This window comes from Dactylosporangium siamense, assembly GCF_016862795.1.
Classification (GTDB): Bacteria; Actinomycetota; Actinomycetes; order Mycobacteriales; family Micromonosporaceae; genus Dactylosporangium; species Dactylosporangium siamense.
Genome location: NZ_BONQ01000090.1, coordinates 1 through 57,671 on the forward strand (window position 1 = coordinate 1; position 57,671 = coordinate 57,671).

The window sequence follows — 57,671 nt, forward strand, 5'->3', positions numbered from 1 at the left end:
GAAACGCCGGCAGCCGCCACGGACGGCGCCCGCCGACGACGACGTCCCGGCGCAGCGCTGCCCTCACCGTGCCGATGCGGCCGAACAGCATGAGGTTGAAACCGGCGGGTCGAAACGTCACCCGGACGTCGAACGGATCCTGAGGGGGCGCGAGCCATACCCGCTTGTCGCCGAGGACGACCGTCGAGGAAGGTGTGTACGCCGAGCGGAACCGCACCGCGATCGGCCGGCGGGGCATCGGCAGCGACGTGTTCAGCAGCGTGCCGTAGTCGTGGTGCAGCATGCCGACGAAGAACAGCTCCCAGTACAGGGCGGCGTGCTCATCCGGCATCCACCACGGCCGGCCCAGCGCGCGGGCCATGTCCCAGCCGTGCACCAGGAGCTCGTTGACCAGGTGGGCGACGACTCCGGCGACGGGCACCCGCGAGTCGCCGAGCCACCGCAACGGAGCCTCCGGCCGCATGGACCCCGTCGCGGCCAGGATCCGGTCGACGGACTCGCCGAGCAGCGCCGACAGCCGGTCCGGAGCACGCTCGGCGTAGTGCGAGAGCACATGAGCGTTGAGGTCGGCCACCGTGTCCACGTTGACGGTGTCCAGGGCCGCCTCCAGGTCCGGCACGTCCAGGGAAGCCGTGCCGTGCTCCACCAGGGACACGTACATCATCGCGATGCCCAGCACGTGCGCGGCCGAGTCGGCGACGGTCCAGTCGGCGGTCGCCATCGCGCTGCCGGCGCGCCCGTCGGTGAGCAGGGACCTGAACCGGTCGCTGCTGTCGCGCAGCGCGGTGCGGGCCAACTGCCAGCGCTGTGGCGGCACCGAGTAGGTCACGCGGCGCTCTGCGGGACGGCGGCGGCCGGGCGGGGCCGGCGCAGGGAACCGCGGAGCACCCGCAGCAGCGTGCCCGGCGTCAGCAGCGACGCCGGTGGCCGCACGAGGTTCACCACGCGCAGGAACGCGGCGCCGAGCGTGGCGTCCCGGGTCGCGGCGGCGTGCAGCCGGTGGACGAACGCGTTGGTCACCCGGACCCGGGCGGTGCGGCGCCCCGGGACCTCGCGGAACCGCAAGTCTGTCCCGACCGCGATGGACCATGGCGCGTCGATGATCCTTGCGGCGTCCCGGAAGAAGGTTCGCGCGAGCCCTGTGCGAAGCCCCTTTCGCGAGGCGAGCAGCCGGCGCAGCAGCAGCGCCTGCAGGGACGCGACCGTCATGCCCTGACCGTAGATCGGGTTGAAGCTGCACAGCGCGTCGGCCACGACCAGGTATCCCGACGGGAACCGGCGCAACCGTTCGTACCGGCGCCGGACACTGGCCGGGAACCGCATCGTCGCGGCGTCGCTGACCGGCCGGGCAGCCCGGACGATCGTCGCGATGTGCGGTGCGGACAGCGAGTCGGCGAAGGCTGCCATACCCGCGTCGTCCGTCGGCGGTTGCTCGCCGAGCATGCCGCTCAGCGCGACCGCGACCCGGTCGTCCTCCAGCGCCGCGGCGATCCCGGCCCGCGGCGCGCCGGGGACCGCGTTGGTCAGCGCACCCAGCATGCCGTCGAGGTGCGATGGATCCCGTTGGTACACGCGGGTGACATAGGTGACGTCGACCCGGACCTGGTCCTCGCGCGGCACAGGAAAGCCGAGCTGCGCCAGCCACCGCGGGCTTCGTGAGGCCCGGCCGCCGGCGTCCACGACGAGATCCGCCGTGATGTCGTAGGGCTGCTCGAGGTCGCCGAGCGGGCAGATCCGCACGCCCAGAACGGCGCCGTCGCCGGTGAGCAACGAGACGACGTCGGCGCCGGTGATCATCCGCACCGCGGGCAGCGCCGCGACCCGCTCCCGGACGGTGTGCTCGAGCAGCGGCCGGCTGACCCCGACCGCGATGAGGTCGGACGGCGCCCGCCGCATCGGGTAGCCGTCGTTGCACCAGTGCACCTGTCCGTGCAGGTCGACCATCGGCGCCCCGGCGTCGCTCAGCTGCGCGCCGAGACCCGGGAACAGTTCCTCCAGGGCTTCCCGCCCGCGCGACAGCAGCACGTGGAGTTGGCGGCCCTGCGGCACGCACCGGCGATGTGTGGGCGTGACCGGCAGCTCGTCGCGGTCCACCACGATCACCTGAGCGAAATGCGCGCTGAGCACCCGGACGGTCAGCAGCCCGCCCATGCTCGCGCCGATCACCACCGCCGTGCCTGCACCAGCCATGAGTCGCACTCTATTGATCCGTGCAGCTCGATGTCGTCTCTCTCGTTGCGCACTTCGAGGTTGCGCACTTCGAGGTTGCGCACTTCGAGGTTGCGCACTTCGAGGAGGCCCGTCCCGCCGGAGCGGGACGGGCCGTGGCGAAGGTCAGCTGCGCGACCAGCGCTGGTTGGCGCCGCCGTTGCAGGTCCAGATCGCGAGGAGGGTGCCGTTGGCGGTGCCGTGCGCGGTGGCGTCGAGGCACTTGCCGGAGGCGGCGCTGACCACGGTGCCGTCAGCGTTGACGGTCCACTGCTGGTTCGTGCCCGCGTGGCAGTCGTAGATGATGACCGCCGCGCCGTTGGCGGTGCTGCCGCCGCTCACGTCGAGGCACTTGCTGCCGTACACCTGGAGCTGCCGGGAAGCCGTGGCCACCCAGCGTTGGTTCGTCCCGCCGTTGCAGTCCCACAGCGCGACCCGGGTGCTGTTCGTCTGGCTGGAGCCGGGGACGTCGACGCAGCGCCCGGACTCGGCGCCACGAAGGACGCTGCTCGGCGGTTGGGACACGCTGCCGAGTGCGGCGATGAGCGCCGCCGCCGAGGCGGCCTGGGTGGTGGGGCTCCAGAGGGCGAACGGCCCGACGAAGGAGTTGCCCTGCTGCCCGGCGCTGTTGGTGTTGTTGGCCAGGATCGAGTTGGCGGTGGTGGTGATGAAGCCGTCGTACTGGGTCGTCCCCACGGCAGTGGCCAGGGCGCGCAGGTAGCGGATGAAGATGCCCTTGAACGCCTGGCCGTCGCCGGAGCAGTTCGGCTCGCAGCCCTCGTAGAGGACGTTGTTGCGGTTGAAGCGGGCGACGCCGGCGGTGGCGATCGAGCGGGCCGTGGTCAGCAGCGACGCGTCGCCGGTGGCGCGGTTGAGCTCGATCAGACCCTGCAGCACGACGCCCTGGTTGTACGTGTACACCGCGGTGCTGTAGCCGCAGCTGGGGATGGTGATCCCGTCGCGGACCAGGTTGTTGCTGATCACGCCGTTGCCGCGCAGCCAGTTCCATTCGGCCGAGGCCCAGCCGAGGTAGGTGGTGTCGCCGGCGATGCGGTTGTGCAGGCCGGCGGCCGCGGCGAGGAACAGCTCGTTGGCGATCGACGCCTTGTACTGGCGGTCGGTCTTCCAGTAGACGCCGCCGCCGCAGGTGCCGTCCCAGTAGTTGTGCATGTACTTGACGAGGTTCTCGGCGGTGGTGAGGTAGGCGCGGTTGCCGGTGATGTCGTAGGCCTGGATCCAGACGAGCGCCCACCAGCCGGTGTCGTCGATGTACTCGTTGGTGAAGTCGGCATTGCGAGCGTAGGCGCCGGCGATGGCGTAGTCGTACTGGGTGTCGCCGGTCGCCTGGCGATAGGTCATCACGGTGCTCAGCGACACGGCGCTGGTCCACCAGTCGCTGCCGATCCGGCCGGTGTTGGCGTTGTAGGACTGCATCAGGACGCCGACGCTGTTGGAGGCCGGCGTCGCCGCCGATGCGACGCCCGCTGACCCGGCCAGGAAAAGGCCGAGCGTGAGCACAACGATCAGTATCTTTCGCATCAAGGAACTCCTCTCAGGTCCGCGACCAGCGCTGGTTGGCGCCGCCGTTGCAGGTCCAGATCTCCAGCAGGGTGCCGTTGGCGGTGCCGTGCGCGGTGGCGTCGAGGCACTTGCCGGAGGCGACGCTGACCACGGAGCCGTCCGCGTTGACCGTCCACTGCTGGTTGGCGCCGCCGGTGCAGTCGTAGATGATGACCGCCGCGCCGTCGGCGGTGCTGCCGCCGCTCACGTCGAGGCACTTGCTGCCGTACACCTGCAGCTGCCGGGAACCCGTGGCCACCCACTGCTGGTTCACCCCGCCGTTGCAGTCCCACAACGCGACCTGCGTGGTGTTGGTCTGGCTGGCGCCGGGGACGTCGACGCAGCGGCCGGACTCGGCGCCGCGCAGGACGCTGAGGACCGGGCCGGCGTTCGGCGTGATGCTGAGGTTATCGAACTGGTTGGTCTGGTAGCCGACGACACCGACGCCGGCCATGCCGCCGCCGAACGCGCCGTCGTTGGCGGTGCCGAGGGTGACCCCATCGGCAACAGCGGTGATCTGGGTGCCGGAGAAGCCGAGCTTCAGGTTGTGCCAGGTGTTGAGGCCCAGCGCGGCCCGGCTGCCGGACGCGAGGGTGGTGTTGGAGTTGTCGGTGCCGTGCCGCACGATCGACCAGCCGCCGGTGTTGGTGACCCGCAGCTGGTAGGCGGCCTGCCGGTTCTGCGGGCGCAGCTGGGTGTTGGCCCGGCCGAGCAGGGTGACGGTGCCGGCCTGTTGCATGTTGACGTCCAGGCTGACGGTGTAGTTGTTCCACGACGGGTCGCCGACGAGGGTGTAGGCGTCGCTGTCATCCTGCCAGTTGATCGGCCGCTGCGGCGCGACCTGCTGCAGGCACGTGCCGGAGCGGCCGGCGGCGCACGCGCGGGTCTCGTATGAGCCCTGCATGTCCTCGAAGTAGCGCGGCGACTTCCGCACGGCGTAGCCGTCGAAGTTGTCGTTGTAGGGCAGCCCCAGCGAGGACGAACCCGGGCTCGATGCGGTGCCCTTGCCCTGGCCGGACGTGGTGGTCAGGGTGTAGATGCGGTTCGGCTGCATGGTGAGGGTGTAGGAGCCGTTGTTCGGCTGGATGTCGGCCTGCCGCACGAAGTACGACGACGGGTTGGACGAGCCCATGTCGGTCGACCACACCCGCACGGTGCCGGTGCTCAGCCCGCCGGACACGGTGACGTTGACGGTCTGCGTCGAGGTGGTGCCGCTGGTCTCGTAGATCGTGGAGTAGTCGCTGTTGTTCGGCGACTTCAGCGACACGTAGCTGCCGTTGGCGCGGTTGCCGCCGAGGTATCCACTGGCGGAGCTGTTGAGGTACTTCCAGCCGGGCTGGGTGAACTGGGCGTAGTGCGCGTTGGCCCACAGGTTCTTGCCGACCCGGTACGCGCCGGACCACGGTGAACCCGCGTCCATCAGCCCGACCGTCGAGTACGGCAGGTTCGGCGTGATCGCGGCGATGAGCGGCCAGTTCATGTAGCCGGAGATCTCGGCGTCGAGGTAGCCCCGGTTGACCGTGCGGATGTAGGGCACGACCCCCGAGTTGTCGTCCTGCGAGCCGAACTCGCTGGCCCACAACGGTTTGCCGCTGTTCCGGGCGTTGGAAGTGGTGCTGCACGAGTCCGCCTGGGACAGGTAGCCGCACACGTAGTGGTTGCCCAGCACGCCGACGGCGTTCTTCAGCGTCGTGTCGCCGAACTCGTCGGCCATGCTCCAGCCGCTGTCGTCGCCGACGATCTGCACGCCGGCGAACCCGCGGCTGTTCAGCGCCGACCGCAGGTTCTTGTACCAGGTGCTGTCGTGGCCGCGTTCGTTCCAGCCGCCGAGGTAGCTGATGTTCAACCCATGGCCCTTGGCGCAGTTCAGCCACGAGATGTCGTAGTCGATCATGTCCTGGGACCAGAAGTTGCCGCCGCCGATCCAGCCGGGTGCGGTCCACGGCAGCGCGACGAGCTTGATGTTCGGGTTGCGGGCCACGGCCTGCTCGCCGAGCCAGAATTCGTAGCCGGCGTTGCAGTTGACGTCGCCGCGCACGTGCTGGTGCGACGGCTCGGACCCGTCGGTGGAGTTGGCGTCACCGCCGATCTCCAGCTTCAGCAGCTGCACCGCGGCGCCGTAGTTGGGCTTGAACAGGTAGTCCAGGATCTGGGAGCGCTGCGGCTCGGGGTAGTCGATCAGCAGGCGGGAGTTGCCTCCGCCGCCGCTGATCGCGCCGACACCGTCGAACGTGCGCCCGACGATGCCGCCGTTGATGGCGACGGTGGTCGTGGCCGCGCTGGCGGGCGCCGCGGCGACGACGGAGGCGGCCGTCATCGCGAGCGCGGCGGCGGCGAGGACGGCGATGCTGCGGGGTATCCGGCTGCGGGGGGCGTGGTGGTGCATGGGCGTGTTCTCCCTCGATGTTTGGCGGAACGATCGGGAGGAGGCCAACCTGAAGGGCGACGCGGGCGCAAGGGTGGGCGCGGGCGCCGGCACGGTTCGATGTGGTTGGCGGACCAGATCGAACAACTGCGACAACACCCATAGAAGGGCAACACTGTACGGATGTCAACGTTGTCAGGAAAGTGACCGCAATCGGTTGCCGCCTGACAACGGCATGGTCACCGTCCGCGACCACCCCGCAGCACGAGCCTGGTCGGCAGCAGCACCTGCGTGGTCGGCCCGGTCTCGCCGGCGATCCGGCCGAACAGCAGCTCCGCCGCGCGCCGGCCGAGCTCGACCGTGTCGTAGGTGACCAGCGGGACCGGCCGCGGCAGCAGGTCGACCAGCTCAAGGTCGTCGAAGCCGGCGACGCCGACCTCGTCGCGCCCCGCGACGGCGTGCAGCACCCCGACGCAGATCCGGTTGTTGTCGGCGAAGATCGCGTCGGCGGCGGCCGGGCCGTCCAGCAGTGCCGTCGCCGCGGCGCGGGCCGCCTCGACGGTGTGGTTGTCGAGGCTGACCAGCACCGGGTCGTAGCCGAGGCCGGCGTCCTCGACCGCCCGCCGGTAGCCGGCGAGCCGGTCGGCGCCGGTGAACACGGCCGGGTCGCCGCCGATGTAGCCGATCCGGCGGCGCCCCTGCGCGGTCAGGTGCGCGACCGCCTCACGCGCGCCGCCGTAGTTGTCCAGCACCACCGAGTCGGCCGGCACGCCCTGCGGCACCCGGTCGATGAAGACCATCGGCGCCCAGCGGGCCAGCTCCGCGTGCAGGTCGACGTGGTCGTGCGCGGTCGGGGTGACCAGCAGCCCGTCGACCCGCCGGCGGACCAGGTCGCGCAGCAGGTCGCGCTCCTGCTCGAAGCGCTGCCCGGTGCTGCCGACGACCAGCATGTGCTGGTGCCGCCGGGCGGTCTCCTCGGCCCCGCGGGTGACCCCGGACCAGAACGGGTTAGCCGGGTCCTCGATGAGTAACGCGACCGTCTCGGTGGTCTGACCCGGGCGTAAGCCGCGGGCGAGCTCGTTGCGGTGGAAGCCGAGCTCGGTGATCGCGCGTTCGACGGCGTAGCGCGTCTCCGGGCGGATGTACCGCTCGTCGTTGACCACCCTCGAAACCGTCGCGGGGCTCACCCCGGCCAGCACTGCCACGTCACGCATGGTGGGTCGCCTCGACGTCACCGGACCTCCTCAGGGATTGACCGACCCAGATTATCTGATTACGTTCTCTGATTACGTTCTCATACAGCTCCGTCACCGGTTCCGCCACGACCCTCGGGAGCAGCGATGCGACGCATCGTCACGTTTACAGCCCTGTCCGTCCTGATCCTCCCCGCCGCCGCGGCGTGCGACTCCAGCACCGGGGACGGCGGCAAGACCGTCACCGTCGCCTACCAGAAGTTCGGTGCGTTCACGCAGATGGACGACCAGATGAAGAAGGTCAAGTCCCAGTACGAGGCGGCCCACCCCGGCTCCACCGTGAAGCTGGTCCCGATCGAGGCCGCGGAGAACGACTACTACACCAAGCTGTCGCTGATGAACCGGTCGGCGAACACCGCACCCGACGTCATGTACGAGGACACGTTCCTCGTCAACACCGACATCGCCGCGGGCTTCCTCGCCCCGATCGACGACCACCTCGCCAAGTGGCCGGACTGGAGCCAGTTCACCGACGCCTCCAAGACCGCCGCGAAGGCCCTGGACGGCAAGACCTACGGCGTGCCGATGGGCACCGACACCCGCGCGCTCTGGTACAACAAGGACCTCTTCGCCCAGGCCGGCATCACCGTGCCGTGGGAGCCGAAGACCTGGGACGACATCCTCGCCACGGCCCGCACCCTCAAGGCCAAGCTGCCCGGCGTCATCCCGCTCAACGTCTACTCGGGCAAGGCCGCCGGCGAGGCCGCCACGATGCAGGGCCTGGAGATGCTGCTGTACGGCACCCAGGACACCCTGTATGACGACGCGGCCAAGAAGTGGATCGGCTCCAGCCCCGGCATGCTCGACTCGCTCGGCTTCATCAAGACCATCTACGGCGAGGGCCTCGCCCCGACCCCGCAGGACGCGCTCGACCCCAACTTCGGCAGCCGGTTGAGCACCGAGCTGCTGCCCGGGGGCAAGCTGGCCATCGCGCTGGACGGCTCCTGGCAGAGCGGCACCTGGCTGCCCACCGGCTCCAAGCCGTGGCCACAGTGGAACACCGTGCTCGGCCTGGCCGCGATGCCGACCCAGAAGGGCCAGGCGCCGGGAAGGACCAGCATGTCCGGTGGCTGGGTGCTGTCGGTCGGGTCGAAGAGCAAGGACAAGCAGGCCGCGTTCGACTTCGTCAGCCTGGCGCTGAACAAGGACAACACCCTCGCCTACGACATCGCCGCGAGCCAGATCGCCGAACGCGCCGACGTCGCCGCCGACCCGGCCTACCTGGCGGCCAACCCGACCCTGAAGTTCTTCACCGACCTGGTGACCGTCACCCACTTCCGGCCCGCGTACGCGGACTACCCGCAGGTCTCCAATGCGATCCAGGTCGCGATGGAGGCCGTCATGACCGGCCAGCAGAGCCCGCAGCAGGCCGTCACGGCGTTCGGCAACCAGCTCAAGCAGGTCGTCGGACCAGACAAGGTCAAGTAGCGCCGATGTTGCGCCGGTTCACCCCACTGCTGCCCGCCGTGGCGCTGCTCCTGGTCTTCTTCGCGGGGCCGATGCTGTGGAGCGTCTACACCGCCTTCACCGACATGGCGTTGACCGGGTCCGTGAGCGTCGACTTCGTCGGGGCCGACAACTTCACCCGGATGGCGCAGGATCCGGCGTTCCTGCACTCGCTGCTGCTCACCCTCGTGTTCGTCGTCGGCTCGGCGGTCATCGGGCAGAACACGCTCGGCCTGCTGATCGCGCTGCTCCTGCGCGGTCGCGGCCGGGCGTCCCGGACCGTCGTCACCGGCCTGATCATCGCCGCCTGGGCGGTGCCGGAGACCGTCGCCGGCTTCTGCTGGTATGCCTTCCTGTACCGCACGGGCACGCTCAACCAGCTCCTGCAGCACTTCGGCGTCCAGCAGAACTGGCTCTACACCACGCCGATGCTGGCCGTCATCCTGGCCAACGTCTGGCGCGGCACCGCCTTCTCCATGCTCGTCTACTCCGCGGCGCTGTCCGACGTGCCGCCGGAGCTGGTGGAGGCCGCGCAGGTCGACGGCGCGTCGGCGTGGCAGCGGCTGCGGCACATCACGCTGCCGATGATCCGCCGCTCGATCGTGAGCAACCTGATGCTCATCACGCTGCAGACCCTGGCCGCGTTCGGGCTCATCTACGTGATGACCGGGGGCGGACCGGGCAACGCCAGCCAGACCACGCCGTTGTACATGTACCAGCAGTCGTTCAAGTTCTACCAACTCGGCTACGGCACCGCGATGGCCCTGGTGCTGCTGCTCATCGGGGGCCTGTTCTCGTTGATCTACCTGCGACTGATCAAGCTGGAGGACGGATGATCAGGCGGTTGCCGGTCTACCTGGCCCTCGCCGTGGTGGCGGTGGCGTTCCTGCTGCCGTTCGGGTGGCTGCTGATCGCCTCCGTGCAGCCCGGCGCGGCCCTGAACGCCGACATCACCTGGGAGGTCTCCGCCGCCAACTTCACCGACATCCTCGACGCCGACACCGTGTTCATCCCGATGTGGAACTCGTTCGTCATCTCCGGCGGCACCGCCCTGCTGACGGTCCTCGTCGCCGTATTCGCCGCGTACCCGCTGTCGCGGTACCGGACCAGCTTCGGCCGGTCGTTCCTCTTCGTCATCCTGTTCGCCACCGGCCTGCCGATCACCGCCGTCATGGTGCCGGTCTACGCCATGTACAGCCGGTTCAACCTCATCGACTCGGTGCCGGCGACGATCGCGTTCATGGCCGCGTCGTCACTGCCGTTCGCGGTGTGGATGATGAAGAACTTCATGGACAGCGTCCCGGTCAGCCTCGAGGAGGCGGCCTGGACCGACGGCGCCGGCTGGTTCCAGTCGCTGCGGCGCATCGTGCTGCCGCTGATGGTCCCGGGCCTCACCGTCGTGCTGATCTTCACGTTCGTCCTGCAGTGGGGCAACTTCTTCGTCCCGTTCATCCTGCTGCTCAGCCCCGAGAAGCAGCCGGCGTCGGTGACCATCTACACGTTCTTCTCGCAGTACGGGCAGGTGGCCTACGGCCAGCTCGCCGCGTTCTCGATCCTCTACACCGCGCCGGTGATCCTGCTGTACTCCGCACTGTCCAAAGTGCTCGGTGGGGCGTTCAGCCTGACCGGCGCGGTCAAAGGCTGAAAGGTCCTGCTGCATGCGCATCCTCGCCGTCACCGGCACCGAACTGTTCGTCACCGGCCCGCTGCAGGTCGTCCGCGTCGAGGTCGCGGACTGGCCGGGAAGGATGGACATCACCGGCGACGGCGTCCGGGGCCACGCGGATGTCCACAGTGGACCTGTGGTGGAGGTCGGCGTCGAGTGTACGGCGCCGCCGGGCACCGAGGTGCCGATCCAGGTCACGACCGGCGACGGGCACAGCGCGGACGCGACCCTCGTCGTGGCCGAGCCGGGGTGGACGGTGTGGATGGTGTCGCACTTCCACTACGACCCGGTCTGGTGGAACACCCAGGCGGCCTACACGGCGATGTGGGACCGTGCGGGCCGCCTGGGCACCGAGTTCCGGGCCGGGTTCCAGCACACCGGCTTCGACCTGGTCCGGCTGCACCTGGAGACGGCCCGGCGGGACCCCGACTACAAGTTCGTACTCGCCGAGCTCGACTACCTCAAGCCCTACTGGGACAGCCACCCGGAGGACCGGCGGTACCTGCGGACCCTGCTGGACGAGGGCCGGCTCGAACTCATGGGCGGCACCTACAACGAGCCGAGCACCAACCTCACCTCGGCCGAGTCGACGATCCGCAACCTGGTGCACGGCATCGGCTTCCAGCGCGACATCGTCGGCGGCGACCCCCGCACCGCCTGGCAGCTCGACGTCTTCGGGCACGACCCGCAGTTCCCCGGCCTGGTCGCCGACGCCGGGCTGGACTCCTCGTCGTGGGCCCGGGGACCGTTCCACCAGTGGGGGCCGATGCTGTGGACGCATGAGCCCCGCGACGGCTGGGGTGACCCGGCCACGATGCAGTTCAGCTCCGAGTTCGAATGGATCTCCCCGTCGGGGCGTGGGGTGCTGACGCACTACATGCCGGCGCACTACTCGGCCGGCTGGCACATCGACGCCCAGCCGACCCTGGCCGGCGCCGAGCAGCACGTGTATGAGCTGTTCCTGCTGCTGAAGCAGGTCGCCGCGACCCGCAACGTGCTGCTGCCCGTCGGCACCGACTACACGCCGCCGGCGAAGTGGGTGACGCGGATCCAGCGGGACTGGAACGCCAGGTACACCTCGCCGCGCTTCGTGTGCGGGCTGCCGAGCGAGTTCTTCGCCGCGGTCCGGTCCCAGCTGGACCGCGAGGGGCGAACGCCGAGCCCGCAGACCCGGGACATGAACCCGGTCTACACCGGCAAGGACGTGTCGTTCATCGACACCAAGCAGGCGCAGCGGCACGTCGAGGCGCTGCTGGTGGACGCGGAGCTGTTCGCGACGGTGGCGGCCGCGCACGGCGCCGGGTTCCCGCACGAGGCGGTCGACAAGGCGTGGCGGCAGCTGGTCTACGGCGCGCACCACGACGCCATCACCGGCAGCGAGTCCGACCAGGTGTACCTGGACCTCCTCGCGGGCTGGCGGGAGGCACACGACCTGGCCGCGTCGGTGCTCGACGGGGCGCTGCGCCGGCTCGGCCCGGAGGATGGGGGCGGGCCGGGCCGGCGGGTCGTCGTGTTCAACCCGTCGGCGTGGCCGCGCACCGACCTCGTGCGGGTCCGTGTCGAGTTCGGCGAGCCCGGCACCGCAGGTGTTTCGGTCGGCGACCGGCCGACGCTGCTGGAACACGTCCGGCGGCATGCCGACGGCACCGTCGCCGCCGCCGACGTCGTGTTCCGCGCCGCCGACGTCCCGGCGCTGGGCTACCGCGCCTGGCCGCTGACCGAAGCCGGCGCCGCCGCGGGCTGGAGCGAGGTCGGCGGGACGCCGGTCATCGAGAACGAGGTCTACCGGGTGACCGTCGACCCGGCCCGCGGCGGCTGCGTGTCCAGCCTCGTCGACCTGCGCACCGGCCGCGAGCTGTTGCAGCCCGGCCGGGTCGGCAACGAGCTGCTGGTCTACGACGAGTACCCGGCCCACCCGCGCTTCCACGAGGGCCCCTGGCACCTGCTGCCGAAGGGGCCGGCGACGCACGGCTCGGCCCGCGGGCCCGCCGGCAGCGTCCGGGTCGAGCACAGCCCGCTCGGCGAGCGGATCACCGTCACCGGCGGGACCGGCCCGCTGCGCCACACCCAGACCCTGACGCTCTGGCACGGCGGCGACCGGCTCGAGCTGACCACCAGGGTCGACGACTTCACCGGCGAGGACCACCTGGTCCGGCTGTGCTGGCCGGCCGCGGTCGCCGGTGGGCTGCCGGTCAGCGAGGTCGGCAACGCCGTCGTCGGCCGCGGGTTCGGCCTCATCGACGTGGACGCCGAGCAGGCGCCGTGGACCCTCGACAACCCGGCGCAGCACTGGTTCGCGGTCTCCAGCACCGCCCGCGTCGACGTGCACGACCTCGCCGGGACCCGGCGGCACACCCGCGCGTTCGGCATCGCCGAGATCATCGCCGAGGACGCCGACCGGGCGGGCGTCCGGGACCTCGCCGTCGCCCTCGTCCGTCGCGGCGTCACGGCCACCACCTCCCGGCCGGACGGTCCCCGCTACGGCCGGCTCGCCGTCGACTCGAACCTGCCCGACGTGCGGATCAGCGTCGGCCGGACCGCGTTCACGGCCGCTGTTCTCGCCGCCGCCGGCCCCGGCTACGCCGACGAGGTCGACCGGCAGCTCGCCGCGGACGGCCGGGCCCGCGTGCTGGTCCCGGCCGCGAAGGCACTGACGGGCGTGTGGCTGCCCAACGCCGACCTGACCGGCGTGCTGGACCTGCCCGTGCTCGTCGTCGTCGACGACGTCGAGGCGCTGTGCGCGGACCTGGCCACCGGGGTCGTGCCGGTGACCCAGCCGCTCACCGGCCTGCCCGACCCGGACCTCGACGACCGGACCGTGGCGCTGGTCAACCGGGGCGTGCCGGGCTTCGCCGTCGACACGACCGGCGCCCTGCACCTGTCGCTGCTGCGCTCCTGCACCGGCTGGCCGTCCGGGGTGTGGATCGACCCGCCGCGGCGCACCGCCCCGGACGGCTCGACGTTCCAGCAGCAGCACTGGACGCACACCTTCGACGCGGCGCTCGTCGCCGGCGCCGGCGACTGGCGCGCCACCGGCCTGGTCCGGCACGGCCACGAGGTGAACCACCCGCTGCACGCCCGCGTCACGGACGGCGCCGCCGCCGCATCGGGCGGTTACGTGACGGTGGAGTCCGACGGTGACGTGGTCGTGGCGGCGCTCAAGCCGACCGGCAACCCCCTCGCGTCGGGTGCCGCCGCCACCGCCGTGGACAGCGTCACGGTCCGGCTGTACGAGGCCGCGGGGCGCCCCACCGACGTGCGGCTGCGGCTGTGGACACCGGCGACCGGCGCGACGGCCACGAACCTTCTCGAAGCCCCTGGCGACGCGCTGCCCGTGCGGGACGGCGAGGTGCTGCTGTCCCTCGGCGGCGCCGACATCGCGCAGGCCGCCGTCCGGGTCGGCCCGATCGCCGCGGCCGTGGCACCGGCGGAGCCCGCGTACGCGAAGTACTGGCTGCACAACACCGGGCCCGCGCCGACCGGGAACCTGCCGGTCACGGTGCACCTCGACCCGCCGGTGTCCGTCGTGGACGGGCCGGTCGCGGTGACGGTGACGGTGGCGTCGGACCTGACCGCGGACCGGGCGCTCGGCGCCGTCGAGCTGGTGGTGCCGCCCGGCTGGAACGCTTCGCCCTCGGCGTTCCCGTATGACCTGGCACCCGGCGGCCACACCCGCCACGAGGTCGTCGTCCGTCCGCCGGACCGGCCCGGATCCGGCGTGCACTGGCTGCGGGCCCGCACCGAGCGCGGCGTCGAGGACGTCGCCCGGCTCCTCGTCGGCGCCGACGGCCCGGAGATCGTGACCGCCGTCTGGAGCGACCCGTCGGAGCTGGTGCTGCGACCGGGCCAGGAGACCGAGATCGCGCTCAACCTCGCCACCGACGCGGCCGGGCCGATCTCGGTCGAGGTGCAGCTGATCAGCCCCTGGCACACGTGGGACCTGTTCCCCGCACCGGCGGCGCTGGTGGAGCTGCCCGCCGGAGGCCGGAGCACGCTCCGGCTGCCGGTGCGGGTCCCCGCGGGCCACGGTCCGGGCCGGTGGTGGGCGCTGTGCAGGATCGCGCACGCCGGCGAGCTGCACTACACCGAGCCGATCACCGTCGCGGTGACGGCATGACCGGTCCGGAGCGCAGCGGAGGGCGCATGACCGAGGTTGCCGCCTGGGTCGCGGGTCGGCCGATCGCCGTCGCCGCGGTCGACGAGCGGCTCGACGCGCTGCGCCGCGGCCCGTACGCGGCCCGGCTCCCCCACCCGGCCACGGCCGAGGGCCGCAACCTACGCCGGTGGCTGGTGCAGGTGCTCACCGTCGAGGGGGTCGTCGAGCACGAGGCCGCCCTGCTGGGGTTGACCGCCGACGGCGAGCCGCGGCCGGTGCGCCTCGCCGACGCGTTGCGCACCGGCGGGGTCGTCGCGGCCGTGATCGCCGCACACCCCGTCGCCCGGGTGCTGCGGGACCGCGTCGCGCCGCCGGTGCCGGCGGACGAGACCGAGACCCGGGACTACTTCCGTCGCAACCGGGACCGGCACCCGCAGGACTACGCCGTGGAGCGCGACGCTCTCGCGGCCCGGCTCGGCGCCGAGGACGCGGAGCGGCGGTTCGCCGGGTGGCTCGAGGAGCGGTGCGCGGCCCTGGTCCGCCTCGAGCCGGGCTACGAGCACCCCGGGGACCCCCGCCACGCCGACGCGGTGCACCGGCACTGACGGGGGCCTGTTCGGGTCAGCGGGTCAGCGGGCCGACCAGGTCTGGGCGCCGGTGCCGTTGCACTCCCACAGCTGCACGACGGTGCCGTTCGCGGTGCCGTTGCCGTTGACGTCGACGCACTTGCCGGAGCCGACGCCGGTGATGGAGCCGTTGGTGTTGAACGTGAACCGCTGGTTCGCGCCGCCGTTGCACGTCCAGATCGTGATCTTCGTGCCGTTCGCGGTGCCGTTGGCGTTGACGTCGAGGCAGCGGTCGCCGTAGACGCGCAGCTCCCCCGCGGCGGTGCGGGTCCAGCGCTGGTTGGCGCCGGCGTGGCAGTCCCAGATGATGCTCTGGCTGCCCGGGTCGGTGCTGGCGCCGTACACGTCCAGGCAGCGCTTCGACTGCGGGTTGGACAGCAGCGAGGCGCTGCCGGTCGGCGGGGTGGTCAGGGAGCTGAGGCTGCCCGACGCGGCCTGCAGCGCGGCGAACCAGCGGGCCGCCATCTTGTCGTAGCCGGCGGCGTTGGGGTGGATGCCGTCGGCGATGTCGCCGGCGACGGTGAACCCGGTGTGCATGTCGACCAGGTGCGTCAGCGGCCCCTTCTGCGCCACGATCCCGGGGATCGCGGCGTTGAAGGTGTTCACCTTCGCCTCGTTGGCGGTGTTGGCCAGCGGGGTGATCTGGGCGACGAAGATGTGCGCCTGCGGCGCGTTGGTCCGGATCTTGTCGATGAGCGCGGACAGCCGGGCCGGGGCGTTGGGCACGTCGTAGTTCTGGCCGATGTCGTTGGTGCCGATGTGCAGCAGGACGGTGCGCGGGTTCGCGGCCTGGATCCAGCCGACGATGTTGCGGTCGAGGTCGTCGATCCGCCAGCCGGAGTGGCCCTCGTGGTCGTGGTCGCCCAGCGACGCCGGGCCGTTGAAGCCGGAGCCGACGAAGTCCGTGGCGATGCCCGCGTTGGCGAGCCGCTGCCACAGGCCGATCCGGTATCCGCCCGGGACGTTGGCGCCGTCGGTGATGGAGTCGCCGAGGGGCATGACCCGCACGCCGCCGTTGGACTCGGCGTGCGCGGCGGCCGTGCCGGCCAGTGTCATGGCGGCGGTGAGGGCGAGCCCGAGCCCGGCGACGCCGAGCCTTCTCATGGTGCTTCGCATGGTTGGAGCCTTCCGTCAGGGTGCCGCCGGACGGTTGGCGGACCGCCCGGATGGAGCGTTGATGCCGTCCCGGGCGTGGCGGCGCACGCCCGGGACGGGGCTTCGGTGCAGCGAAAACGCTGCGGTCAGGCGGAGAAGAGGAAGTAGACGCTGCGGTGGTAGTCGCCGGCGGCGACGTTCGGCTGGCTCTCCGGGCCGACGGACGCGGCGCCGTGGAACTTGTTGCCGATCGGCGCGATCCCGTCGAGGAAGGAGATGTTGCCGCCGGGGAACGGCGCGGTGGCGGTCTGCGGGTCCGGTCCGACGGCGGGCGTGAACAGCCGCAGGAACAGTCCCTCCTCGGCGGCGACCATGGTGATGTTGCCCTCGGTGGTGCCGAGCCGGGCCCAGCAGGTGCGGGCGTGGTAGCCCTTGAACTCCGGGTACTGGAAGCCGCTCGCCCCGGTGGCGGTGTTGTTGTACTGCTTGGTCCACACGTCCGGGGTGACCCCGCGCAGCCGGTTCTTCCAGACCCGGTAGGGGCCGTCGCCGAGCCAGGTCACGCTGCGCACCTTCGACTCGGGATAGTCGAGGTTGACGCCGAGGTAGTCGTGGTTGCCGGTGCGGTGGTAGCGGTACTCCATCTGCAGCCAGCCGCTGCTGTCCAACCGCCACCGCACCGAGGTCAGGTCGCCGGTGTAGTTGGCCTGCACGACCCAGCCGCTGCCGTCCTTGAAGTGACTGAGGCCGGTGAAGGTGCCGGTGCCCACCGACAGGGCCGGGCCGTTGGTCAGGGACACCGCCGTGCCGTCGCGGCTGACCGCGGTCAGCCGGCCGTTGGACTTGCCGATGGTGATCCGGAGGGTACCGGCGGCCATGGTGACCCCGGTCGAGTTCTCCGTCGCGGTGACCGACCCCGACCCGGGCACGACGATGCGGCTGCGGTAGTCGGCGGCCTTCTTGATCCGCCACAGCCAGCCGGTGATGACGCGCCCGGTCGGGTCGGTGGCGGTGATCCCGAGGGCGTCGTTCCCCGCCCAGTCCGCCGGCAGCCCGAGGACCAGCGAGCCGGTGCCGCCGGGGGCGACGTCGGGGCCGGTGAAGGTGCGTTCGGCGGTGACGGTGTGCCCGGTGCCCGCCCCGGGGTTCGGGAACTTCACCAGCTGCCAGGTGAAGCGCAGCTGGTTGACGTTGGTGAAGGTGTACCGGTTCTGGATCTTCGTGGTGCCGTCGAACGCGGACGGGAACGTGTTGGCGTAGTAGTCGGGGCTGTTGAGCTGGATCGGTGACCAGATGTCCCGGACGGTGGCGAAGCTCGCCTCCTTCTCCAGGTACGGGCCGAGGATCCCGTCGGGGGCGCGGTTGCCGAACGTGTCGATGGCGCCGCCCCGGTCGTCGCGGGCCACGGACTCGTCGGCGAACGCCCAGATGAACCCGCCGGCGGAGCGCTGGGCGCCGTTCATGACCTTCCAGTAGTCGTTGAGCCCGGCGCCGACGCCGCCGTCGTACAGGCCGTGCAGGAACTCCGTCGGCATGAAGATGGTGTTGCCGGCGGCCTTGTTCGCGGTGCTGGTGTAGGTCTGGTAGTGACTTGTGTCGATCCCGCTGAACGTGGTCCACGGGTGCAGGACCTTGCGCTGCTGCGGGTCGTAGAGGGCGTAGTCGTCGTCCAGGGCGGTGTTCCAGCCGCCCTCGTTGCCGTTGCACCAGAACAGGATCGACGGGTGGTTGACGTCCCGGCGCACCATCGCCGCGACCAGCGGCGCGCCGACGTTCTCGTCGTAGCGCCGCTGCCAGCCGGTGAGCTCGTCCAGGACGTACAGGCCGAGTTCGTCGCACAGGTCGAGGAAGAACGTGTCCGGTGGGTAGTGCGACATCCGGACCGCGTTCATGTTCATGTCCTTCATCAGCCCGATCGCCTGGCGGGCGAGCCGCGGGCTGGACGCCCGGCCGAGGGTCGGCCAGAACGTGTGCCGGTTGACGCCCTTGAGCACGATCCGCTTGCCGTTGACGTAGATCCCGTCGCCGGTGCGGACCTCGATCGTGCGGAACCCGAACCGGGTCGCCGTGCTGTGCAGCGCCGTGCCGGACCCGTTGGCGAGGGTGAGCTCGACCTGGTAGAGGTTCGGCGTCTCCGCGGTCCACAGCGCCGGCTGGGAGGCGGTGGTGCTCACCCGCACCGTGGCCGCGCCGCTGGCGACGCTCGCGGAGAAGGAGCCGCCGACGGCGGTGCCGTCCAGCTTGCGGATCTGTGCGGTGACCCGGCCGGCCGCGGTCACCCCGGCGAGGGCGACGTCGGCGGTGAACGTGCCGTCGGCCTTCGCGTTGACCGCGACCCGGTCGATCCGGGCCGCCGGGAACGCCTGCAACGTCACCGGCCGGAAGAGGCCGCCGAAGTTCCAGAAGTCGCCGCGGCGCTCGGCGTCGTTGATCGAGTTGTTCGAGGACTCCTTGCTGACGGTCACCTCGAGGAGGTTCGACTGGCCGAGCCGCAGCAGCCCGGTGATGTCGTAGCGGAACTGGTAGAAGCCGCCCTGGTGCGTCGGCCCCGCGGAGGTGCCGTTGACCTTCACGGACGCGTCGGTCATCGCGGCCTCGAACACCACGAAGATCCGCCGCCCCGACCAGCTGGCCGGCGGGGTGAACGTGTGCCGGTAGTTGCCCTTCTCCTCCGGCACGAGGGTGCCGCCGTAGTTGTAGCTGCCGAAGCCGTGGAACTCCCAGTTCGACGGGGTCGGGATGGTGCTCCACTCGCCGCTGCGGCGCCCTGCGGTGACCTGGAAGTCCCAGGGGACGGTGTTGTCGGCGTCGGTGCCGGTGAGGTACACGGTCTCGGTCACCGGCCCGGCGAGCGCGGCGCCGGCGGGCTGGGCCCGGACCACGCCGAGCGCGGTCAGGCCGGCCCCGGCGGCGCCGAGCGCCAGCACCTTGCGACGGTTGATGTCCATGGTGGCGCTCCCGTCAGTTGCCGAGGGTGACGTGGAAGAGCTTCTCGTTGCTGTTGTTGGGGATGCTGTCCTTGTCACCGGTGGTGCTGGTGGTCAGCCACAGCCCGCCGTCCGGCGCGGGTTCGACGGTGCGCAGCCGGCCGTAGGTGCCGTTGAAGTACGCCTGCACGTTCGTCAGCGACGTGCCGGAGATGACGGCGCGGTACATGCGGGTGCCGCGTTCGCAGGCGATGTACAGCACGTCCCGCACGATCGCGATGCCGGAGCAGGAGCCGTCCGCGGTCGGGTACGTGCGTTTCGGCGCGATGTATCCGGCGGTGCCGCAGGTGCCGCTGGTGCCCTCGCAGGCGGGCCAGCCGTAGTTGCCGCCCTTGGTGATCAGGTTCGTCTCGTCCATGACGGCGTTGCCGAACTCCTGCTCCCACAGCCGGCCCTGGGAGTCGAACGCGAGCCCCTGCGGGTTGCGGTGCCCGTAGCTCCACACGTAGTTGCCGAACGGGTTGTCGCCCGGCACGCTGCCGTCGGTGTTGAGCCGCAGCACCTTGCCGTTGAGGCTGTTGATGTTCTGGGCGTTGTCGCCGTTCTGCGCGTCACCGGTGCTGGCGTACAGCTTCCCGTCCGGGCCGAACCGCAGCCGGCCACCGTCGTGGAACTTGTTGCGCAGGATGCCCTGCAGCAGGATCTGCTCGCTGCCCGTGTTCAGCGAACCGTTCTCGTACTTGATCCGCACGATCCGGTTGTCGGTCGGCGAGGTGTGCATGATGTACAGCCAGTGGTCGCTGGCGTAGTTGCTGGAGATCGCCAGGCCGAGCAGGCCGCCCTCACCGTCGGTGTTCTGCACGTTGGGCACGGTGCCGATGGTGTTCTTCGCGCCGGTCGAAGGGTTGAGCCGCACGATGTCGTGCGCGTCGCGGCGGGTGTAGAGGATGTTGCCGTCGGGCAGGGTGACCAGGCCCCACGGGATGTCGGTGTCGGTGCCGATCTGGGTGACCGCGCAGACGGAACTGCCGCACGCCGCGCCGGTGGTGACGTTGGCGGTGTTGCTGCGCGGCGACTGGTTGGCCTGCGCGTCGCGGGCGACGACCTGATACGCGTAGGTCCGGTTCGCGGCCAGGGCGCTGTCGATGAACGTGGTCGCCGGGGTCGTGGTCGCGGTGCCGGTGATCGTGCCGACCTTCGCGTTGTCGCGGTAGATGTCGTAGGCGCGGACCTGGATGTTGTCCGTGGCGGCGGTCCAGCGCAGGGTGACCGTCGTGCCGGACGCGGATCCGGTGAGCCCGGTCGGGGCGGTCGGCGGGGTGGTGTCGGCCTGGCACTGCGGCGGCGTGATCTGCACCGTCGTGCTGGCCTGGGACACGTTGCCGGCGGCGTCGCGGGCGTTGACGTACAGGCCCCAGGTGACGCCGGCGACCACGGTCAGGTCGGTGGACAGGGTCGTGACGGACTTCATCAGCTGCCCGTCGTGGAACACGTCGTAGAACGCGACACCCACGTTGTCGGTCGAGGCGTTCCAGGAGAACGTGACCGCGTCACACACCAGGTTGCTGACCCGCGGGTTGCCGGGCACGGTCGGCGGCTGCGTGTCACCCGCGGTGGTCGTCCACTTCTGGTTGCTCTGCCCGTTGCAGGTCCACAGCGCGACCGGGGTGCTGTTGGCGGTGGCGGCACCGGTCACGTCCAGGCACAGGCCCGACTGGACGCTCGTGATGGTGCCGTCGGTGTTGATCCGCCACTTCTGGTTCTGCCCGCCGTTGCAGGTGTAGATCTGCGCCGTCGCGGGTGCGGTCGTGTCGTTGCCGGCGACGTCCAGGCACTTCGGCGCGTCGTACACGCGCAGCTCACCGGCGGTGGTGAAGGTCCATGCCTGGTTCGCCTGGCCGTTGCAGTCGTAGATGTTGACGAGGGCCTTGTCCGTCTGGGACTGGCCGACCACGTCGAGGCAGCGGCCCGACGCGACGCTCTTGATGGGTGTTCCGACGGCGGCGTCGGCCGGTACATTCACCGCCACCAGCACCACGGTCACCGTGGCGAGCATGGCGGCGGCGGCGAGGGCCAGCCTTCGTGGTTTGGTCGATGCTGGGCGCATCAGTCCTCCAGGTCTGGAAGCCGGATCAGGTTAGCGGACCGATCCGGCGTGGGTGTTCGGTCAGCGGACGTCGCGCCACGCCGCACCGTCGGGGAACGTGTAGCGGCGCAGGGATTCCGGTTGCAGGGTCACGCTGTAGCCCGGTTTCGTCGGCAGCCGGTAGCGGCCGGCGACGACGGTGACCGGGTCGGTGAAGTGTTCGTGCAGGTGGTCGACGTATTCGACCATCCGGCCGTCGAGGGAACCGGACACCCGCAGGTAGTCGAAGATCGACAGGTGCTGGACGTATTCGCAGAGGCCGACGCCGCCGGCGTGCGGGCAGACCGGCACGCCGAACTTGGCGGCCATCAGCAGCACGGCGAGGACCTCGTTGACGCCGGCGACCCGGCACGCGTCGACCTGGCAGACGCCGATGGCACCGGCCTGCAGCAGCTGTTTGAACATGACCCGGTTGGCGGCGACCTCACCGGTGGCGACCGGGATCGGCGCGACCGCCCGGGCGATCCGGGCGTGGCCGAGGACGTCGTCGGCGTGCGTCGGCTCCTCGATCCACGCCGGGCGGACCGCCGACAGCGCGGCCATGTTGGTGATCGCCTCGTCGACGTCCCAGACCTGGTTGGCGTCCATCATCAGCAGCGCGTCGGGGCCGATCTCGGCGCGGATCAGCCGGGCCCGGCGCACGTCGTCCTCGATGCGGCCGCCGACCTTCATCTTCATCGCGGTCCACCCGTCGGCGACGGCCTTGCGGGTCAGCTCCCGGACCTTGTCGTCGGAGTAGCCGAGCCACCCCACCGACGTGGTGTACGCGGGGAAACCCTCGGCCGTGAGCCGCTCGAGCCGCTCGGCGGACCCGGTCGCCCCCTTGTCCAGCAGGTCGCGGGCCTCGTCGGGGGTCAGCGCGTCGCTGATGTGGCGGAAGTCGATCGCGGCGACCAGGTCCTCGGTCGGTAGCGTCGCCAGCAGCTCCCACATCGGCAGCCCGGCGAGCTTCGCCCGCAGGTCCCACACGGCGTTGACGATCGCCCCGGCCGCCATGTGGATGACGCCCTTCTCCGGGCCGAGCCACCGCAACTGCACGTCGGCGGTGAGCGAGCGCAGGAACTGCACCGGCGCGGCGAAGATCTCCTCGACCGAACGCCCGACGACGTGGTGGCGCAGTGCCGTGACGGCGAGGCAGGTGATCTCGTTGCCGCGGCCGTTGGTGAAGGTCAGCCCGGTGCCGGTCAGCCCGGCGTCGGTGCGCAGCTCGACGTACGTCGCCGAGTAGTCCCCCTTGTTGATGGCGTCGGATCCGTCACCCTGGGCGGCGGTCGGGAAGCGGACGTCGTGGACGGCGAGCTCGATGATGGTGGCCAATGGGGGTGCTCCCCGTTCATCTGGGTGGCGGCGGCAGATGGGAGCGGAGCGGCACGTCAGCGCGCTGGCGGTGCCGTTCCGGTGGAGCTGCGGATGACCAGTTGCGAGGTGACGGTGCGGCGCGCGGCGCCGCTCGGGTCGGCGTCCTGCAGCAGCTGCAGCAGCAGGTCGACACCGACCCGGCCGAGCTGCTCCTTGGGCTGCGCGAGGGTGGTCAGGGACGGGCTGACCATCTCGGAGAACATGATGTCGTCGACACCGATCACGCTGATGTCGCCCGGGACGGAGACGTTCTTCGCCCGGAACCGGTTGAGCAGCCCCAGCGCGATCAGGTCGTTGTAGGCGATCACCGCGGTCACGCCCGCGGACAGCACCAGGTCCGCGGCGGCGACGCCACCGGCGAACGTCGGTGCCACCGCGCCGACCTCGACGAGATCGAGGCCGGCCGGCGTGGTGGCGGCCCGCAGGCCCCGCAGCCGCTCCCGGTTGGACCAGGACGTGCGCGGCCCGGCGACGTAGCCGACCCGGTGGTGCCCGAGCGCCTGCAGGTGGGCGACGGCCTGGCGGATGCCGTCGGCGTTGTCGATGGTGACCGCGGGGACCTTGCTGACCCTGCGGTTGAGCAGGACGGTGAGCGTGTCGCCGGTGACGCCGCGCAGGTCGGTCTCGCTCATCCGCGACGAGCACAGCACGATGCCGTCGACCTGCTTGCACAGGGCCCGGATCAGCCCGACCTCGACGGTCGGGTCCTCCCCCGTGTCGGCGAGCAGGACCGAGTAGTCGGACTCCCGCGCCCTGCCCTGGACGCCCTTGACGACCTCGGGGAAGAACGGGTTGCTCAGGTCGGTGACGATCAGCCCGATGTTGCCGGTCCGGCCGGTGATGAGCCCCCGGGCGGCCCGGTTGGGCCGGTAGCCGAGCTCCGCGGCGATCTGCTGGACCCGCAGGCGGGTCTCGGCATTGACGAGGTCCGGCACGGACAGGGACCGGCTCACCGTTGATGGTGAGACCCCCGCCGCCCGGGCGACGTCATAGATCGTCGCGACCATCGACCGCCTCCTGTTTCTAGCTCCGTCGGCTTCGCCAGCGGTTCCGTGGGGGGTTCCCACCCCACACCCCCCACGCTCGCTTCGCTCCCGTTCGCGCTCTCGTCTGTCATCGTTGTCATGGGAGTCTGCAATCCTTTGCAGGAGGTTGTCAAGCAAAAGCGGTCATCGATTCCCCAAAATCCCACACGCATCGACAGCTTCTGGCGCAGCCCTGTCACAACCGATCGACCGGCTGTATCGCCGGTTGTATCGCCAGCGGTAGCACGCGGTCACCTATCTGGCCGTGGCGGGCGGTGACTCAATCGATGTACACCGACATCTGGAGGCATCGCATGCACGTGGCAACACTCCGACGGCGAGCACTGCTGGCGGGCACCGGGCTCCTCGCCCTGGTGGCCGCCGTCCTGCCGCCCGCCGCCGCCCAGGCCGCACCCGCGTCGTTCACCCCGACGGCGACGTACAACGGCGGCGGCAACCGCTACACGGGCGCCACCGTCACCTCGCCCGAGGGCGTCTACCGGGTCGCGACGAACCTGTGGAACCCGGCGGTCAGCGGCGGGTTCACGATGAACTACGACACGGCGCAGTCCGGGTTCTCGGTCACCAACTACACCGCCAACTCCTACTTCGGCTCCGACGCCAACACCGGACCGGCGTGCACGAACGGCGCGGACTCCTTCGACCCGAACTGCGACTGGGCCGGCGCCGGAGACCCGTGGATCAACCCGAACAGCGGCGTCCGGGACCAGTACGCGACGACCGGTGGCACGGCGCCGTTCGTGGCGCAGCAGCCGCCCGCGGACGGGGTCAACCACACGACCGGCACCGCGAACGAGTTCAGCCACCAGATCCACGCGCCGGCGGCCTACCCGAGCATCATCGCCGGCTGCCACTGGGGTGAGTGCGCGCCGACGGCCACGACACCGCCGGGTGCGCCGTTCCCGAAGCAGGCCGCCGGGGTCGCCCGGATGGACTCGGTGTGGAACATCAGCACCCCGGCCACGGCCGGGACGAACGAGGCGTGGGACGCGTCCTACGACATCTGGTTCGACTCGAACTGCCGGCCGCAGCCGACCGGCTGCGCGAACCAGGGCAGCACCCTGCCGACGAACCCGGCGGCGCTCAACAACCCCGGGCAGAACGACGGCGCCGAGATCATGATCTGGGTCAACAACCAGGGCTACAACAACGCCAACGCGGCCGACGCGCAGAACCCGGCCAGCTACGCGGCGCACGCCGGGAAGATCCAGCCGGCCGGTCAGCCGCTGCTGGTCAACGTGTCCATCCCCGGCATCCGTACCATCGTCAACGGCGTGTCGACGGCGACCACCTTCGACGTGTGGGGCGGCCGGGTGCGCAGCTTCGACAACGGCGTGCGGTGGAACGTCATCTCGTTCGTCGCCCGCACGAAGGGCACCGGGCTCGTCGGTGACCCGGCGGTGCCGCAGTCGGTCGCGGCCAACGGCGGCTTCGACAGCCACATCTTCACCAAGTACGCCGCCAGCCTCGACGACATGGGCATCTACTGCGCCACCGATCCCGGCTCACCCATCACCCCGGAGCAGACCACCTGCCTGGAGATGCGCTGGTGGCTGACGTCGGTGCAGGCGGGCTTCGAGATCTGGAACCTGCCGCAGGCCTCGACGATCGCCACGACGAAGTTCAGCGTGAACCCGGTCGCGGTCAGCGGCGGGATCAACACCGGCGGCCGGGCGACCGCCGACGGCACGCCGCTGGTGCACTGGGACGACGTGTTCGTCATCAACGCCACCGGCTGCACCCCGTCGACGAGCGCCACCTGGAAGATCGTCGGACGCAACTACGCGACGACCCCGCCGACGGAAGGGTTCACGCTCAGCGGCAACCTCACCGACACCGGGTCCGGCACCTACACCGCGACCGGCGTCGGGCCGCTGCGAAATCCGAACGCCGGCTACGTCCTGCACGACGAGGCGCAGGTGATCATCGCGATCACGTGCGGCGGGCAGACGTTCACCAGCACCGGCAACCTGTTCATCGACCCGAGCGGGCGGGTGTTCAACACCGCGGGCGCGGCGGTGAGCGGGGCGACGGTGACGCTGTACCGTTCGGCCACGCAGAACGGCACGTACACGGTGGTGCCCAACGGCAGCACGACGATCATGTCGCCGCGCAACCGGGTGAACCCGTCGATCACCAACGGGTACGGCTTCTACCGCTGGGACGTATCACCGGGCTGGTACAAGGTCCGCGTGGCGAAGGCCGGCTGCACCCAGCCGGGCACGACCCAGCCGTACGTCGACTCCGCCGTCAAGCAGGTCGCGGTGAACCTGCCGCCGGTGACGAACCTGGACCTGGTGCTGTCGTGCGGTGAGACGCCGTCGCTGCCGACGACCGTGGTGGTGCGCGCGCCCGGGGTACGGCCGATCAGCCAGGGTGGCTACTGCGCCGACGTGTACGTCACCAACAACACCGGCACCGCGAAGGAGTGGTTCACGACCTTCGCGATCCCGGCCGGGCAGCACGTCAGCCAGACCTGGAACATGGTGCTGACCCAGCAGGGCGCGACGGCGACGAACGTGCACGCCGACCCCGTGAACCCGTGGAACAAGATCCTGCAGCCGGGTCAGACGACGAGCAACGTCGGGTTCTGCACCGGACCGTAAGGAGTAATGACTGGCGGGTGTCGGCGTTGGGAGGCCGGCACCCGCCCTTTCACGTCCCGCCCTCGGCGGCGTACGCCATCGCCTCGGTCAGGCTCATCCTCGCGCCCTGCGCCCAGGCCCGGGTCATCGCCTCGTGGTCGAGGTCGCGGTGCACGACGGCGAGGTCGCGGTCGTGGATGGCCCGCTCCACCGGGTTCATGAGCACGGTGCTGGACTCGGCGAGCAGCGCGAGGGCGCCGAACAACCGGGCCGCCCGCGCCGCCTGCCGTTGCACCACGGCGAGGCTGGCCAGGCCGGCCAGGGATCGCACGATGCCGGCCCGGTCCGCGCCGGCCTGGTTGAGCTCCAGGCTGCGGCGGAAGCAGTCGCGGGCCCGGGCGGTGTCGCCGGCGGCGAGCGCGGCGTGGCCGAGGTGCTCGAAGGAGGTCGCGATCCCCCACGTGTTGGCGAGTTCGTCGAACAGGCCGAGGGCCTCGCCGAAGCGCTCCGCGGCCCGGACGTGCCCGCCCTGGGCCAGGTCGGCGAGGCCCAGGTGGGACAGGGTGATGGCGCAGCCCCAGGCGTGCCCGAGCCGCCGGAACAGGGCGCGGCTCGCGTCGAACAGCGCCTCGGCGCCGGCCGGGTCGGGCAGGCCGAGGCGGCTCTGGCCGAGGTGGTCCAGGGTCCAAGCGATGCCCTCGGTGTCGTCGAGGCCGCGGAACAGCAGCAGGCTCTCCTCGAACAGCGCGAGGGCTTCGGCGCTGCGGCCGGATGCCTGCAGCATCGCGCCGACGCCGTGCAGCGCCTCGGCGATGCCGCGCGGGTCGCCGAGCCTGCGGAACAGCGCCAGGCTCTCGTCGAAGCACGCCTTCGCCCACAGGTGGTCGTTGCGATCCACGGCGATCCAGCCGGCGCCGTTGAGCACGTTGGCGCGCACGGCCGGGTCGTGCTCGCCGGACAGGTGCATGACGAGGGTAACCCAGCGGCTGGCCTCCGTGTGGTGCGAGCGGATGTGCCAGAACTTCCACAGCGCGGCGACCAGGCGCAGCCCGGCGTCGGCGTCGTCGCGCTGGATGTGCCACTCGAGGGCGCCACGCAGGTTGTTGTGCTCGATGCCGAGCCGGTCCAGGTCGGTCTCCTGCTCGGCGAGGGCCAGGTAGTAGCGGGCGTGCCGGGCCCGGACCTGGTCCCGTTCGCCGGATGCGGCGAGCCGCTCCAGGGCGTATTCGCGGATCATCTCGAGGAAGTCGGCGTAGCGTTCGCCGTCGGCGCGGACCTCCTGCCGGAGCAGGTTCTTGTCCACGAGTCCGGTGACGCCGTCGAGGACCGCGGCCGCGTCGAGGTCCAGCACCGCCTCCGCGGCCGGCAGGCAGAACCCGCCGGTGAACACGGCGAGCCGGGCGAACAGCAGCTGCTCCGCGGGCTCGAGCAGGTTGTAGCTCCAGTCGATGGTGCGGCGCAGCGTCTGCTGGCGCTCGGGCAGGTCCCGCGGTCCGTCGGTGAGCAGCGCCAGGCGGTGGTTGAGCCGGGCCAGGATCGCGGCCGTGGACAGCAGCGCGACCCGGGCGGCGACGAGCTCGATCGCCAGGGGGAGGCCGTCGACGCCGCCGCAGATCGCGGCGACGTCGCCGGCGTTGGCGTCGGTCAGCGCGAACGCCGGGTCGACCGCGCCGGCGCGTTCGACGAACAGTTCGACGGCGGCGGACCGCGCGACGGCGGCGGCGGTCGCGGCGGTGCGGGCGCTGGGCAGGGCGAGCGGCGGGACCGGGATGAGCCGCTCACCGCGGATGTGCAGCGGCGCCCGGCTGGTGGCGAGGATCCGCAGCTCGGGGCAGGCGGTGAGCAGCTCCGCGAACAGCCGGGCCGCGCCGAGCAGGTGCTCGCAGTCGTCGAGCAGCAGCAGGAGCCGGCGGTCGCGGAGGTGGTCGACGAGCACGTCGACGAGTGGAGTGCCGGCGACCTCCCGCACGCCGAGCGCCGTGGCGAGCGTGGGCACGACCAGGGCCTCGTCGCCGACGGGGGCGAACGCGACGAAGCAGACGCCGTCGGGGAACACCGCCCGCAGGTCGCCGGCCACCTCGACGCTGAGCCGGCTCTTGCCGATCCCGGGCGGACCGACCAGGGTGACGATGCGGATGCTGCGTTGCAGGACGGTGCCGCGGACCAGCTCGACCTCGGCGTCCCGGCCGATCAGCCGGGTCAGCGGCGCCGGCAGGTTCGACCGGGTGGCGGGCATGGCATGGCGGCCGAGCCCGACGAACGCGCCCTGCTGCTCCGGGTCGATGCGCAGGCAGTGGGCGAGGCGTTCGGCAAGCTCGCGGGAGGGGCGGCGCTCGTCGGTCTCGACCTTGCGGATCGTGACCACCGAGTAGCCGACCTGGTTGGCCAGGTCCCGCTGCGTCATGTCGAGTGCGCGCCGCCGGTGCTTGATGACCTGCCCGAACGTGGCGACGACGGCCACCTCCCCCGCACCACGTGGTGCGTAACACGTATGGAACCCCGTGGAAACGCTTCCAAGGTGCCCGGTGGGCCCTGCGGCGTCATGAGTGGACGGTGCTCAGTTTTCCGCGGTGGGCATACTCAGGGCGGCCGCGAGGCCCTCGCGGCCATGGACGCCGAGCTTGAGATATACACGGGCGAGGTGGTTCTCCACGGTACGGCCGGAGACGGTGAGCCGCTCGGCGATGTCCCGGTTGCTCAGCCCCCGGGCGGCGAGCAGCGCGACCTCGCGTTCCCGCCGGGTGAGCCGGTCCCCGGTGCCGGCCCGGGCCAGCAGCGGCGTGTGCAGCCCCGGGCACCGCGCGGCGAGCGCGGCGGCGGCCGCGGCGACGCGGGCCGGGTCGCGGGTCGCCCCGCCGGCCGCGACGGCGGCGGCAGCCATCGCGTCGGCGGCGTACACGGTGAATCCGAGGCGCAGGAACCGCTCCGCGGCCGCCTCCGGGTCCCCGCCTCCGACGAACGCCTGGATGGCCGCGCCCAGCGGCCATCCGTCCGGCACCGTCACCCCGGCCAGCACGGCGGCGGCCAGGTCGGGACGGCCGAGCCGGGCGAGGTCGTTGCAGATCACGACGACGGGCATGACGGCGCCGCGCCCGGCCCAGTGCCGGGCCCGCTCCGCGAGGGTCACGCACGCCCCGTGCGGGTCGCCGGTGTGCGCGGTGTGCCAGGCGACGGCCCGGTCGATCTCGTAGTGGTACATCCGGACCTGGCGCAGCTCGGGCCGGGTCGAGGCGAGTTCGGCGCGCAGCACCGCGGCCCGGGCGCTGTCGCCCTGGTGCACGGCGACGAGCAACCCGATCGCGAGCACCCAGCCGAGCCCGATCGGCGAGTTGACCTGCCGGAAGTAGGCGGCGGCCTCGACCGCGTGCCGGCGGGCCCGGTCCAGGTCACCGGCGGGCAGTTCGAGGGACGCGAGCCCGGCGGTGATCCAGGCGAGCCCGTGCGCGTCGCCGGTGGCGGCCGCGGCCCGCAACGCCGCGCCGCCGAAGTCGCGGGCCTCGGCGGGGTGGCCGGCGTCGGTGATGACCCGCACGCACAACCCGGCCAGGCCCGGCAGGACGCCGCTGTCGCGGTGCTCCCGGTCGGCCTCGGCGATCAGTTGGTACGCCCGGCGGGACAGCCGCATCGCCTCCGGGAACCGCCCCGCCATCATGAACGCCATGCCTCCGGCCGCGGCGGCCCGCAGCTCGTCGGGTCTGCCGTCCTCGACGAGCGGCTCCAGCAGCGCGAGGGCCTCGGTCGGCGCCCCGGACGCGGCCAGCAGCATGCCGCGCTGCGCGGCCAGCTCCGCCCGCCAGACCGGACCGTCGACGCCGGCCCCGGCGACCTCCAGGACCTCGAGGGCCTCGTCGAGGCGGCCGGCACCCCAGCCGAGGTAGAACGCGCGGGTCAGGGCGACCCCGGCCCGGCCCTCGTCGGAGTCGACGGTCGCGGCGAGCCGGTCGAGGGTCCGGTACCCGTCGGCGAACCGGCCGTCGTCGAACTGGGCCGCGCACACCAGCAGCCCCGCCTCGACGGCGCCGGTCGCCTGCCAGGCGTGCCGGGCGAGACGTTCCCGCAGCCCGGCGCCGGCCCGCAGCAGCGTCGCCCGGCGCGCCGCCTCCGTCATCCACGCCGGGTCGAACCCGCCACCGCCGGTGAGCCGCCACACCGCCCAGCGCAGCAGGTCGTCGGCGCGCCGGGCACCGGTCCGCTCGTACAGGTCGGCGAGGGTCCGGCTGTATCGCAACCGCGCGGACGCGGGCAGGGTGGCGCGCAGGATCTCCCCGTACAGCGGATGCGCCAGCCCCGCCGGTAACCGGTGCCCGTCGCGGCGGACCACGATCAGCCCGCGCCGCTCCAGGGACTCGACCGCCTCCGGGTCGCACAGCTCGTGCAGCCAGCTCAGGCCGAGCTGCCCGGCGAGGGCAAGCAGCTCCAGGGCCCGCCGCTCCGCCGGGGTGGTGCTGCGCAGCCGCGCGTCGAGCAGGTCCGTGAGCCGCTGCGACGCCGTCTGCGCCGGCCGCAGGTGCCACAGCCCGTCGACGACGGCGAGCGCGCCGGTCTCCAGCGCGTCGCCGAGCAGCTCCCGCACGTAGAGCGGGTTGCCGGCGGAGACCCGCTGGATGAACGCGACAGTGATGCTGGAGACCGGCCCGTCCAGCACCGCGGCGAGCAGCGCGCTGATCGCCGCCGGCCCGAGCGGTTCCAGGTCGACCCTGGTCAGCCGGCCGGTCCTGACGAAGTCCGGGGCGGGTTGCCCGGAGCGCAGGGTGGCGATGACGTCGAGCAGCCCACCGGCGACGATCTGGTGGACGACCAGCGCCGACAGCGGGTCGAGCAGGTCGATGTCGTCGACGAGCAGGACCGCTCGGACGTCGGGGTCCGACTCGGCGGTCAGGGCCCGCACCACGGCCGCCACCGCACCACCGGCGTCGTCGACGGCCCGCGTCCGCGACGAGCTCCAACGCGCGAAGGCACCCAGCGGCACGTCCCGGCCCGCCTCGGAGGCATGCACCCGCAGCACCCGGCCGCCGCCCCGCGCGGTGACGACCTCGTCGGCGAGGCGGCTCTTGCCGATCCCCGCCGGTCCGATGACGAGGGCCCCACCGGCCTCGACCGCACCGATCGCGCCTCTCACCGCGGCCCGCTCCACGTCGCGGGCCACGAACGGCCACCGCCGCTGCGGCTGGTGCGTCTCGACCGGCATGCTCCTCCGAACGTCCCAAGACGACTACACCACGCCGCCGCAACCATCGAGCCGTTTCTCCGCGTCGATCCGGCGCGGCCCGGCACTATCATGGCGGGGTCGGATTCCCGGGCGGGCGGAGGTTTGCGGTGCCTCGTATCGTCGGAGTCCACGGCGTGGGCAACTACGATCCGGACCTCACCGCCGACCAGGCCGCCGAGGACCTCGCGTGGATCTGGACCGACGCGCTGCGCCGGCAGTTGCCCGCCGACGCGGTCGACCTGCGGGTCGCCTACTACGCGCCGCACCTGCGCGGCGAGACCGGGCAGAGCCTGGCCTGGGACCTGCCGCTGCCGCCGGAGCTCGCCGCGGCGGTCCAGCGGTGGGCGGAGGCGCTCGGCGCGCCCGCCGAGGTCGCGCAGGGGTACCTGACCCAGCCGGCGCGACAGTTCGCGGAGTGGGTCGCCGCCCGGTTCGGCCTCGACGCGCGGCTGATGCGGTGGTTCGTCGCGACGTTCCTCACCGAGGTCGACGCCTACCTGCGCGACGAGGACGGCGCCGCCCGGCACGCCGCCCGCGACACCGTGATCCAGGCCGTCGCCACGCACCGCCCGCAGGTCGTCGTCGCGCACTCGCTCGGCTCGGTCGTGGCGTATGAGGCGCTGCACGCGCCCCGCGACTTCACGATCGACCTGTTCCTCACCGTCGGCTCGCCCCTGGCCATGCCCGACGTGGTCCTGCACCGGCTCGCGGCGCACACCGGCACCGTGCCGCGCCGGCCGCCGCGGGTCCGCCGGTGGGTGAACGTCGCCGACGTGGGCGACGTCGTCGCGGTGCCGTCGTCCCTGGCCGGGTCGTTCGCGGTGGACGCCGACCTGCGCGAGACCGTCGGCCTGTTCGACTTCCACCGGGTCGTGAAGTATCTCAACAGCGGCGTCGTGGCAGGGGCCATTGCCTCCGTCGGGTGACCTGCGGGCCTTGAGCATCGGCATCAGCCGGTTCGGCCGCAGGCGGGAACGGGGACAGGAGGCAGCCGCCGCCCGGTGGGACCCCCTGGACTTCGCCACCGACCGGGTCCAGGCGATGACAGCGGTCCTGGCCCGGTTCGGGTACCGGTGCGAAACGCCGCCGGACCTCGCGGCGCTCACCGCGGAACGCCTCGCCGACGGCATCTGGACCGCGGCGGCCAACCTCGGCCCCGACGGCGTCCTCGTCGTCCACCTGCTCACCCACGGACACGTGTCGGAGACCGGCGCCCTGTACGCGGTCGGCGCCGACGGCCAGCACCACTCCCTGAGCGACGTCGGGCACTGGCTGCGCAGGATCGTGGACACCCCGGGATCGCCCCGCACGCTGTTCCTGCTGGACCTGTGCCACGCCGGCGCCGCCACCCGGATGAGCTGGCAGATGTCCGTGGCCGGCGGCGACAGCCGGGCCTGGGTGATCGCGGCGTGCGCCCCGACCCGCGGCGCCTTCAGCGGCCGCTTCAGCGAGGCCGTCGTCAACGTGTTGCGGGCGTTCGCCGACAGCCGCATCGACATCGACCCGATGCTGCCCTTCATCCCGCTGGCCACGGTCGCCCGCGAGATCCGCCGCGAGGTGCAACGGCTGACCGACGAGCGCGGCGCATACGCGCAGGAGGTCACCGCCACCGTTGTCGACATCTCCGCCGAACCCACGGAGCTGCCGTTCTTCCGCAACCCGCGGCACTACACGGACCCGCGCGTCCAGGCCCGCCCGCGGGTCGACACGGCGCTCGCGCCGTTCCTCGACGACCTCGACGACACCCTGGATCCGGCGCACTTCGTGGAACGCGCCGCCGGCCACGAGGGCCGGCTCGACCTCGGCTGCTTCCAGGGCCGCCGCCGGGAGCTGCGGTTGCTGTCCGCCTGGTTCGACGGCCACGACGACGTGCGGACCCGCGTCATCACCGGCAGCCCCGGCGTCGGCAAGTCGGCGCTGCTCGGCGTGCTCGTGTGCGCGGCCCACCCGGTGCTGCGGCGCCCGACGCAGCCGATCTGGGAGCACGTCGACAAGTACCCCGCACCCAACCCGCGGCTCGTCGCCGTGCACGCCCGCCAACGGTCCCTGCCCGACCTGGTCCGCTCGCTCGCCCGGCAGCTGTCGCTGACCGTCGGCGACGATCACGCCACCGACGACCTGCTCGCCGGGATCGCCGGCAGCCCGGAGCCGCCCGTCGTCGTCCTCGACGCCCTGGACGAGGCCGTCGACCAGGTGCAGGTGATGTCGCGGCTGCTGCTGCCGCTGGCCCGGCTCGATCGGCCGGACGGCCGCCCGGCGTGCCGGCTGCTGGTGGCGACCCGGCGGTGGGAGCGGTTCGGGCCGCTGCTCGCGCTCGCCTCCCCCGGGCTCGTCGACCTCGACGACGTGCCGACGGAGACCGTCCGCTACGACGTGGAGAGCTACGTCAGCGACCTGCTGCGCCGGCACAAGCCGTACGACACGGTCGACTACAGCGGCGCCCGGCAGACGTTCGCCGCGGCGGTCGCGACCGCGCTCACGTCGCCCGACGAGCGGTCCCGGCGCAGGGAATGGGGCGAGTTCCTCGTCGCCGGCCTGTACGCCCATCACCTCGTGACCGGCTACGCGCCCATCCGGGAGGCGGTGGATGCGGCGGAGCTGGGCTGGCGGGTACCCATGACGCTGCCGGACCTGCTGGAGCTCGACCTGACCGTGCGCGCCGGGGTGCGGTGGCTGCGGCCCGTGCTCGCCGCGGTCGCGCACGCTCGGGGCGACGGCATGCCGGCCAGGACCATCGGACACGCCGCCAGGGCGTTCCTCGGGGTGTCGAACCCCGAGGAGGCGCCCCCCGAGGAGATCGCGGCGGCGCTGCGCACCGCCCGCTTCTACCTGCGGCGGGTCACCGATGTGGACGGCACGACGCTGTACCGGCTGTTCCATCAGAGCCTCGCGGATCATCTGCGGTCGCATCCGGTGCAGCGGACCGAGACCGGGGCCGCCGATCCGCAGCTGCTGCTGGCCGCGCTGCTCGCGCCGTTGAGCGGGACCGACGGGCACCGGTGGGACATCGCGGAGCCGTACCTGTTGCGGCACGCGGTCCAGCACGCGGTGGACGCCGGTCAGGACACGTTGCTGCTCGACGAGGTCGAGTTCCTGGTCCACGCCGACCCCGCGGCCGTGGCGCCGCTGCTGGCCGGGCATCCGTGGTTGACCGCCGACGACCTGCTCGAGGCCGCGGCCGCCGGGCCGACGCCGTTGCAGCGGCGGCAGCTGCTGGCGCTGTGCGCGGTGCGCCACGGCGCCCACGACGCCGCCTGGCGTCTGGCGAACCCGCCCGGGCAGGCGCCCGCGCCGTGGCAGCCGGTCTGGTCGTTCGGCAGTGCCGCCACGGCGCTGGCGTGCGCGGAAGGGGCGGACGTGATCGCCGTGGGCGACCGGGCGGGCAACGTGCACCTGCTCGACCGCGACCGGGGCACACCGCTCGCGCCGGTCCACCTCGAGGCATCCCCGGTCGTCGCGCTGGCGTTCGGATACCACACCGGCCGGCTGGTCCTCCTCGCCTGCGCCGGCAGCTCGATGTGGCTGCTCGACGGCACGACGGGCGCCGTGCTGCACACCACTGTCACCGGCCCCTTCCCGTTCGGGAGCGTAAGCCTCACCTCGGTTGCCGGGCGCCTGTTCGCGGTCCTTGCCGGCCCTCTGGGCATTGTCGAACTCCTCGACGTCTTCTCCGGCGAGGACTCACTGCTGCGCACCGACCTGCCGCTCTTCCCGGCGGTGGCGCCCCTCGGCGATCGGTTCGAGCAGGTGTCCCTCGGCGGCGACGACAACCCGCTGTGCTTCACCGTCGGCGACCGGCTGCTGGCCGCGACCGCCGAGGACAGCGCCGTGGTCGTCTGGGACGTCGAGGAGCAGCGGCGGATCGACGTCGTGCCGGTGACCGGGCGGGTCGGCGCGCTCGCCGTCACCGACTGGGGCGACATCGCCGTGCTGGCAGCGGGGCAGGTCCTCCTGCTGGCCCACCGCAGTCAGGACGACGAGCCCGATCCCGTCGCCGAGCCCGTGGTGCCGCCGGAGCCGCCGGTGCCGCCGGAGGAGCCAGCCGTCGGCCGGGCCAGGGTGCCCGACCCACCGCCAGCCGAGGAACCGGCGCCCGACGAGGATCAGCCCAGGTCCGCGGCGCCGCACGACGGGTTCCAGGACATCATGGACGAGTTCTTCGGTGCCGCCGCCAGCCGCGGGCCGCGCCCGCGGACCCGGCCGGGCGCCGACGCGATCCTCCGCCTCGATCTCGACCTGCAGGAGACCGCGTTCGGCGTCGAGGCACCGATCACAGTCGACACCGCGGTCGTATGCGCCACCTGCACCGGCAACGGCACCGCACCCGGCACCCACCCGGTGACCTGCGACGTCTGTGACGGCCGAGGCGAGATCCAATCGGTGCAACGCACGTTCCTCGGCCAGGTCAACAACTCCCGGCCGTGCTCGGCGTGCCAGGGTTTCGGCATCGTCATCCCGCATCCGTGCAAGCTGTGTGCCGGGGACGGCCGGCTCCGCACCCGCCGCTCGCTGACCGTGAAGATCCCGGCCGGGGTCGAGGACGGCATGCGCGTCCGGCTCGCCCGGCAGGGCGAGGTCGGTCCCGGCGGCGGTCCTGCCGGCGACCTGTACGTCGAGATCCACGAGCGCCCGCACGACGTGTACTCCCGCAAGGGCGACGATCTGCACTGCCGGATCACCGTCCCGATGACGGTGGCGGCCCTCGGCACCCGGTTCACGATCAAGACCCTCGACGGCGAGGAAACCGTCGATGTCGAGCGCGGTACCCAGCCGGGATCAACGTTGCGCATCGCCGGCAAGGGCGTGCCGCACCTGCGCGAGCGCGGCCGGGGTGACCTGTTCGTCCACCTCGACATCCGGACACCGGCCAATCTCAGCACCGCCGAGCGCCGGACGCTCACGCAGTTCGTGGGCGTCCGGGCGGAGCAGGCCACCATCGTGCCGTCCTCCTACAGCGAGCACGAACAGGACGTCCACCTGCAGGCGGCGGTGCCGATGGCCCTGGCCGCGCTCGGCACGAGCGTCGAGGTGCGGACGCCGACCAAGGGCGACGTGCAGGTCAGCATCTCCGCGGGCACGCAGCCGAACGCCAAGACCCGCCTCCGCGGCCACGGCAGCCTCGGCGCCACCGGAAAGGCCGGTGACGTCATGGTCCAGTTCGACGTGCAGGTGCCCACCGACCTGAGCCTCGAGGCGGAGCGGGTGCTGCGGCGGTTCGCGGAGCTGCGCAACGAGACCACCGTGCCAGGGTCGGAGCCATCAGGCTTCTTCAGTCGCGTCCGGGACGCGTTCAACGGCAGGTGAGGACAGGGCCGCGCCGACCGCGACCTGTTGCATCGCCAGGACACACGCCTCGGCGACGGCCGGGGCCAGGTGGTGGGTGTCGAAGACGATGCGGACCTGGACCGCGTCCACGGCGTCCTCCACGTTGACCATCAGCGGCTCGTGCGGGCTGTCGCGGGCCACCGGCCAGTCGAGCCGGGTCCGCGCCAGGGCCTCCATCATCAGCTCCGGGGTGGCCCCGTCGCCCAGGTCGAGGCGGTCGCCGGTGCGGCGGTCGTTGAACAGCACCGACAGGTCGATCGGTTCACCGCGTTCGCGTTCGACGTCCGCGACGACCTCGGCCAGGCGCAGCGGGTCGAAGCTGGCGTACTTGTACGTCGACATGACCGCCCGGCGCACCCGGTCCAGGACCTCCGGGAACGGTGCGCCGGCAACGTCGACGACGCACAGACCGGCCTGGTTCACGGGGCTGACCACGTCGGCGAGGCCCGGCCAGAACCGGTTGCCGACGATCGGCCGGATCACCACCGGCTCGACGCCGAACACCCGGGCGGCGGCCACCGCGAACACCGCGAGCAGCGCCGCCGCCGGGTCGACGCCGTGGCGCTCCACGATGATCCGCAGCGCCAGGTGCATCGCCGGGGAGTGCAGGAGGCCTTCGCGGTAGCGCGGTTCGCACGGGTCGGTGGAGGCCGGCACGGTACGGGCGGGCACGGTGCGCAGCTGCCGCCGCCAGTAGCGCAGCGCAGCCTCGTTCTGGCGTTGCCCCGCGGGGGAACGCTGGCGGCGCGCCTGTTCCAGTGGTTGCAGGCCGGCGACGGGCGCGGACTCGCGGCGGGTGACCTCGTCCATCATGATGGCGCCGCCGAGGGCGTCGGTGACCAGGTGCGTGGCGACGGTGACCTGATGCGTCAGCTCGCCGTGCCGCCGCACCACGCCGACCCTGACGGGCCAGTCCTTGACGTGGTCGAGGTCGCCCGAGCGGTACCAGTCGAACAGGGCGGACGCGAAGGTCTCGGCGTCGTCGGGCGCGTCGTAGACCTCGATCGTGAACTCGCCGCCGGCCGACACCTCCTGGCGGACCCGCCCGTCGGCATCGAACCGCAGTCTCGTGCGCATGCTCTGGTACCGGCCGAGCGTGTACCGCAGGTCGTCCACGATGTCGTCGAGGGTGGTGCCGGGCTTGAGCCGGCTCGGGCCGCCGATCGGGATCCAGCTGCGCTGGCGCACCATGGCGAGCCAGATCTCCTGCTGGCCCCACGCCAGGTCGTCGACCCCGGACCCGTCACCGGCGAACTCGAACCGCACCTGGTCGGACATGACAAACATGGCAGCTCTCCGCGGGCTTCAGTCGGTGCGCCGCGCCAGCCGCAGCCGGCGGTCGGCCGCGGCGGCGTTGCGGTGCAGGCGGTCGGTCTCGGCGCTGAGCAGGTCGAAACCCGGTGTGGTGAGCCGGTAGTAGCGCCGCAGCCGGGACGCGACGACCTCTTCCCGGTCCAGCTCGATCAGGCCGTCGCCGCGCAGCCGGTCGAGGATGCCGTACAGCGTGCCGGCCCGCAGGCGAACCCGGTCCTCCGAGATGCGCCGCACGTCCTCCAGCACGCTGTAGCCGTGCTGCGGCTCGGCCGCGAGCGCGGCCAAGATGAGGAACGTGGACTCACGCAGCGGCAAACCGCCCACACCCTTCGCACAACGGCAGTGACAGCGCGACGCTAACACCGCCGGCGCGGCGTGGACGGTTCGGCGGGTGATACAAAAACCGATACACCGCCGATCAGCCGATCAGCCGCTCCGCGGTGTCGAAGGCCGCCGTGCCGTCGGTGCAGTGCGCGGCGAGGAAATCGTGGACGTCACCGCCGCCGGTCTGGACCGGCCCGCACGCCGAGATCCCGCGCAGCCCGCTGTAGACGCAGACGACCCGACCGGCGCCCGCCGGCCCGCCCCGCGCGAGCATCGCGTCGCAGCGCTGCCACAGCTCGCCCAGCCGGTGCGCCGCCGCCGCGTTGTCCGTGTACACGCCGCCCCACCCGACCTGCATGATGACGGCGAGCCGGCCGTGCACGAGGTGGTAGTTGACGGCGTAGGAGTTGACGCCGTGGCCCGCGTGGCTCACCGCGACGTAGTCAGGGGTACCGCCGGCGAGGACGTCGGCCAGGAACCCGGGCTCGAACAGGTACATCTGGAACGGGTCGATGTCGCGCGTGGTCCAGCACCACGGCTGCGGCGCCCGCAGCGCCGGCCGCAGCGCGTCGGGCACCGGCGGGACCGGCAGCCCGCTCGACGCGAACGCCGCGGTGAGGTCTTCCCATGACGAGCCGTCCGTCTGCACCCGCCGATTGTGTCGCCGAGTGCCGGGCCGGGCAACGGAGGAGACTGGTTCCGTGACGTCACTCGGCGACCAGCTCACCGCTCTGGCCCGCGAAGCGCCGATGCCGGCGGTCGCGGTCGTGGTCTTCACCCCGGACGAGCGGCTCGCCGAGGTCGTGCACGGCGTCGCGGACCTCGGCACCGGCCGGCCCGCTCGGGTTGCCAGCTGGTGGGACCTGGCCAGCCTCACCAAGGTCCTCGTGACGGTCCCCGAGGTGCTCGACCTGGTGGCGCGGCAGCGGATCGGGCTCGACCAGCCGCTGCACGCCGCCTGGCCGGCCGCCCGGCACGCGCCGTTCGCCGCCGCGACCGTCGCCCAGCTGCTGAGCTACGACGCCGGCCTGCCCGCCACCGTCCCGTTCTTCACCGGCCTGGCGGGACGCGACGCGATCGTCGAGGCCGCCCTGCGCACGCGGCTGGACCGGCCCGTCGGCTCGGGTGCCGTGTACAGCGACGTGAGCTTCGTCGTGCTCGGCGCCATGGTCGAGGCGCTCACCGGGAGATCCCTGGCGGCCGCCGCGCTGGAGCGGAGCGGCCTGCGGTATCCGCCGCTGCCGGGCGCGGCCGTGGCGACCGAGCACTGCGCCTGGCGGGACCGGTTGATCACCGGCGAGGTGCACGACGAGAACGCCGCGGCGATGGGCGGGGTCGCCGGGCACGCGGGCGCGTTCGCGACGATCGGGCTGCTGGCCCGGACCGGGCAGGACTGGCTCGCGGAGCGGGTGACGACCGCGGAGCTGCACCGGGCGGTCCGCCGGCAGTGGTCGTCGAACGGCGACGGCGAGCGCTTCGGCCTCGGCTGGTGGCTGACGCCCACCCGGGCGCTGGGTGGGCCGTCCGCCGGTCCGGCGGGGTACGGCATGTCCGGGTTCGTCGGCAACCGGATCTGGCTGGAACCCGAGCGCGGCTACGGCGTGGCGGTGCTGAGCAACCGCATCCATCCCGTCCGCGCCGACCGGGAACCGTTCACCGCGTGGTGCGCCCGCCTGCTGGACCTCGTCGCCGCGGCGGTCAGAATCCGATCACCGGCACCGACTCCACCGCACCCCACGCCAGGCCGCTGACCGTGCACGCCACGACGGCCGCGACGGCGAACCTCGACCACGACCGCGGACCCCGCCGCCGGCCGAACATCCACGCGGTGACCGCGATCCCCGCGACGACCTGCAGGCACCCTTCGGCGAGCCGCTGCCGCCCGTGGTCACCGACGGCGAGCAGGCTGACGACGATGTCGACGCCGGCCCCGGCCAGCAGCCCGCAGGCCAGCCCGGCGGCGGCCGCCGCGACCGGCGCCCGGTCGGTGCGGATCACGTGCGCCAGCACACCGAGCACGGCACCGCCCACCACGGACAGCAGCATCCAGTACGCCGCCGCCGTCATCAGCCCGTCGCCGGCGCGGCCGGCGTTGAGCAGGTAGTAGCAGCCGGTCGCCGTGCACAGGACCACGATCGCGGCGGCCGCCGCGCCGGCCCGCGTCCGCGCCGGGAACGCCGCCACGAACGCCGCGCAGCCCCACGCGAAGCCGGTGCTGGCAAGGAACTGCAGCACCGTGCGCGCCGTGCCGTCGACCCGGTCGGCATACACGCAGGCCACCCCGAGCCCCAACCCCACCACGACCGGCACCAGCCATCCGAGACGCGACCTCACCATGACTGCCATCATCCAGATCGCTTTCAACCTCCGCACGGGGTGGCGCGTCAGTGCGGTGACAGGCCATGAGGGAGAGGCGATGGTGTGGAGATCGAGGGCTTCGCGCAATTCGTGGCGGTGCGCTACGCCGAGCTGGCGCGCACCGCCTACCTGCTGACGGGTTCGCCGCACGCCGCCGAGGACCTGGTGCAGTCGTGCCTGTTGAAGGTCATGGCGCGGTGGGACGAGGTCGACGATCCGATGGCGTACCTGCGGCGGGCGATGGTCAACCAGCGGATCAGCCTGTGGCGGCGTCTGCAGCGGGAGCTGCTCAGCGCCCGGCCACCGGACACGGTGGTGTCCGACCCGTCCGGTGGGCTGGCCGACCGGACGACCCTCGTGGCCGAGCTGGCCCGGCTGCCGAAGCAGATGCGGGCGGTGCTGGTCCTGCGCTACTTCGACGACCTGTCCGAGGCGGATACGGCCGCCGCGCTGGGGTGCTCGGTCGGCTCGGTGAAGAGCCAGGCGTCGCGGGGGCTGGCCCGGCTGCGGACGTTGCTGAGCGAGCCGGTGGAGGCCCTGGAGAACCCTGCGGTGCGAAGGAGTGGGCAGTGACTGAAGTGGAAGACCGGCTGCGGGCGGAGCTGATCCGCTCGGCGGACGTCATGCGGCCCGCGCAGGATCCGATGCGGCGTCTGCTCGCCCGCCGTCGCCGCCGCCTGCACTGGCGCTGGACGGGTGTCCTGGCCACCGTCGTGGCGCTGACATTGACGGGCGGGGCGCTCACGACCGCCGGCGGGCCCGCGCCGGACGTCCCCCCGACGCCGCCGCCGGTCGGTCCGGCACGGGAGACGATGAAGTTGCCGATCACCTCGCAATGGACCCGCGAGCTGCTGGCCGCGCCGACCCGCGGCAATCTCGCGGGCGACACCGCGCTGGTCGCCGACCTCACCCGGCAGCTGGCCGCCAATCGGCGGTTCTGGAACGTGGACCCGGCGCTGGACCGGGTGAAGGTGCTGCTGCTGGCCGATGTCGCCGGGGCGCGGATGTACGTGATGGCGTACTACAACGACACCCATGCCGTGTCCGTCAGTTCGGGCGGCCCGCCCGGAAGTTCGACGGCCGCCCTCGCGGGTGGCGAGTTCGGCGGCGGCGTCGAGGGTCTGCGCCCGTTCACGGCCTCCAGCGCGGGCGCCGAGCTCACCGGTAGGCCGCCGTACTCGTACGTGTGGGCGCTGGCACCGCCGGGCTGCCAGATCGCCACCTCCCGGGAGGCGCGGTTCGAGGAGGCGGGCACGGTCACCCGCACCTGGGTCGACCAGGGCGACCACGTCGTGCGCCCGGGCAAGGACCTCACCATGTGGTGGCGGTTCACCTGTGGCGGGGTCGTGCGCGACGTCGAACAGGGATCGTCGGACATCGCAACCCCGGCGACGCTCACGGGCCCGGCGGTGACCGAACGCGGCCAGGCCGACCCGGCGCTGGTGACCCAGGCACTGGCGGAGTGGCGGTCGCTGCCGGGACTGCCGGTCAGCCGGCACCGGGCGCTGTGGGGCGGGACCCCGCCGGGCACCACCGAGCCGACGGTGGTCGTCGTCGGTGAAGCGCCGGGCGGTGGCGTGCAGGTCTGCGCGCTCACCGGCACGGACGAGCACCCGGTGTTCGCCACGGTGGTGGCGAACAGCCCGCTCGACTACAGCGGCGGCAACCCGATACCGGCCGGCGGCCCCCGGGCAGGCGTCACCACCGCCGTCGCCGCGTCGGCCGATCTGGTGGTGGTGCGGCTGCCCGACCCGGCCGACCCGTTCGTCCTGTCGGACCGGCTGCTGGTGATCGCCCCGCCGGGCGCCACCAAGCTGCAGCTCACCGGCAGCGGCACGCCGACGGTACCCCTCGTCGACGGCGTGGCCGTGATCACCGCGAAGACACCGGCGGTCCTGACGGTGCGGGCGACCGACGCCGGCGGCGCGACCCTCGCACAGCTGAAGGTGTCCGAACCCGACGCCGACGGCCTGATCTTCGGCCAGGCCCTGCTGCGGCGCTGGTAGGTCGCCGGCGGTGGCCCCGGCGACCGGTATGGTGCAGCGATGAACCGCACCGCGCTGGTCACCGGGGCCTCGTCCGGTATCGGGAAGGCCACCGCCGCCGCGCTCGCCAGCCGGGGTTACCGGGTCATCGGCACCAGCCGTCGGCCCGATGCGCTCAAGCGGGAGCAGCGGCTGGACGGGGTCGAATACGAGCCGCTGGACCTCGGCGACGAGGCGTCGATCGAGGCCCTGGCCGCCGCTATCGGCCCGGTCGACGTGCTGGTCAACAACGCCGGGGAGAGCCAGTCGGGTCCGTTCGAGGAACTGCCCGGCGACGCGTTGCGCCGGCTGTTCCAGGTCAACGTCCTCGGGCCGGTCCACCTGAGCCAGCTGCTCCTGCCCGGGATGCGGGAGCGGCGGTACGGCAGAGTGGTGATGGTCGGGTCGATGCTCGCGTCGTTCCCGCTCGCCTACCGCTCGTCGTATGTCGCGTCGAAGGCCGCGTTGAAGGGGTTCAGCGACGGGGCCCGGCACGAGTACACACCGTTCAACGTGTGGCTCACGACGGTGGAGCCCGGGTCGATCAACACGGGGATCAGCGAGCGCCGGACGAAGTACGTGGCGGAGGGCTCGCCGCACCGGGCGGACTTCGAGCGGATGCTTGCCGCGCTCGACCGCAACGAGAGCAAGGGCGTGCCGGCCGAGCGGGTCGCCGAGACGATCGTCAAGGCGGTCGAGGCGCCCCGGCCGAAGGCGTTCTACGCGGTCGGCAGCAACGCGCCGGTCGTGTTCCCGCTGCGGCGGCTGCTGCCGTCGGGCCTGGTGGCGAAGACCGTCCACCGCCGCCACGACCTGCGCCGCTGAGCCGAGCGGACGGTCGGGCGGAAAACCTGGAAAAAGTTCCGGCCGGGTTGTCGATCGGGGCGGGGGTGCGTTCGTAGCCCAGGTGAGAGACCGGCGCAGGGCCGGTCCGCACCGCACCGGAGGCCGCAATGAGCACCACGACCCACACCGCCGCCCAGTCCCCCACCCAGCACACCGCCGCCGGCCGGCCGTCGCTGCGCTCGCTGCTGCTGGCCGGTGCCGCCGCCACGGCCGTGGCCAGCGTCGCGACCGCGACCGTCGCGGCCGCCGGGCACGCGGCCGGGATCAGCCTGGACGTGTCCGGCGCGCCCATCCCGGTGCCCGGGTTCGCCACGCTGACCGCGGTGTTCTCGCTGGTCGGGCTGGTGCTCGCCGCGGTGCTGCGGCGTTTCGCGGCCCGCCCGCGCCGGGTGTTCGTGCGCACTACGGTGGCGTTGACGGCGCTGTCGCTGGTGCCGGACGTCATCGCGGACGCCGCGCCCTCGACGAAGGCGCTGCTGATGCTGACGCACCTGGTCGCCGCCGCGATCGTCATCCCCGCGATCGCCCGCCGCCTGTCCGCCTGAAGCACCACCGACGAGGAGCCGACGATGAAGCAGTACATGTTGTCCGTGCACCACGACTACGACGTGCCGATGCCGACCGGGGATGACCTGCAGGCCTCGTTCGAGCAGGTCGACCGGGTCAACCAGGAGATGGTGAGCACCGGCGTCTGGGTCTTCGGCGGTGGCCTGCTGTCACCGGACACCGCGACCGTCGTGCTGGCCGGGACCGGGGACACGACGATGACCGACGGGCCGTTCACCGAGACCAAGGAGCAGCTCGGCGGGTTCTGGGTGATCCGCTGCGCCGACCTCGACGCGGCACTCAGCTGGGCGGAGCAGTGCTCGCAGGCGTGCCGGGGCCCGGTCGAGGTGCGGCCGTTCGAGGACGAGCCCGCCTGAGCCATGGACCTCGACGGCATCTACCGGGCGGAGTACGGACGCTGCGTGGCCACGCTCGCCCGCCTCCTCGGCGACATCAGCATCGCCGAGGAGGCCGTCCAGGACGCGTTCACCGTGGCCCTGGAGAAGTGGGACACGCCGCCGCCCAACCCGGGGGCGTGGATCGTGACCACGGCCCGGAACCGGGCCATCGACCGGCTGCGCCGCGAATCGACCCGCGAGGCCCGGCACGCCCAGGCGCTGCTGCTGTATCAACCCGACGAGCCCGAGGAGGTAGGACCCGTGCGCGACGACCAGCTCCGCCTGATCTTCACCTGCTGCCACCCGGCGCTCGCGCCGCTGGCGCAGACGGCGCTCACGTTGCGGCTCATGGGCGGGCTCGAGGTGCCCGAGATCGCGCGGGCCTATCTGGTGCCGGAGGCGACCGTCGCGCAGCGCATCGTGCGGGCGAAGAAGAAGATCCGCGACGCGGGCATCCCGTACCGCGTGCCGGGCGGTGCCGAACTGCCGGCCCGGCTGCCACCCGTGCTGACCGTGCTGTATCTGATCTTCAACGAGGGGTACGCGTCGACGTCCGGCGACCTCGTCCGCACCGACCTGTGCCTGGAGGCCGTCCGGCTGGCCCGGGCGCTCGCCGACCTGATGCCCGACGAGCCCGAGGTCCTCGGGCTCCTCGCCCTGCTGATCCTCATCGAGGCCCGGCGCCCGGCCCGGGTGAGCCCCACGGGTGAGCTCGTCACCCTCACCGAGCAGGACCGGTCGCTGTGGAACCAGGAGCTGATCGCCGAAGGCCACGCCCTGGTCCGCCGGTGCCTCAAGCGCAACCGGCCCGGACCGTACCAGATCCAGGCCGCCATCAATGCGGTGCACACCGACGGGCCGGCCACCGACTGGGTCCAGGTGCTCGCGCTCTACGACCAGCTCCTGGCCCGGTCGTCGACCCAGGTCGTGCTGCTCAACCGGGCCGTCGCCGTCGCCGAGGTGCACGGCCCGGCGCTGGCCCTCGCGTCGATCGAGGGCGTCGACCTGCCCGGGTACCACCTGCTGCCGGCGACGCGGGCGGACCTGCTGGCCCGGCTCGGCCGGACCGGCGAGGCCCGCGCCGCCTACGACGAGGCGATCACCCTGGCCGGCAACGACACCGAGCGGACGTTCCTGCAGGGCCGCCGCGCCGAGCTCTAGCGACGCTCTAGAGACGCAGCAGCGCGTCCACCACGACCGGCCACGCCACCCGCGGCACGCCCTGGCCGACGCCCGGCAGGGTGAGCAGCGTGGCGCCGGGGATCTCCGCGGCCAGCGCCACCGCATTGCCGTGCGGGAAGAACGGGTCCTCGTCGCCGTGCACCACCAGGGTCGGCGCGGTGATCGTGCCGAGCCGCTCCCGCCACCGCGGCCGGCAGTCGACGGCGGCGAACATGCTGCCGACGTGGCTGGCCCGCTGCGCCTGCGGGGTCCGGCCGGCCTGGTCGAACACCGCTCCGGCCGTGGCTCGGGCGTCGCGCTCGTCGAAGCCCCGTGACCCGGACAGCAGCCGCGCGCTGCCGGTCATGTACTCCACGACGCTGTCGCGGTCGGTCCAGTCCGGTGCGGGACGCCCGAACAGCTGCCCCATCACCTCGGGGTCGTGGTCGGGCAGGTCCGGATCGACGGGGCCGGGTGCGACCGGCCGGGTGGAGATCAGCGTCAGCGACGCGACCTGGTCGGGGTGGTCGAGCGCGAGGAGCTGGGCGATGAACCCGCCGACGCCCATCCCGACCACGTGGGCCCGGTCCAGCTTCAGCTTCGCGAGGAGCCGGGACGCGTCGGTCACCAGGTCGCGCAGGTCGTAGTCCGGCGCGTCGGGGTCGGCGTATGTCGACCTGCCCGCGTCGCGCAGGTCGTAGCGCACCACGTGGCGCCCGCGCAGCGCGGCGCAGAACTCGTCGGGCCAGCTCATCATGGTGATGCCGATGAGCAGTACCGCCGGATCCGCCGGATCTCCGAAGGTCTCCACGCACAACTCGACACCGTTGGTCTTGGTCTGCATATCAGTGCATACGAAGCGGGGGCGGGAAAGTCATCGGGGTCAGGCGACGAGTTCCCGCTGGGCGGCGAGGAGGCGGGTCATCCCGTCGGCCGGCATCGGGCGGGCCAGGTGGTATCCCTGGCCCACGGTATAGCCGAGCTCGATCAGCCGGTCGGCCTGCGCGCCGTTCTCGATGCCCTCGGCGACGGTGTCCAGGCCGAGCGCGAGGGCGAGCTGCATGACGGCCCGCGCCACCGCCTGCCGGGCGTCGGCCTCCGGCGAGCCCGGCGGGTCGAGTTCGACGCCGTCGACGAACGACTTGTCGAGCTTGACGATCGCGGCCGGAAACGCGCGCAGCAGGCTCAGCGACGACTCGCCGGTGCCGAAGTCGTCCAGGGCGAGGCGGACGCCGAGGCCGTGCAGCTGGAACAGGGCGCGGGAGACCTGCTGGCCACGCAGCACCGCCGACTCGGTCAGCTCCAGGACGAGCCGGTCGGCGGGCAGGCCGGAGTCGGCGAGGGCGGCCTGGACGTCGGCGACGAAGTCGGGGTCGTGCAGCTGCCGGACGGACACGTTGGGTCCGAACTTCTGCAGCGCGTCGGGGCCGAACTCGGCGAGCCACTCCGCCGCCTGCCGGCACGCCTCGCGCAGCACCCACCGGCCGATCGGCACGATCAGCCCGGTGCTCTCCGCCGCCGGGATGAACTCCGCCGGTGGGATCATCCCGCGGGTCGGGTGCTGCCAGCGGGCGAGCGCCTCGACGCCGACGATCCGGCCGGTCCGCAGCGCCACGATCGGCTGGTAGTGCACGGTGAACTCACCCGCGTCGAGGGCCCGTCGCAGCTCGCCGCCGAGCTGGGCGTGACCGGCCACCGGCTGGGCCATGCCGTCGTGGTAGCGCACCCAGTTGGCCTTGCCGCGCTGTTTGGCCGCGTACATGGCCACGTCGGCGTCGCGCAGCAGCTGGTCCAGCGGGGTGCCCGCGGGTGCGGTGGCGATGCCGACGCTGGCGTGCACCAGCAGCCGGTGCTGGCTGAGCGGGCCGGTGAACGCGTCCAGGGTCCGCTGCGCGATCGTCTCGCCGAGCGTGGTCGCCCCGGTCACCAGCACCGCGAACTCGTCGCCGCCGAGGCGCACCGGCAGGCCGTCGGCGCCGCCGGCGGTCCGCAGCACGTCGGCGACCGCGATCAGCAGGTGGTCACCGACGTCGTGGCCGAGCGAGTCGTTGATCGTCTTGAAGTCGTCGAGGTCGACCAGCAGCACCGTCGCGTCCCCGTGCTCCAGCTGCGCGCCGAGCCGCTGCCGGAACAGCGCGCGGTTGGCCAGGCCGGTCAGGCCGTCGTGGGTCGCCTCGTGCTGCAGCCGCTCCTGCGTGACCCGCTTGTCGGCGAGCAGCCGGGCGTTCTCCCGGAACGCGACGAACTGCCGGACCGTGACCAGGCCGGTCACCAGCACCGACGCGATGATGACGAGCTTGTCGGTCCAGGTGAGCACGCCGGGGATGACGGCGATGAGCGGCACGTCGACGGCCGCGACCGCGACGTACGGCAGCCAGGTGCCGGCCCGGCCACGGCGGGCGGCCGTGTGCGCCCACTGCCGCCGGACGGCGAGCACGGCGAGCACCGGCGCGAGCGGCATGACCACCGCCTGCGCCGGCACGGTGCCGGGGTCACCGCCGAGCACCAGCAGCAGCGCCACCCCGGCGCCGACGAACCCGGTCAGGCCGATCAGGCGCAGCGCCGACCGGTCGATCGGGCCGCCGCGGATGTAGGCGACCTTGGTGATGCCGCCGACCGCGAGGGCGAACGACAGGCCGAGCAGCACGATCGTCTGGGTGCTCCACCGTCCCGGGGCCGTCAGCATCGGGGCCAGGCCGAAGTGGAACAGCACCGTGCCGCAGCCGAGGAACGCGATCGAGCGGTCCAGCCACTGCCGCCAGCGTTCGGCGGCGCTGGTGATGCCGAGCGGGACCCGCACCATCGCCCACATGGCGACCAGGAACCCGGCGCCTGCCGGCACCGCCGCCGCGGTCGGCATCGCCGGCAGGATCGAGGTGTCCCGGAACGCGGCCGCGGCGAGGACGGCGTACCCGACGCTGACGCAACCGAGCGCCGCCAGCATCAACCGCCAGAAACCGCGGGCCGGGTCGGTCAGCGGGGCGCGGCGCAGCAGGTCCCGGACCGCGAGGGTGGCGACCGTGGCGCCGACCGGCAACACCAGGTACGACACGGCGGCCGGGCCGGCTCCGGTGGCCAGCCAGACGGCATACCACAGCGCGCCGACCGCCGCGAGGCCGACGACGGCCGCGACGTGACGCAACGGGGCTCGCTGGTCGGCGGTCACGGAGCGCCTCATCGGCCACGGCGGCGGGCACCTGACGGTCCGCCACCCTTCTGCGACGCAACCGCAACCGGCCGGCGGCTCAGTCGGCGAGCGTGTGCCGGAGCCGGTCGATGACGCGCAGGATCTCCGCGCGGTGTTTCGCCGATTTCAGCCAGGCCGGCAGGCGGGCCGTCAGCGTCATGCCCGGCCCGTCGGTGCGCAGTTTCGCGCCGACGTAGTCGTCCAGCAGGTCCAGGTGCCCCCGGTGCAACGCCCACAGCGTGTGGCCGCCGCAGCACTCGGCCCGCAGCCACAGCGGCACCTGGAAGAACGGGTCGACCGGCGCACCCCAGACCGAGGTCGCGCCGCGCGGCTCCCACGCGGCCACGTGACCGCACTGGCCGCAGGTGAGCCGGCGCGGCCAGTAGGCCACCCATCGGCTCGCCGTGGGCCGCGCGGTGCTCACGGCCCGGCGCCCGCAGCGGGGGCAGACGACATCGATCGGGTCGGCCGCGAGTTCGTACAGTCCGCTGATCACCGAAGCTGGATGTCCACGAAGCTGTCGCCGGCCTCGACGCGTTGCACCCGGTCGGCTCGGAGGACGGCGTTCACCCGATCAAGTGTGCCAGGGGCGTCTCGCGCCGAGCACGTTGAGGGCGACGCCCCAGATCAGGAACACCGTCAGCCACTGCGGCCACGCCAGGCCGCTCATGTCGCCGGACAGGAGGTGCCGGGCGGTCGGGTACGGCGTCAGCCAGTCCTCCGTCGACCCGGGCGCCGCGCGCAGCGCCAGCCACAGCAGCAGCGGCACGAAGGTGGCCAGGAACGCCAGCGGCACCGGCCGCACCAGCAGTCCCAGGCCGGTCCCGACCAGCACGGCGAGCACCTGCACGAGCACGCTGCCGAGCGCGATGGTGGCCGCGTGCCGCCACGGGTCCGGCGCGCTGCCGCGGGTCGTGAACGCCGCGCACGCCACGGCCCCGAACGCGCCGAGGCCGGCGGCCAGCAGCACCACGGCCCACAGGGTCGACAGGAGCCGCTCCCGGTCCCTGACCACCAGGATGCCCAGCAGCGGCACGGTGACCGACATGAGGCTCTGCACCGGGTCGCTGATCGTGGCGAAGGTCAGCTCCTCGGGCTTCATGGCCGCGACGAGCACCTCGGCCGCCACCAGCGCCAGCAGCAGGGTGACCCCCACCGTCCTGCGTCGTGGCCGCGTCCCCAGACACCGCCGCACCGCGTCGAACGTCGCCGCCCTGAATCCATCGACACCCGCCGTCACCGGCCGAGCATGGCAGACCCGGATCCCGCGACACATCGGCCGATGGACGGGGAGCCAGGCACGACTTTGGTAGGTCCCAGCCGGGGTGGTGCACCTCGTAAGCTGCGGCCATGCTCTTCGCGTTGCTCGTGCCCGAACCGGCGGACAGTCCCCGGTCGGCGCGGCGCAACACGGTGGCCGACGCCGTCGCGGTCGGTCTGGCCGCCGGCTACGGCGCGCTGATGCTGCCGCTCGGCGACGCGACGCACCCCGGTGCGGCGATGACGACTACGTCCTCGAGGCGCTCCGCGGCGGCGCCAGCGGCTTCCTGCTCAAGGACACCCCGCCCCGCGACATCATCGCGGCGGTGCGCACCGTCGCGGCCGGGGCGGCGATCCTGTCCCCCGCGGTCATCCGCCGGCTCATCGACCACGTCGCCGACCCCCTCGCCGGGCCGCGGCGGGCCCGGGCCCGCGAGCGGCTCACCGCGCTCACCGGCCGCGAACGCGAGGTGGCGCTCGCCCTGGGCCGGGGCCTGTCCAACGCGGAGATCGGCGCCGAGCTCGGCATGAGCGTGCCCACCGCCAAGGGCCACGTGTCCCGGCTGCTGTCCAAACTGGACCTCAACAACCGGGTGCAGGTCGCGCTGCTCGTCCACGACGCGGACCTGCCGGACTGACCGGCGTCACCCGATCACCCGTGGCGGGAGCCTGGTCCGCTCGTAGCGGTCCCGGTTGCGCGCCGGCAGGTCGCACACGTCCGCGGCGGCCTCAGCGCTCATGCCGAGCGCGGTCAGCCGGGCGACGGCCGTCGCCCGCTCGGCCGCCGCCCGCTCGGGGCGGCCGCGCAGCAGCGCGGCGGCGATGCCGGCGTGGGCCCGGGCCTGTTCATACGGCCACTGCCGCCGCCTCGCCTCGTGCAGGGCCCGGCCGTGCAGCGTGAGGGCCTCCTCGCCGCGGCCGAGGACGGTGAGGGTTTCCCCGAGGTGGTTGGCGATGATCGGTTCGAAGTAGCCGTCGCTGAGGGCGCAGGCCTGGTCGTAGGCCTGCTGCTGCAACCGCAGCCCGGCCTGCGGGTCTCCGTTCGCGGTGAGGAGCCGGCCGTAGTCGCTGAGCGTCTCGGCCGCCCCGCCGAGGTTGCCGAGCTGGCGTTTCAGGTTGATCGCCCAGGTGAGGACCACCCCGGCCGCGGCGTGCTGGCCGAGGGCGATGTTGACGCTGCCAAGCCAGCCCAGCGCGACGCTGAGCGCATGGCCGGTGAGACGCAGCACGGGCACGGCCGCGATCAGCTCCCGCTGGGCCGCTAGGTGCCGGCCCAGCTGATGCAGCGTCGCGGCGCTCTCGACCCGGGCGATCGCCTCCCCCACCGGGTCGTGTTGCTCGCGCGCCACCCGGCACACGTCGACGGCGAGTCGCACGCCCTCCAGATGGCGGCCCTCGTGCCGGAGCAGGATGATCGTGTTCTTCCGCAGGTTGCGGGCGAGTTCCTGGTTGCCGAGCCGCTGGTACAGGTGGATCGCCCGTTCGACGCTGGCGCGGCAGTCCGCGTACCGGCCGAGCCGCAGATACAGCCCGCCCGCCAGGTGGTTGGCCGATGCGACGAGTGCGTCCTCACCGAGCGTTTCGGCGGCGGCGATCGCCTGCTCGGCGAGCCGGAGCCCGTCGGCGCTCAGTCCGAAGACGTCAGCGGAGTGCAGTGCCATCAGGGCCAACCGGGCGGTGTAGCCGTGCGCCGCCGCCTGCTCCGCGATGCGGACCTGCTCCATCAGCCGCGGCCAGTTCGCCAACGCCCACGCGGCGCCGGCCGCATCGTCGGCGAACACCGGCCCGTACGGCGCCGGCGGCACCGGCAGCACCGCGGCCCGGGCGGTCACCATCAGGTGGTGCCCGGCGCGGTCCATCGCGTACAGGTAGCCGTGCAGCATCCGCTCGACCGCGGCGGCGCGTTCCGGCTCGGTGACGAGGCTCGCGGCGAACGCCCGGACCAGGTCGTGCAGGCGGTACTGCCCGGGGATGTCCGCCTGGACCAGGTTGACCTCGACGAGCCGGTCGAGCAGGTCCGTGGTCTCCTCCATCGGCAGGTCCGCGAGCGAGGCGGCCGCCCACACCTCGAACGTCCCGGCCGGGTGCAGACCCAGCCGGCGGAACAGTAGCTGCTGCCTCGGCTGCAGCTGCCGGTAGGACAGGTCGAACGCGGCCTCGGCGCTGGTGCCCTCCGCGCTGATGGCGATCGGGGCGCGGGCCGCGTCCGCCAGCTGGGTCGCCATCATGTCGATCGTCCAGCGGGGCCGGTGCCGCAGCCGGTGGCCGACCAGCCGGACGGCGAGCGGCAGCCGCCCGCACAGCTCGACGATCGCCGCCGCGGCGACGGGATCCGCGCTGACCCGGTCGTCGGCGGTGTCGCGCAGCAGGGCGACCGCGTCGCGCTGGTCGAGCAGGTCCACTGACAGGCAGGTGGCGCCGTCGATCGGGGCGAGCCGGGTCCGGCTGGTGACGAGGACCAGGCCGGGGCCGTCGAGGTCGAGCAGCGGATCGATCTGCGCGCTGCCCGCGGCGTTGTCCAGCAGCACGATCGTGCGCTGCCCCTGCAGCCGGCGGCGCCAGAGCGCGACCCGCTCGGGGCCGCTGTCCGGGATCGAGCGCTGGTCGACCTCCAGCTGCCGCAGCAGGATTCCCAGGGCGTCGTGGGTGGTGACGGGCTCGTGTTCGCTGTGGCCGTGCAGGTCGATGAACAGGTGCGCGTCCGGATACCGGGCCTGCGCGGCCCGGGCGGCGGTGAGCGCGAGGGCGGACTTGCCGACCCCGGCCATGCCGTCGATGACGACGACGTGTGGGCCGGGCCCGGGGTGCTGGCCGGCGTGCGCGATCCGGTCGAGTTCGGGTTCGCGGCCGATCAGCCGGCGCGGCGCTCGCGGCAGGTGGCGGGGCGCCGGCCCGGACGGCGGTGGGTCGGACGGCGGGGGGCCGGAGGGCGGTGCCGACGTGACCGGGTCGCCGGCCGCCGGCCGGCCGATCGCGTCGAGGTAGGCCTCGCGCAGGGCGTCGCCCGGGTCGATGCCGAGGTCGTCGTGGAGCCGCCGGGCGTGCTCCTGATACACGGCGATGGCGTCGGGTCGCTGCCCGTCGTGGATGAGCGCCGTCATCAGCAGGACCGCGAACCGCTCCCGCAGCGGATGCTCCGCGGTGAGCTGCCGCAGTTGCGGGACCAGCCGCCGGTGCCGGCCGAGCCGCAGTTCGACCTCCGCGCACTCCTCGGTCGCGGCCAGCCGCAGCTCGTCGAGCCTGGTCGCGTGCCGGGCGAGCGCGTCCCCGGCGAGGCCGGCGAGCGCCTCGCCCCGCCAGAGTGCCAGCGCGGCGTGGAACGCGTCCGCCGCCGCGGCGAGGGCATCGGCGGCCGCGAGCCGGCGCGCGCCGGCCACGCCGGTGGTGAACTCGGCGACGTCGAACCGGCAGTCGGCGAGGTCGAGCTGATACCCGGAGCGGACGGTGCGCAGGGACGGCCCGGCGGGTGGGCCGAGCGTGCGCCGCAGCCGGTGCACGGCGGTGCGCAGCTGCTGGCGCGCCGTCGCCGGTGGCTCGTCCCAGGCGAGGTCGATGAGCTGCCCGACGCTGACCGGCCGGCCGGCGTCCAGCAGCAGCCCCGCCAGCACACGCTGGCTGTGCAGCCCTTCGACGCGCAGCGGCCGGCCGTCACGGATCACCGTGAGCGGGCCCAGTACCCCGAATTCCATCGATCCCCGTCGTCGATTGTCGGTGCAGGATATCGAACCCGCTCGCGCTGTGCTGGACAGCCACAGCAACCACGACAGCGCTCCACACCCGGCTCCTGGAATTTGGTACTGGCGCCAATCAGTTGGCTGTGCAAACCTTTTGGCATGACCACTGATTCAGCGCCCGCCGCCGGCGACCCCCGCCGGCTGCTGGCGGACGTGCGCGCCCTCGCCCGCCGGGTGCGGGTCGACCAGCGGGTGACCTGGGTGGCGCTGCTGGTGCTGGCCGCGGTGACGTTCGCGGCGATCCCGATCGACTACTACGGCCTGGACGTGCGCTGCGAGCCGGGCGCCGCCGCGGACCTGGTGCGGCCCGCGGACGCCTCCGTGTGCACGACCTGGCGCCGGGGCGCGGTGTTCTACTGGCCGCCGGCGCTGCTGCTGGCGTACACGGCGATCGCCGTCTGCTACGTCCGGGTCGCCCGGGCCCGGGGGCTGGGCACGCGGGTGCTGCCCTACGCGATCACCGGGGGCGCGCTGACCGTCGGGTTCGCCGCCGCGTGGATCCTCGCCCGGCTGTTCCTCGGTCCGCATCAGTTCCCCTACTGGGTGCTGCTGCTGGACCGCCTGACCGCGCCGTGGGGCACGATCGGGGTGGCGCTGCTGGTGCTGGCCCGGCTGGAGCGCAACGTCGCACTGCTGGTGTTCACGCTCGGATACCTGGCGGTGGTGCTGGTGCCGGTCACCTTCGGCGTGCACTTCGCCTGGGCGGACCGCACGGAGTTCCTGCCGGCGCAGGTCATCAACGGCACGGTGCTGCTGCTGGGCGCCATCGGCTTCGCGGTCGCCCGCCGGCGGCACCGGTGACCGCCGAGCAGCACCCGGTCACCGGCCTTGACGAGGTCGTGCACCAGCGGGTCCGGCTGGGCATCCTCACCATCGCGCACGAGGCCCGCCGGGCGGAGTTCGGCTATCTGCGCACCCAGCTGGACCTCACCGCCGGCAACCTCTCCAAACACCTGAGCGTCCTGGAGGCGGCCGGCCTCATCGAGCTCGAGAAGGGGTACGCCGGGAAACGCGGCCGCACCTGGATCACGCTGACGCCCGCCGGCGACGTTGCCCTCGCCGAGGAGGTCGGGCGGCTGAAGGCACTCATCGCCCGGATCGAGACGAACCCGGAAGCCCGGTAGATCAGCGGCGGGACGCGACCGCGCGGATGGCGACCAGGAGGTCCTCGCCGGAGATCGCGTGCTCGGGGTCGACGAGATGCTGGGCCACCACGCCGGTCAGCAGCACCTGGTAGAACGCGCCGACCTGGCGGGCCAGCTCGGGCTCGGCTGCGGGATCGATGCCGTCGAACAGGGCGGCCAGGCCGAACTGGGCCTGCTCCTGGGCGTTGCCGCCGGCGCCTTCCGGGGCGTTGCCGAGGAACTTCTCGCGCAGCTCCGGGGAGCGCTCCAGCTGGGTGAGGACCTCGAACTGGGTGGCCCACAGCGGCCGGTTGGTGCCGACGGAATCGATCACGCGGCGCCAGATCGCGGTGAAGCGGTCCTGCGGGGACAGCGCCCGGTCCTCCTCGCTGGCCAGGGCGCGCTCCAGCTCCTCCCCCCACTGCTCCATGGCCCGCACCAGCGCGACGCTGAGCAGCGCCTCGGTCGTGCCGAAGTGGTAGCCGATCGCGGCCAGGCTGACACCGGCCGCGGTGGCCACGTCCCGTGCCGTCGTCCGCGCGAATCCCTTGGTGAGCAGGCACGTCAACGCGCCGTCGACCAGCTTCTCCCGATTGCCCATGCGCCGATAGTACGTCTCACACACCCGTCTTGCACAATCGTGTGACACGTGTGTACCGTAGCGGCATGAACATCAACGAGGGTCGGTACGTAACGGTCGGCGGCGTCGAGCAGTGGGTGCAGATCAAGGGCCAGAACCGGGACAACCCCGTCCTGCTCGTCGTCCACGGCGGGCCCGGCTCCCCGTACTCGCTGTTCACTCCGGTGCTGCGCGAATGGGAGCAGGACTTCACCGTCGTGCACTGGGACCGGCGCGGCTGCGGCAAGACCCTGCGCCGCAACGGCGCCCCGCGCCCCGGTGAGCTCACCTTCGAGCGGGCGATCGACGACGGCATCGAGGTCAGCGAGTTCCTGCGCGGGCACCTGGCGACCGACCGGCTCACCCTGATGGCCGGCTCGATGGGCACGATCATCGGGCTGCCGATGGCGCAGCGCCGGCCCGACCTGTTCAACGCCTACGTCGGCACCGACTTCTACGTCAGCATGCTCGAAAACGAACGCCAGGGCTACCAGGACACCCTGCAGCGGCTGCGCGCCGCCGGCGACAAGCGGGGCGTGGCCGCCCTCACCAAGGTCGACCCCGACCCGGCCGCATGGACCGTCAAGGACTGGCTGGTGCGCATGCAGTGGGCCATGGCCAAGGACCCCACCAGCCCCAACGTCGTGATGAAGCTGATCATGCCGCTGCTGCTGAAGAACCCGGACTACTCTCTCATCGACGCGTGGAACTGGCTCAAGGGCTTCGGCGCGGTCCGCGACGCGATGTTCGAGCAGTTCATGCGGTTCGACGCCGACGCGCTGGGCACCACCTTCGAGATCCCGTTCTTCCTGTTCCAGGGCGCCAGCGACGTGGTCACCCTCACCGGTCCCGCGGTCGAGTACTTCGACCGGGTCCAGGCACCGCGCAAGGAGCTGGAGCTCATCGACGGCGCCAGCCACTTCTGCGCCTTCACCAACCCCGCCCAGTTCCTGGCCGCGCTCCGCAAGCACGTCCTTCCCCTCACGGTGGCCTGACCGGGCCGGCAACGCCGCGCGGATCCGGACCGGCACGTCACCGGTCCGGATCACCCCCGTTGCACGCACCACGGTCGTCGCCGGGCCCGCAGACCGAACGGTAGGGATTGCCGCGGCGGGGCGGAAGAGGCCCCGGCGAAGGGCGCCGGAGGGCGGGTTTGCGCTGATGGCGGGCTGGCTGCGGGTTTCAACGCAGCGGCGTGACATCAATCACCCGGCATCAACCGGGGCCGGAAATTCCTTGAAACCCGCGGGTCGTGTCGCGCGTGATACTCGTGCAGCCATTGGGCCGAGCGAGAGGACGCCGTGGTCACGGTGCACGACGATCCGCGCACGGCCGACGACCGTCCACACCGGCACGTCAGCTTTGCGGCCTTCTACGCCTCATCGTTCCAGGCGGTCACCATCCAGCTCTTCGCCTACACCAACGATCTTGACGCCGCCCAGGACGTCGCGCAGGAGGCGTTCTACCGGGCGCTCGTGCGGTGGGAGAAGATCTCGGCGTACCAGGACCCGGTGACCTGGGTCCGGCAGGTCGCCTGGAACCTCGCCACCAGCCGCTGGCGCAAGGCCCGCACCGCGGCCCGGTTCGCCCGCCGACACCGTGAGGAACACGTGCCCGGGCCGGAACCGGACCGGGTCGCACTCGCCAGGGCGCTGGCCACCCTGCCGCGGCGGCAGCGCCGCATCCTGATCCTGTTCTATCTCGCCGACCTTTCGGTCCGCGACATCGCCGAGCAGGAAGGCATCCCCGAGGGCACCGTCAAGACCTGGCTGCATCGCGGCCGCCTCGCGCTCGCCGGACAACTCGCCGAGGAGCCGCAGGATGTCTGACCTTCGCGACCCACTCGTCGACGCGTTCGCGGCGT

43 protein-coding genes and 2 pseudogenes (1 of these 45 running past the window's edge) are annotated in these 57,671 nt (G+C 72.4%); 23 read left to right on the forward strand and 22 right to left on the reverse strand.

What is annotated here, in order from left to right; genetic code table 11:
• From Dsi01nite_RS29660 to Dsi01nite_RS29680, 5 genes are all read right to left on the reverse strand, one after another.
• The coding region (locus Dsi01nite_RS29660; RefSeq protein ID WP_203849591.1) for a maleylpyruvate isomerase family mycothiol-dependent enzyme at positions 1-829 on the reverse strand (829 nt) is incomplete at its 3' end.
• Positions 826-2,190 carry an FAD-dependent oxidoreductase gene (locus Dsi01nite_RS29665; protein ID WP_203849592.1) on the reverse strand — a complete coding sequence of 455 codons (1,365 nt, stop codon included), beginning with the start codon at positions 2,188-2,190 and terminating at the stop codon, positions 826-828. The genes Dsi01nite_RS29660 and Dsi01nite_RS29665, both read right to left, overlap by 4 nt.
• Positions 2,191-2,334: 144 nt before the next feature.
• Positions 2,335-3,747 (reverse strand): glycoside hydrolase family 76 protein, encoded by a 1,413-nt coding sequence (locus tag Dsi01nite_RS57580; RefSeq protein ID WP_239136277.1) that lies wholly within the window; start codon positions 3,745-3,747, stop codon positions 2,335-2,337.
• A 13-nt stretch (positions 3,748-3,760) separates the two neighbouring features.
• Entirely contained in the window at positions 3,761-6,154 is a 2,394-nt protein-coding gene (locus Dsi01nite_RS29675) for a ricin-type beta-trefoil lectin domain protein (RefSeq protein ID WP_203849593.1), read from the reverse strand.
• 218 nt (positions 6,155-6,372) lie between these two features.
• Positions 6,373-7,347: a LacI family DNA-binding transcriptional regulator gene (locus tag Dsi01nite_RS29680; protein ID WP_203849594.1), complete on the reverse strand. Its 975-nt coding sequence runs from the start codon at positions 7,345-7,347 to the stop codon at positions 6,373-6,375.
• Between the two features lie 126 nt (positions 7,348-7,473).
• Here Dsi01nite_RS29680 and Dsi01nite_RS29685 point away from each other — a divergent pair, with 126 nt between their 5' ends.
• From Dsi01nite_RS29685 to Dsi01nite_RS29705, 5 genes are read left to right on the forward strand one after another with little or no spacing between them, the layout of a single operon-like run.
• Positions 7,474-8,814 carry an extracellular solute-binding protein gene (locus Dsi01nite_RS29685; protein WP_203849595.1) on the forward strand — a complete coding sequence of 447 codons (1,341 nt, stop codon included), beginning with the start codon at positions 7,474-7,476 and terminating at the stop codon, positions 8,812-8,814.
• A gap of 5 nt (positions 8,815-8,819) precedes the next feature.
• Positions 8,820-9,668 carry a carbohydrate ABC transporter permease gene (locus Dsi01nite_RS29690; protein WP_203849596.1) on the forward strand — a complete coding sequence of 283 codons (849 nt, stop codon included), beginning with the start codon at positions 8,820-8,822 and terminating at the stop codon, positions 9,666-9,668.
• The gene (locus Dsi01nite_RS29695) at positions 9,665-10,477 is read left to right on the forward strand and encodes a carbohydrate ABC transporter permease (RefSeq protein ID WP_203849597.1); all 813 of its coding nucleotides are present in this window, start codon (positions 9,665-9,667) and stop codon (positions 10,475-10,477) included. Before Dsi01nite_RS29690 ends, Dsi01nite_RS29695 begins: the two co-directional genes overlap by 4 nt.
• Positions 10,478-10,490: 13 nt before the next feature.
• Entirely contained in the window at positions 10,491-14,615 is a 4,125-nt protein-coding gene (locus Dsi01nite_RS29700) for a glycoside hydrolase family 38 N-terminal domain-containing protein (RefSeq protein WP_203849598.1), read from the forward strand.
• A gap of 26 nt (positions 14,616-14,641) precedes the next feature.
• A complete protein-coding gene (locus Dsi01nite_RS29705) occupies positions 14,642-15,199 on the forward strand; it encodes a DUF7158 domain-containing protein (RefSeq protein ID WP_203849599.1) in 558 nt (185 codons plus the stop codon).
• 24 nt (positions 15,200-15,223) lie between these two features.
• On the opposite strand, the gene Dsi01nite_RS29710 is transcribed toward Dsi01nite_RS29705, so the two are convergent.
• From Dsi01nite_RS29710 to Dsi01nite_RS29730, 5 genes are all read right to left on the reverse strand, one after another.
• Positions 15,224-16,336 carry an RICIN domain-containing protein gene (locus tag Dsi01nite_RS29710; RefSeq protein WP_203849600.1) on the reverse strand — a complete coding sequence of 371 codons (1,113 nt, stop codon included), beginning with the start codon at positions 16,334-16,336 and terminating at the stop codon, positions 15,224-15,226.
• Positions 16,337-16,461: 125 nt separating this feature from the next.
• Entirely contained in the window at positions 16,462-19,263 is a 2,802-nt protein-coding gene (locus Dsi01nite_RS29715; RefSeq protein ID WP_203849601.1) for a glycoside hydrolase family 2 protein, read from the reverse strand.
• Between the two features lie 13 nt (positions 19,264-19,276).
• Positions 19,277-21,349, reverse strand: a complete 2,073-nt coding sequence (locus Dsi01nite_RS29720) for a PQQ-dependent sugar dehydrogenase (protein ID WP_203849602.1) — start codon at positions 21,347-21,349, stop codon at positions 19,277-19,279.
• 60 nt (positions 21,350-21,409) lie between these two features.
• The gene (locus tag Dsi01nite_RS29725) at positions 21,410-22,705 is read right to left on the reverse strand and encodes an enolase C-terminal domain-like protein (RefSeq protein WP_203849603.1); all 1,296 of its coding nucleotides are present in this window, start codon (positions 22,703-22,705) and stop codon (positions 21,410-21,412) included.
• A 56-nt stretch (positions 22,706-22,761) separates the two neighbouring features.
• Complete coding sequence (locus Dsi01nite_RS29730; protein ID WP_203849604.1) at positions 22,762-23,754, reverse strand: LacI family DNA-binding transcriptional regulator; 993 nt, start codon at positions 23,752-23,754, stop codon at positions 22,762-22,764.
• Between the two features lie 338 nt (positions 23,755-24,092).
• On the opposite strand from Dsi01nite_RS29730, the gene Dsi01nite_RS29735 reads away from it, so the two are divergent.
• Complete coding sequence (locus Dsi01nite_RS29735; RefSeq protein WP_203849605.1) at positions 24,093-26,399, forward strand: cellulose binding domain-containing protein; 2,307 nt, start codon at positions 24,093-24,095, stop codon at positions 26,397-26,399.
• A 49-nt stretch (positions 26,400-26,448) separates the two neighbouring features.
• Here Dsi01nite_RS29735 and Dsi01nite_RS29740 read toward each other — a convergent pair whose 3' ends face one another.
• Positions 26,449-28,839 carry an ATP-binding protein gene (locus tag Dsi01nite_RS29740; protein ID WP_203849606.1) on the reverse strand — a complete coding sequence of 797 codons (2,391 nt, stop codon included), beginning with the start codon at positions 28,837-28,839 and terminating at the stop codon, positions 26,449-26,451.
• 96 nt (positions 28,840-28,935) lie between these two features.
• Positions 28,936-31,566, reverse strand: coding sequence for a helix-turn-helix transcriptional regulator (locus Dsi01nite_RS29745; RefSeq protein WP_203849607.1), 2,631 nt, complete (start codon positions 31,564-31,566; stop codon positions 28,936-28,938).
• Positions 31,567-31,721: 155 nt separating this feature from the next.
• Between Dsi01nite_RS29745 and Dsi01nite_RS29750 the strand changes: the two genes are divergently transcribed.
• From Dsi01nite_RS29750 to Dsi01nite_RS59280, 4 genes and pseudogenes are all read left to right on the forward strand, one after another.
• Positions 31,722-32,513: a hypothetical protein gene (locus Dsi01nite_RS29750; RefSeq protein WP_203849608.1), complete on the forward strand. Its 792-nt coding sequence runs from the start codon at positions 31,722-31,724 to the stop codon at positions 32,511-32,513.
• Positions 32,514-35,645: 3,132 nt separating this feature from the next.
• Positions 35,646-36,516 (forward strand): annotated as a pseudogene (locus tag Dsi01nite_RS57585) (DnaJ C-terminal domain-containing protein); the annotation flags it as partial.
• Between the two features lie 30 nt (positions 36,517-36,546).
• Positions 36,547-36,750, forward strand: a pseudogene (locus tag Dsi01nite_RS59275) (DnaJ C-terminal domain-containing protein); the annotation flags it as partial.
• A complete protein-coding gene (locus Dsi01nite_RS59280; protein WP_505661194.1) occupies positions 36,736-36,891 on the forward strand; it encodes a hypothetical protein in 156 nt (51 codons plus the stop codon). The pseudogene Dsi01nite_RS59275 and the gene Dsi01nite_RS59280, both read left to right, overlap by 15 nt.
• On the opposite strand, the gene Dsi01nite_RS29760 is transcribed toward Dsi01nite_RS59280, so the two are convergent.
• The 3 genes from Dsi01nite_RS29760 to Dsi01nite_RS29770 form a co-directional block, all read right to left on the reverse strand.
• Positions 36,847-38,190 (reverse strand): condensation domain-containing protein, encoded by a 1,344-nt coding sequence (locus Dsi01nite_RS29760; RefSeq protein WP_203849610.1) that lies wholly within the window; start codon positions 38,188-38,190, stop codon positions 36,847-36,849. The two genes, Dsi01nite_RS59280 and Dsi01nite_RS29760, sit on opposite strands and share 45 nt — an antisense overlap.
• A 27-nt stretch (positions 38,191-38,217) precedes the next feature.
• A complete protein-coding gene (locus tag Dsi01nite_RS29765) occupies positions 38,218-38,550 on the reverse strand; it encodes a PadR family transcriptional regulator (RefSeq protein ID WP_203849611.1) in 333 nt (110 codons plus the stop codon).
• Between the two features lie 94 nt (positions 38,551-38,644).
• The gene (locus Dsi01nite_RS29770) at positions 38,645-39,199 is read right to left on the reverse strand and encodes a hypothetical protein (protein ID WP_203849612.1); all 555 of its coding nucleotides are present in this window, start codon (positions 39,197-39,199) and stop codon (positions 38,645-38,647) included.
• A 52-nt stretch (positions 39,200-39,251) separates the two neighbouring features.
• On the opposite strand from Dsi01nite_RS29770, the gene Dsi01nite_RS29775 reads away from it, so the two are divergent.
• The gene (locus tag Dsi01nite_RS29775; RefSeq protein WP_203849613.1) at positions 39,252-40,301 is read left to right on the forward strand and encodes a serine hydrolase domain-containing protein; all 1,050 of its coding nucleotides are present in this window, start codon (positions 39,252-39,254) and stop codon (positions 40,299-40,301) included.
• On the opposite strand, the gene Dsi01nite_RS29780 is transcribed toward Dsi01nite_RS29775, so the two are convergent.
• Positions 40,249-40,887, reverse strand: coding sequence for a DUF6518 family protein (locus tag Dsi01nite_RS29780; RefSeq protein WP_203849614.1), 639 nt, complete (start codon positions 40,885-40,887; stop codon positions 40,249-40,251). The two genes, Dsi01nite_RS29775 and Dsi01nite_RS29780, sit on opposite strands and share 53 nt — an antisense overlap.
• 84 nt (positions 40,888-40,971) lie before the next feature.
• On the opposite strand from Dsi01nite_RS29780, the gene Dsi01nite_RS29785 reads away from it, so the two are divergent.
• The 6 genes from Dsi01nite_RS29785 to Dsi01nite_RS29810 all read left to right on the forward strand — a co-directional run bounded on the left by Dsi01nite_RS29785 (position 40,972) and on the right by Dsi01nite_RS29810 (position 45,883).
• Positions 40,972-41,481, forward strand: a complete 510-nt coding sequence (locus Dsi01nite_RS29785) for a SigE family RNA polymerase sigma factor (RefSeq protein WP_203849615.1) — start codon at positions 40,972-40,974, stop codon at positions 41,479-41,481.
• Entirely contained in the window at positions 41,478-42,914 is a 1,437-nt protein-coding gene (locus tag Dsi01nite_RS29790) for a hypothetical protein (RefSeq protein WP_203849616.1), read from the forward strand. Before Dsi01nite_RS29785 ends, Dsi01nite_RS29790 begins: the two co-directional genes overlap by 4 nt.
• Positions 42,915-42,953: 39 nt before the next feature.
• A complete protein-coding gene (locus Dsi01nite_RS29795; protein ID WP_203849617.1) occupies positions 42,954-43,757 on the forward strand; it encodes an SDR family oxidoreductase in 804 nt (267 codons plus the stop codon).
• 128 nt (positions 43,758-43,885) lie between these two features.
• Complete coding sequence (locus Dsi01nite_RS29800) at positions 43,886-44,323, forward strand: DUF6069 family protein (protein ID WP_203849618.1); 438 nt, start codon at positions 43,886-43,888, stop codon at positions 44,321-44,323.
• A gap of 24 nt (positions 44,324-44,347) precedes the next feature.
• Positions 44,348-44,701, forward strand: coding sequence for a YciI family protein (locus tag Dsi01nite_RS29805; RefSeq protein ID WP_203849619.1), 354 nt, complete (start codon positions 44,348-44,350; stop codon positions 44,699-44,701).
• Positions 44,702-44,704: 3 nt separating this feature from the next.
• Positions 44,705-45,883, forward strand: coding sequence for an RNA polymerase sigma factor (locus Dsi01nite_RS29810; protein WP_203849620.1), 1,179 nt, complete (start codon positions 44,705-44,707; stop codon positions 45,881-45,883).
• A 7-nt stretch (positions 45,884-45,890) separates the two neighbouring features.
• On the opposite strand, the gene Dsi01nite_RS29815 is transcribed toward Dsi01nite_RS29810, so the two are convergent.
• The 4 genes from Dsi01nite_RS29815 to Dsi01nite_RS29830 form a co-directional block, all read right to left on the reverse strand.
• Positions 45,891-46,727: an alpha/beta fold hydrolase gene (locus Dsi01nite_RS29815; protein ID WP_203849621.1), complete on the reverse strand. Its 837-nt coding sequence runs from the start codon at positions 46,725-46,727 to the stop codon at positions 45,891-45,893.
• Positions 46,728-46,766: 39 nt separating this feature from the next.
• Positions 46,767-49,049: a putative bifunctional diguanylate cyclase/phosphodiesterase gene (locus Dsi01nite_RS29820; RefSeq protein WP_239136278.1), complete on the reverse strand. Its 2,283-nt coding sequence runs from the start codon at positions 49,047-49,049 to the stop codon at positions 46,767-46,769.
• Between the two features lie 79 nt (positions 49,050-49,128).
• Positions 49,129-49,566, reverse strand: a complete 438-nt coding sequence (locus tag Dsi01nite_RS29825; protein WP_203849623.1) for a hypothetical protein — start codon at positions 49,564-49,566, stop codon at positions 49,129-49,131.
• A 78-nt stretch (positions 49,567-49,644) separates the two neighbouring features.
• Positions 49,645-50,226 carry a hypothetical protein gene (locus tag Dsi01nite_RS29830; protein WP_203849624.1) on the reverse strand — a complete coding sequence of 194 codons (582 nt, stop codon included), beginning with the start codon at positions 50,224-50,226 and terminating at the stop codon, positions 49,645-49,647.
• Positions 50,227-50,395: 169 nt separating this feature from the next.
• Here Dsi01nite_RS29830 and Dsi01nite_RS29835 point away from each other — a divergent pair, with 169 nt between their 5' ends.
• Positions 50,396-50,968 (forward strand): LuxR C-terminal-related transcriptional regulator, encoded by a 573-nt coding sequence (locus Dsi01nite_RS29835; RefSeq protein ID WP_203849625.1) that lies wholly within the window; start codon positions 50,396-50,398, stop codon positions 50,966-50,968.
• A 6-nt stretch (positions 50,969-50,974) separates the two neighbouring features.
• Here Dsi01nite_RS29835 and Dsi01nite_RS29840 read toward each other — a convergent pair whose 3' ends face one another.
• Positions 50,975-54,019 (reverse strand): AfsR/SARP family transcriptional regulator, encoded by a 3,045-nt coding sequence (locus tag Dsi01nite_RS29840; RefSeq protein WP_203849626.1) that lies wholly within the window; start codon positions 54,017-54,019, stop codon positions 50,975-50,977.
• 144 nt (positions 54,020-54,163) lie between these two features.
• Here Dsi01nite_RS29840 and Dsi01nite_RS29845 point away from each other — a divergent pair, with 144 nt between their 5' ends.
• The gene (locus Dsi01nite_RS29845) at positions 54,164-54,865 is read left to right on the forward strand and encodes a hypothetical protein (protein ID WP_203849627.1); all 702 of its coding nucleotides are present in this window, start codon (positions 54,164-54,166) and stop codon (positions 54,863-54,865) included.
• Entirely contained in the window at positions 54,862-55,188 is a 327-nt protein-coding gene (locus Dsi01nite_RS29850; protein WP_203849628.1) for a transcriptional regulator, read from the forward strand. Before Dsi01nite_RS29845 ends, Dsi01nite_RS29850 begins: the two co-directional genes overlap by 4 nt.
• A 1-nt stretch (position 55,189) precedes the next feature.
• Here Dsi01nite_RS29850 and Dsi01nite_RS29855 read toward each other — a convergent pair whose 3' ends face one another.
• The gene (locus tag Dsi01nite_RS29855; RefSeq protein ID WP_203849629.1) at positions 55,190-55,789 is read right to left on the reverse strand and encodes a TetR/AcrR family transcriptional regulator; all 600 of its coding nucleotides are present in this window, start codon (positions 55,787-55,789) and stop codon (positions 55,190-55,192) included.
• A gap of 65 nt (positions 55,790-55,854) precedes the next feature.
• Here Dsi01nite_RS29855 and Dsi01nite_RS29860 point away from each other — a divergent pair, with 65 nt between their 5' ends.
• From Dsi01nite_RS29860 to Dsi01nite_RS29870, 3 genes are all read left to right on the forward strand, one after another.
• Positions 55,855-56,802 (forward strand): alpha/beta fold hydrolase, encoded by a 948-nt coding sequence (locus Dsi01nite_RS29860; RefSeq protein ID WP_203849630.1) that lies wholly within the window; start codon positions 55,855-55,857, stop codon positions 56,800-56,802.
• Between the two features lie 306 nt (positions 56,803-57,108).
• On the forward strand, positions 57,109-57,636 hold the full coding sequence (locus tag Dsi01nite_RS29865; RefSeq protein ID WP_203849631.1) for a SigE family RNA polymerase sigma factor: 528 nt from the start codon (positions 57,109-57,111) through the stop codon (positions 57,634-57,636).
• Positions 57,629-57,671, forward strand: the 5' end (the start) of a protein-coding gene (locus Dsi01nite_RS29870) for a hypothetical protein (RefSeq protein ID WP_203849632.1). It continues 1,073 nt past the right edge of the window; the window shows 43 of its 1,116 coding nt (coding positions 1-43); it begins with the start codon at positions 57,629-57,631; the stop codon falls past the right edge of the window. The genes Dsi01nite_RS29865 and Dsi01nite_RS29870 overlap by 8 nt, the downstream gene beginning before the upstream one ends.

What these genes read in the sequence shown, in the direction of transcription:
- Dsi01nite_RS29665 (WP_203849592.1), bottom strand. Translation starts at nt 2,190, where the DNA reads ATGGCTGGTGCAGGCACGGCGGTGGTGATCGGCGCGAGCATGGGCGGG.
- Dsi01nite_RS57580 (WP_239136277.1), bottom strand. Translation starts at nt 3,747, where the DNA reads ATGCGAAAGATACTGATCGTTGTGCTCACGCTCGGCCTTTTCCTGGCC.
- Dsi01nite_RS29675 (WP_203849593.1), bottom strand. Translation starts at nt 6,154, where the DNA reads ATGCACCACCACGCCCCCCGCAGCCGGATACCCCGCAGCATCGCCGTC.
- Dsi01nite_RS29680 (WP_203849594.1), bottom strand. Translation starts at nt 7,347, where the DNA reads ATGCGTGACGTGGCAGTGCTGGCCGGGGTGAGCCCCGCGACGGTTTCG.
- Dsi01nite_RS29685 (WP_203849595.1), top strand. Translation starts at nt 7,474, where the DNA reads ATGCGACGCATCGTCACGTTTACAGCCCTGTCCGTCCTGATCCTCCCC.
- Dsi01nite_RS29690 (WP_203849596.1), top strand. Translation starts at nt 8,820, where the DNA reads ATGTTGCGCCGGTTCACCCCACTGCTGCCCGCCGTGGCGCTGCTCCTG.
- Dsi01nite_RS29695 (WP_203849597.1), top strand. Translation starts at nt 9,665, where the DNA reads ATGATCAGGCGGTTGCCGGTCTACCTGGCCCTCGCCGTGGTGGCGGTG.
- Dsi01nite_RS29700 (WP_203849598.1), top strand. Translation starts at nt 10,491, where the DNA reads ATGCGCATCCTCGCCGTCACCGGCACCGAACTGTTCGTCACCGGCCCG.
- Dsi01nite_RS29705 (WP_203849599.1), top strand. Translation starts at nt 14,642, where the DNA reads ATGACCGAGGTTGCCGCCTGGGTCGCGGGTCGGCCGATCGCCGTCGCC.
- Dsi01nite_RS29710 (WP_203849600.1), bottom strand. Translation starts at nt 16,336, where the DNA reads ATGCGAAGCACCATGAGAAGGCTCGGCGTCGCCGGGCTCGGGCTCGCC.
- Dsi01nite_RS29715 (WP_203849601.1), bottom strand. Translation starts at nt 19,263, where the DNA reads ATGGACATCAACCGTCGCAAGGTGCTGGCGCTCGGCGCCGCCGGGGCC.
- Dsi01nite_RS29720 (WP_203849602.1), bottom strand. Translation starts at nt 21,349, where the DNA reads ATGCGCCCAGCATCGACCAAACCACGAAGGCTGGCCCTCGCCGCCGCC.
- Dsi01nite_RS29730 (WP_203849604.1), bottom strand. Translation starts at nt 23,754, where the DNA reads ATGGTCGCGACGATCTATGACGTCGCCCGGGCGGCGGGGGTCTCACCA.
- Dsi01nite_RS29745 (WP_203849607.1), bottom strand. Translation starts at nt 31,566, where the DNA reads ATGCCGGTCGAGACGCACCAGCCGCAGCGGCGGTGGCCGTTCGTGGCC.
- Dsi01nite_RS59280 (WP_505661194.1), top strand. Translation starts at nt 36,736, where the DNA reads ATGGTCCAGTTCGACGTGCAGGTGCCCACCGACCTGAGCCTCGAGGCG.
- Dsi01nite_RS29760 (WP_203849610.1), bottom strand. Translation starts at nt 38,190, where the DNA reads ATGTCCGACCAGGTGCGGTTCGAGTTCGCCGGTGACGGGTCCGGGGTC.
- Dsi01nite_RS29780 (WP_203849614.1), bottom strand. Translation starts at nt 40,887, where the DNA reads ATGGTGAGGTCGCGTCTCGGATGGCTGGTGCCGGTCGTGGTGGGGTTG.
- Dsi01nite_RS29795 (WP_203849617.1), top strand. Translation starts at nt 42,954, where the DNA reads ATGAACCGCACCGCGCTGGTCACCGGGGCCTCGTCCGGTATCGGGAAG.
- Dsi01nite_RS29800 (WP_203849618.1), top strand. Translation starts at nt 43,886, where the DNA reads ATGAGCACCACGACCCACACCGCCGCCCAGTCCCCCACCCAGCACACC.
- Dsi01nite_RS29805 (WP_203849619.1), top strand. Translation starts at nt 44,348, where the DNA reads ATGAAGCAGTACATGTTGTCCGTGCACCACGACTACGACGTGCCGATG.
- Dsi01nite_RS29810 (WP_203849620.1), top strand. Translation starts at nt 44,705, where the DNA reads ATGGACCTCGACGGCATCTACCGGGCGGAGTACGGACGCTGCGTGGCC.
- Dsi01nite_RS29815 (WP_203849621.1), bottom strand. Translation starts at nt 46,727, where the DNA reads ATGCAGACCAAGACCAACGGTGTCGAGTTGTGCGTGGAGACCTTCGGA.
- Dsi01nite_RS29840 (WP_203849626.1), bottom strand. Translation starts at nt 54,019, where the DNA reads ATGGAATTCGGGGTACTGGGCCCGCTCACGGTGATCCGTGACGGCCGG.
- Dsi01nite_RS29845 (WP_203849627.1), top strand. Translation starts at nt 54,164, where the DNA reads ATGACCACTGATTCAGCGCCCGCCGCCGGCGACCCCCGCCGGCTGCTG.
- Dsi01nite_RS29855 (WP_203849629.1), bottom strand. Translation starts at nt 55,789, where the DNA reads ATGGGCAATCGGGAGAAGCTGGTCGACGGCGCGTTGACGTGCCTGCTC.
- Dsi01nite_RS29860 (WP_203849630.1), top strand. Translation starts at nt 55,855, where the DNA reads ATGAACATCAACGAGGGTCGGTACGTAACGGTCGGCGGCGTCGAGCAG.